We start from the raw sequence: 57,671 nt of genomic DNA, 5'->3' as shown, positions 1-57,671 counted from the left end.
CGCACACCGGGCAGGTCCTTCACACGGCCGCCACGAACGAGCACGATCGAGTGCTCCTGCAGGTTGTGACCCTCACCGGGGATGTAGGCCGTGACCTCGATGCCGCTGCTCAGCTTGACACGGGCGACCTTGCGCAGGGCCGAGTTGGGCTTCTTGGGGGTGGTGGTGTACACGCGGGTGCACACGCCACGCCGCTGCGGGCTCCCCTTGAGCGCCGCGGTCTTGGTCTTCGCGACCTTGTCCTGGCGGCCCTTACGGACCAGCTGCTGGATGGTGGGCATGGACCGGCTTTCTGTCAGCGTTCGCGTCTTCTGGTACTCGACCAAGCGGCCGCTCGTTCGAGCTTCGGCGTGCCCTGGCGTCGAGCACCTGTCAGGCACTGTGTTTCGGGACTCCCCCCGCCCACGAGGTCGGGCGTGTCGCCCGCTCCTCGGCCTTTGCGGCGCTGATGCGCCCCGATGGGAACGACCCCGGAGGGTTGTCGAGAGGAGTTCCACACATCCTCGGCGCTGGCGCGGTCGCCCGGAGGCGGGGACCACGTCATGCACGGGCATGCGGATCGACCCGATGGGTGTCGGGTCCGATAAACAAAGATACCTGCCCCGTTCTCAGAGGGTCAAAACGGGGTCCCCCTTGACCTGCTCGATCACCCGGCACCACCTCGGGTGAGAGCCCGCGTCCGCGTAGTGCGAACCACTCTACCCACCCCGCCAAGCCCTTCCCGGCTGGCGAGATGGATCACAGCTCACGGCGCCACCAGCGGCCAGACGCGCACCGTGCGGTCGCTGCTCGCGGTGGCCAGCAGGCGGCCGTCGGCGCTGAACTCGATGACCCCGATGGCGCCGGTGTGCCCGGTGAGGGTGCTCACCACCCGCTGCTGCCGGGCGTCCCAGATCTTCACCTCCAGCGTGCTGGTCGTGGCGGCCAGGACCCGGTCGTCGGCCGGGTCGAGCGCCACGTCACCGGCGCGCCACGCGGTGCGCGGCGGCAGCCGGGGGAAGCGGGCCCGCCCCTCGTGGTCCCAGGTCAGGACCTCGCCGCGTTCGTCGGTGAAGACCAGCGCGCCCGCGCGGTCGAAGCCGACCACCTTGTTCCCCGCGACTCCGATGACCGCGGCCGGCACGCGGTCGGCCAGGTCCCACACCCACACCCCGGTCTCGCAGGTGGCGACCAGCAGCCCGGCGTCCGCGCTGAACGCCGGGGAGCTGCACTGCTGGTTCGAGGTGATCGCTGCGGCCTGGCGCTGCGCCCGGACGTCCCAGACGCGGATCTGCTCGTCGGCCCCGGTGCTGGCCAGCAGCCTGCCGTCCGGGCTGAACGCCACACCCGTGATGTGCGCCGCATGGCCGCGCAGCACGCCGACCTCCCGCCGTCCGGCCACGTCGTAGAGCCGCACGACGTCCTCCCAGGTGCCGGTCGCCAGCAGCGTCCCGTCCGGGCTGAACTGCACGGCCTGCACCCGGTCCGGGTCCGTGAACTCCGCCACCCGGCGACCGGAGGCCGCGTCCCACAGCTGGACCTGGCCGCGCTGCTCCGGGCCGCCGGTCTGCCCGCTCGCGGTGGCGACGAGCTCGCCGTCCGGGCTGATCGAGACATCGCCGACGTCGGTGGTGTGCCGCAGCACGACCGGTGGCTGCGGATCGATCTCCAGCGCGGCGAACCGGTACCACAGGTACGGCACGGCGATCGCGGCGATGCCGATGACGAGGGTCACGAGGAGCACGGTCCAGACCGGCCACCGGAGCCACCGGGGCCGCCACCGCCGCCGGGCGACCGGCTCGGGTTCCGCGGCCGGGACCGCTGCGGGCTCGACGGCCGGGTTCGGGTTGTTCGCGACGTAGAGCTTGCCCGCGATCCGGCTGTAGAGCGTGGGCTGCTGGCGGCCGCGCCGGTCGCGGAGCCGTTCCAGGACGTACTGGTAGAGCTCGCCGACGTCGACCGCGCCGTCCCGGTCGCGGTCGGCCTCGCCGGTGCGCAGGCCGTCGATCAGCTGCCGGGTGAACAGCGAGGGCGCGGCTTCGCCGATCGCGCCGCCGTCGGGTTCGAAGGAGTACTGCAGCGCGGTGGACGAGGTCATCACCGCGTAGCCGCGCGACTCGTCGTCGGCGAACGCGTTGGCCGCGCCGCCGCCGCGCAGCAGCTGCTCCTTGACGTTGGCGTGGCGGCCCGCGGCCCGGACCAGGTAGCCGCGCGGGAAGGCGCCCGAGAAGCAGCAGTCCAGCCACACCACCACGGCGCGCGACCGGCTGTCGGCCATCCGGTCGTGCACGAAGGTCGCAGGCATCGCGGTGGAGCTCAGCCGGTCCAGCCGGGAGTTGGTCATCGCCAGGTAGAGGCGGCCGTCGTCGTCCTTGACGCCGTGGCCGGACACGTAGAGCAGCACCAGGTCGTCGGGGCCCGCGTCGGCGTAGAGGTCCTCGACGGCCAGCATCGCGTCCTGGTGCGCCGGGTCGCGCAGGATCTCGACCTGGTACCCGCCGATCGCCGGATCGGCCAGCACCCGCTGCAGGCCGGTGGCATCGGCGTCCGGGGCCTGCAACCTGCCGAACCCGGCGTCGGCGTAGGTGCTCGTCGCGATGAGCAACGCCCTGCGCACCCCGGCCATGCGGCCTCCCGCCGTCCCCCGCTCAAGATCGCCCAGCAGCGTACTCGGCGGGGACGACCGGGAAACCGGCTTTCGGCCGGAGTTCGCCGGATCAGACGCAGGTCCTCAGGGCCCGTTTCACACCCCGCCCGCCTCGGCGTGTCGTGCCGAGCGGCAGTTTTGCCTGAAACTGACCCGGCATTCCGGACGTGGAGACGTGTCGGTTACCGGCAAAACCGCCCTCGGGGACTCAGACCTCGACCAGCCAGCCGTCCGCGACGAGGTTCTGGACGTCGTTCGGCAGCACGAAGGCGGTGCCGCCGCCGACCTGGCCGAAGTCCGGCTTGGCCACGCCGGAGACGACCTCGAAGCCGGTGACCACCCGGTACCGGTGGTAGGCCCCGGCCTGCTGCTGCGGCGGCACCGAGCGCTGCGGCAGCGTCGTCCCGGCCACGAACACCGTGTTGCCGGTGGGCTCGCCGAACCGGTCGACCTCGTCGCCCTCGCGCAGGACCACCGCGAGCTTGTTGTCGTAGGCGTCCAGCGGCGGCTCGCCGGGCATCGGCTCGTACGGGCACTCGAAGTCCTGCAGCGGCTCGTCCGGCTCGCGCAGGAACTCGGTGCGGGTGAGCGACATCGCGCCGATCAGGTGCGCCGCGGCCGCGTAGGCGTCGGGGAAGCGGGAGCGGTTGTGGATCTCGCCTTCGTGCACGCGGAACACCACCCACCAGCCGTCGGAGCCGCGCAGCATGCTCCAGCCGCCCTCCAGCGGCTCCTCGAAGCTGTAGAACCGGGTGCTCATGCCCATCGCGCTGATGAAGCCGCGGGCGATGTCGATCGCCTTGGCCGGGCTCAGCCGCAGCAGGGCCTCCGGGTCACCGCCGAGCACGAGCGCCTTGGCCTCGGCGGCCGCGTGGTCGGCGACCTCCCCCGGCGGCTGGTGGCCGCGGCTGCGGATGTGGTCGAGGAAGTCGCGCGGCGGGGCGATGCAGTGCTCGTTCAGGTAGTAGGCCAGCGCCAGCGGCCACACCCAGGTGCCGTCGGTGTGGAACTGCTTGGGCACCGCCGGCTGGCGCTGCGGATCGATCTCGTCGGGGTCGCTGCTGTACGCGCGCAGCAGGATCTCGCCGCCGTGCAGGTAGTGCGCGACCAGCCGCTCCTCGACCGAGGTCAGCGCGGGCCGGTGCGCGAACGGGCGGTTCTCGGCGTCGCGGCCGTCGAAGACCTGGACCATCCGGACCGGCTCGGGCTGCTCGGCCTCGCGGTGCTGGCCGTAGTGCTCCCACGCCGGGTCCAGCAGCCATCCCGGCGCGGCGGTCCGCGGGTAGTAGCGCAGCTCCTCGTAGTGCGCGCGGCCGTCCTCGGGGCCGACGACCCAGCTCGGCTCGTCGTGCCCGGTGCGCAGGTCGGCGCCGTCCTGGTCGAGCTGGAAGCGCGCCGCGGTCCACGCCCCGGTCTCCGGGCGGTAGGAGACGTCGCGGTGCCGCCGCAGCGCGTCGACGACGTCCTGGGTGGGGATCCACCGGTGCTCGGCGTCGGTGGTGACCGCGGCGGTGATCTCGATCCGGGTGCCCAGCGCGGTGCAGTCGACGACCACCCGCTGCCAGCCCTCCGGCAGCCCGGCGACGACCGCTTCGCGCAGCGCCCGCTCCAGGTCGCGCTGCTGCTCGGCGCGGTCCGGGAACGCCCCGTAGGACGCCGGTGCCGGGAACTCCGGCCGCACCCGCGCGGGAGCACCGTGCTGCGCGAACAGCACGTCACCGACCTGGTCGAGCGGGACGGGCTGGTCGCGGCCTTCCAGCACCGCGCCCTGCTCGCCCAGCTCGCGGAGCGGCCAGTACGTCCCGTCGACCAGGACGTGCGCGCCCGCGATCGACTCCCCCAGGATCATTCGTCCTCCCCCTCGGACAGCTCGTCGTGCATGACTCCGTTGATCCGCCGCGGCGCGGGCTTGGGCGCCGGGAACTCCGGTCCCGGCGCGGCGGCGACCGGCTCGGGTGCGGCCTCCCAGTGCGGCCGGACCGGGTAGCGCTCGTTCCAGTCCTCACCGGTCGGCGGCTCGATGGCGGCCTGGCCGGGCTGGAAGGCGCCGTGCCCGAACTCGGCCACGCAGTCCAGCGCGATCTGCTCGACGACGTCGCGCAGCTCCAGCTCGGCCAGCCAGTCGACCGGCAGCGCGGCGACGCCGTGCAGCGCGCCGACGATGTTCCCGCAGATCGCGCCGGTCGAGTCGCTGTCGCCGTCGTGGTGCACGGCGATCCGCAGCGCCTGCTCGACGTCCTCGCCGACCAGCGCCGCGCACACCGCGATGGCCAGCGCCTCCTCGCCGACCCAACCGCCGCCGAGCTGCTCGGCGACCTGCTCCGGTGTCGGCTCGCCAGCTTCGGCCAGCGCCACGGCGGCCTTGAGCGCCGCGCTGGTCTCCTCGTGGTCCTCCCAGGTCTCCAGCACCTGCAGCGCCAGCCACACGCCGTCGTCGAGGCCGCGGCCGAGCAGCGCCTGCTGGACGATCACCGCCAGCGCCCCGGCGGAGTGGTAGCCGGCGGGGTGGCTGTGCGTCACCGCGGCGGTGCGGGCGGCGAGCCGGAACACCTCGGCGGGATCGGTGGACCACAGCGCGGCGGGCGCGGCGCGCATCACGCCGCCGCAGCCCTTGGAGTCGTTGACGCGCTCGGTGAACGACCCGGCGGGCTTGCCGTCGCCGAAGCGGGCCAGCGCGCGCCACACGGTCTTGCCGGGCGCGCGGGTCGCGAACAGGCCGGGCACCTCGATCAGCCAGCCGTCGGGCGCCGGGTAGTCGGCGAGGAACGCGCCGGCCGCGGCGTCCCAGTCCACGCCCTGCGTGTGCAGCCAGCGCTGGTAGGCCAGCTGCACCTCGGGGAGCGGATCGTCGCTGCCGAGAACGCGGTTCGCGACGCTGCCGCGGATCAGGCCTTCGGCGGTGAACAGCGTCATCTGGGTGTCGTCGGTGATGGCCCCGCGCACGCCGTAGGCCTCGCGCAGCCCGGACGGACCCTCGGGGCCGAAGCGCGCGGTGATCGCCTCGGCGGTGATGAACTCCAGGTCGGAGCCGAGCGAGTCGCCCAGCGCGCCGCCGAGGAAGCAGCCCAGCACGCGCTCGGTCAGCGACGGAGCGCTGTCCCCCGGGCCGTCGGCCTTGGCGTGCCCGCCGCGCACGACCGGCGGCGCCACCGGAGCCGCCGGTTCGGCGGGCTCCTCTTCGACGGGCTCGGCGACGTCTTCCGCTGCGTCGTCGCCGTTCTCGTCGGGGACGTCGTCTTCGGTCTCGTCCGCCGGTTCGTCGTCCGCGACGTCGTCGACCGGTTCGAGGTCGATCGGGGTGCGCGCGGGCGGTTCCAGGTCCACCGGATCGCGCTCCACCGCGGGCTGCGGGGCTTCTGGAACCTCGCTGTCCGCAACGCCTTCCGCTGCGTCGTCGACGAGTTCCGCCTCGGCGTCCTCGTCGCGATCCGCCGGTTCCTGGTCCTCGGGCTCGGATTCCTCGCTCCTGGCAACGACATCCGGCACCGGGATCCGCGCGAACTCCGCCGGCTCCTGCACGATGCGCTCCGCGACCTCGCGATCGGCCGCGGCGTCCTCGTCCCGGACGACGACTTCCGGCACCACGATCCGCCCGAGATCGGCAGGCTCGCGAACCACGTGGTCCGCAACCTCCGGTTCGGCCGGAGCCAGTTCGACGACGTCCTCCGGCTCGGCGACCGGCTCGACGGCGCCCTCCGGCTCGGCCGGGTCCTCGTCGACGACCGGCTCCGAAACCCGGGCGTCCGGCACCGGAATCCGCGCGAATTCCGCCGACTCGCGGACGATGCGCTCCGCGACCTCGCGGTCGACGGCCGACTCCTCCGCTTCCCCGGCATCCGCCTCGACGAACCCAGCGGGTTCAGCGTCCGGCACGGGATCGGCCGCCACCGGCTGCACCACGGCTGGCGGCGGGAAGGCCCCGATCTGCGGCGCGGCCGCCGGCGGCTCCGCGTCGTCACCGATCGCGGGGAACACCGCGGTGGTCTCCACCGGCGTCTCGGAGCGCAGGTTCGGCACCGGGATCGGCCCGGTGCTCGACGGGTCGCCGACCGCGTTCTCGGTCCGGGCCGCCGGGAACGTCGGCGCACCGATGCCGTCCGGGCGCGGGTTCTGCACCGGCAGCCCGGCGGGCGGGGTGTCGACGGGCTCCGAGGAGGTGATCGCCGGGATGAGCATGGTCTGCTCGGCGATGCCCTCGACCGTGTTCGGCGAGCCCCCGGTGAGCTGCGGCGGGCCGCCGAGCTGCCGGGTGTTCGGCGCGTAGCGCTGGGCCCACTGCGGCGGCTGCGGCGGCGCGAAGGCCTCGGTGGCGTCGGCGCAGAGGATCTCGATGATCTCGCGCAGTTCGAGCTCGTCGAGCCACTGCCCGGGAATCCCGGCGGGCCCGTAGATCGCACCGGCGAGCTGACCGGCCAGCGCACCGGTGACGGCGCTGTCGCCGGAGTGGTTCACCGCGACGCGCACCGCGTCGGCGAAGCTGCGGGTGCTGCCGACCGCGGCCAGCGCGATGCCCAGCTCACCGGGCTTGTCGGTCAGGTCGAACTCGACCTCGATCTGCCGGGGAGTGGGGTAGCCGCCGCGCTGCCCGACGAACATCGCGGCGTGCAGGGTCCGGCGGACGTCAGCGGGTTCCCGGCCGATCCGGTAGGCGACCCCGAGCCGGTTGTGGTCGGAGGCGTTCACGGCATCCCACAGCGGCACGCCCCGGATCAGCTGGGCCAGCACATCGCTGTGCAAGCCAGCTGCGGCAACCGAGTTCGACGCGTTGAGCAGGAGGTTCGCCGCCCCGGCACCCGCCGCGAAGACCTCTTCGGGAATGTTGGACCAGGCCATGGTCGGCGCGGCCCACACCACGAGGTCGGCCAGGCCGTCGGCGTCGAACGACGGGTGCACGCTGCCGTCGGCGGCCAGCGGCGACCGCTGCGCGGCGGTCCCGATCAGGTACAGCCCGGCACTGCACGGGTTGCGGGTCGAGTACAGCTCGGGCCGTTCCAGCAGCCAGCTGTTGGGGGTGGGCTCGGCCGCCAGGTACGCCGACATCGCGTAGTCCCACGGCACGCCCTGGGTGTGCAGCCAGCGCAGGTAGTTGGTGAGGACGAACTCGGTCGGCAACCACCCGCTGCTGCTCGGGTTCGCGGCCTTGGCCCGCAGCAGGGCTTCCAGCGTGAACACGGTGAGCTGCGTCAGCTCGGTGCTCGCCCCGCGCCGCCCGAACACGGGCAGGTAGTCGACCACGCCCTGCGGGCCGAACCACTGCTCGATCTCGCTGAGCTTGCTGCCCCGCACACCGGCGCCGAGGGCGTCGCCGACGGCCCCGCCGAGCATGGCCCCGCGGAAGCGGTCCGCCCACGACGGCTGCGGTCGTGCGTCGGTCATCGCGATGTCTCCCTCGTGCTCACCAGGCCGGGTAGCGCCTGGTCCAGGCCGGATCGGTCGGCGGACCCGGGCTGAACTCGGCGAGCGCATCCCCGGCCAACGTCTCGATCACCTCTCGCAGCTCCAGCGAACCGAGCCATTCCGGCGGAACGGCCCGGGCCCCGTGCAGAGCCCCCGCAATGTTGCCGCACACGATCCCCGTGGAGTCCGAGTCCCCCGAGTGGTTCACGGCCAGCAACAGCGCGTCCCGCAGGTTATCCGTGGCCAGCGCGGCGTAGAGCCCGATCGCGAGAGCTTCTTCCCCGACCCACCCCTGCCCGAGCGTGTCCTTGATCACCTCAGGAGCGACCGGCCCCTGCTTCGCGAGCTCGACGGCCTTGTCGAGCAACGCCAACTGCTCCTCGTGCCCCCGCCACCGCAACAACAGCTCCCGGGCGGTGCTCACCGCTTGCCCCAGCGGTACGTCCCGGATGAGCTGGTGCACGATCACGGCGAGCACCCCGGCGGAGAGGTACCCGCTGGGATGGCTGTGCGTGAGCGCGGCGGTCCCGACGGCGGCGTAGAAGACCTCGGCGGGATCGTGCGACCACACGGCGACCGGCGCGGCCCGCATCACGCCGCCGCAGCCCTTGGAATCGTTGACCCGGTGCTGCGGAGAAGCGTGCTGGTGCGTCTGCGCGAACTGCGCGAGCGCGGACATGCAGGTGCTCCCCGGAGCCCGCGCGGCGAACAGCTGGGGATTGGTGATGAGCCACCCGTCGGGCTGCGGAATCCGCTGCGCGTAAGGCCCACCGGCCTGCGACCAGGGCTGGTTCTGCGTGTGGAACCACCGCTGGTAGGCGTGCTGCACCTCGGGAACCGGATCGTTGTCGACGGGCTTGATCCGCCGCGCGACATGAGCCCGGATGAGCCCTTCGAGGGTGAACAGCATCATCTGCGTGTCATCGGAGATCTGCGCAACGCCGTCCCGCAGCACGGGAGCGGTGAGCCCGGCATCCCCGTGATTCCGCCGGATCATGCCGATGTCGTGGAACTCGACGGCGTAACCCAGAGCGTCCCCCACAGCCCCGGCCAGCATCGACCCGACGAACCGCTCGTGAGGCTCGAGCGGCGCCGCGGGCTGCTGAGCCGCTGCGGCTTCACCGCTCGGCTTCACCTCCGCCAACAGCTCCAGCAGCTGTTGCCCGGAGAAGTGGACCTGCTGGCGCGTACCCAGGTCGATGACCAGGTCGGCATCTGTGAAAGCCGGTGTCATCTCGGCAAAAGCGGCCTTGACCCGCCCCTTGGCGAAATCGGGGATGTACTCAGGAACGGAGGCCGCGACGAGCGTCGGCCGCCCGTGGAGCGGGAACGCTGCGGGCACACCGTCTTCGTGCGCCGCGAGGGCGATCACCGATTCGTTGAGCACCTTCACCAGAGCTTGCTCGGTGACTTGCTGGGTGACGTAGAGCTGGAGGGTGTGCCCGAGCTCGGTCCGAGGCTCCGGGAATCCCAAGGTCCGCGGGGAAGGCCGGTACTCGGGGTTCGGCCGGTACTGCTCGGTGACGGCCCCGTTCTCGTCGACCCAGTACTCACCGACGACACCGTGCGCGGGGAGGGACTCCCACGGCTGTTCGCGCAGCATCCGATCCGGCACGCCCAACCAGGCACCGGGCTTCTTCAGCCCCTCCGCCCGCACCTGATCGGTGATCTCGGGCGCCGAGAGCTGCACAGCTCGCGACCCGATGATCATCAGATCCATCACGCCTTCGCGGGTGATGATGCGCACGTTCCGCTCGGCGAGCAGCGGCAGCAACCGGTACCCGTTGACCGGCGTGGTGCCCGGCGACTCCATCCCCGGGAATCCCAGGTCCGGCGCCGCGCTCTCATCGGTGCAAACCCAGATCTGCTCCTTCGGCTGATCCGACATCTGGAAGAACGCGGGCCCGCCCGGCGAGGTGATCAAGAACGTCCTGGCGACCAGGAACTCCCGGTAGACGTCCTCAACCGGCCCCTCCCCCGCGCCGAACCGAGTGATGGCCCGCTCCAGCGCGGTCATCTCCACACCCTGCGACTGCCCCATGCCGCCCTCCACATCCCCCACTCGCCGATCCTCTGGCCTGTCCTGAGCACGCTCGTCGACGAAGGCGTCCTGGTCAGGAGTGGCCACCGAAGGCGCCGCACCTCGGACATCAGCTTGCGGAGTGATTCTCACCTGATCCGGACCGAACTCGGACATGAACGTCTCGGCGACGGACTCAAGCCGGGCAGCGGGCTCAAGCTTCCGCCGCCACAGCAGCGGGAACGCCTCCGCACCACGCCGGGCACCGGTGAGCAGGCCGGATACCTGCGCGTTGTACGACCGGTTCTCTCCCACGAAGGCATGGACCACCTCAGCCCACCCGCCCGTGTCACGGGCTCCGAGCCAGAGCGCTCGGGAGACCACCTCTGCCCCGGATGAACCCTTGCCCAACTCCGCGAACACGGCCTGGTCATCGGTACCTTCACCAACCGACGCAAGATAGCCCAGCCTGCGGCGGAGTTCGGTGTGCTCGGCACCCACCTGCTCCAGCAGCAATCGGGAGAGCTGGTCCAAGCGGAGTTCGTGGCCATTGAGCGCTCGAACGAGCGCCACCGCGAACGCACCTGCGCTGGCTTGATCTGCCGAGGAGTCGCTGAGAAGTGCAGCCAGCCGCATACCTCGACGAAACGCATCCCCGTCAGCGCTGTTGATGCTGACCAGCGCAGCCGGGACAGCGGCTGCGAAACACCCGAGAGGTCCAGCGATCTCCGCTTCCTGCGCACGCGTCATCAGTGCTGCGTCGAGATCCGCGCCCTCCCGATGATCCGCCTGGGCACGAGTGGCGATCTCGGCAGCGGCTCCCAACGCCGCTGAGTTCGGCGCCCGCCACGGCCGAAACCGCAACGCGGTCAACAGCGCGCGGTCGGTCGTGATTCCTTCCGCTTCAGCGGTGGTTCCGAGGGAATCGCCCAGGGCTCCGCCGATGAGCATGCCCAACGCCCTGCCGAGGACCTCGTACTGCCGCCGCGGCCAGGCCAGCGGTTCCTTCCGGTCTCCCCCGAAAACCAGCCCGACCTGGTGGTCGACTTCGACGAACCACGACATGGGCAGGAGGCTCGGCCGAACCTTCATGTCCCGCCATGCCTGAAGCGTCTTCAGCTCCTGTGGGGTCAGCTCGTCCAGAGAGTTCTTGATCACCGCTCGCTCCCGCGCTCAGAACCCCGGATAGGGTCCGGCCCACTCCGACGTCCAGACCCGGTCCGGTAGGCCGACCTGAACAGCCGCGACGTCGAAGGCCAGTCGCTCGACTTCTTTCCAGAGCTCCATCCGCCCCAACCACTTCCGCGGGAATCCCTGCTCACCGTTTCGCGCGCCGTGCAGTCCGCCGACCAGCGGTGCCGCCTCAGGCAAGACCCCGGCCGCTCGTCGCACCGCGGACACGAAGTCATCGTCGCGCGCCGCGGCCACCACGGCGACGGCCAGCGCGTTCGGAGCCGCACCGTCCTCGACCAGCACGGACAGCTGCCCCGCCGAAGGTCGCCGACCGGTCAGCTCACAGGACCGCAGCAAGCGCTGGACGTTCTCATCCGGCCACTTGGCCAGTTCGTCCACGGCGATCTCGATGCCGTCGCCCAACGTGCCCCCGGACAGCAGGGTGTTGACCAGGACGGCGTAGGCGCCCGCGCTGAGGTACGCATCGGGATGGCCGTGCGTGAGCAGCGCGTTCGCGACAGCCTGCTCGAAGACGCGTTCCGGGATGTCGGACCACGCGGCCAGGGCGATCGCCCTGGGCACCGCAGACGGCGTCCGCGCATTGTTGATCGGCTTCGAGAACCAGCCCGTCACGTTCTTCTCCGCGAAAGCGGACAGCGCATCGATGCACACCGGGTCCGGGTCGCGACGCTCGAAGAGCTCGGGAAGCTCGATCAGCCAGCCGGTCGGTTCCGGGACGTCGTCGAGGATGTCCGCGGTCACGACCCGGTTCCACGGAACGCCCTGGGTGTGCAGCCACCGCAACAGCCCGACCAGGCCGATCGTGCGCGGGATCAGCTCGCCCGTCTGACGCCGCCAGGTCTCCGTGCGCACCACAGCGTCGAGGCAGAACAACGTCATCTGCCCGGCCGCGGAGAGACGCCCGCGCGCCACGACATCAGCCAGCAGGGACTCCTGCACGGCGAACGGAAAGTACGTCCCTACCCCGTGGATCACGGACACGTCTTTGATGGTCCGGTCGTAGCGCAACGCCCGGCAGAACTCGTCGCTGCTGCGCCCGAAGACCCTGCGCACACGTTGAGCGTCCCAATAGCGCATGACGCGTTTACCGTCGCGCCACTCGCGATCCGCCGCAATGGTCGATCGACCACGAGTCTCCAGCACGACGCGCTCGTCGAGGGTCAACGGCTGAGCGATCTGCTCGGGCTGGGCTGCGCTCGCCTGCTGCTCGGAGGGACGAACGGGTTCGTCAGCGCTTTCATCGACGAACCTGTAGTACCGCTTGTCCGGCGTCAGCAGAAGTGCTCGCATGAATGCGGGACCTTCGCCGATGAGCACCGTGCGGTTCTCCGAGTGCAGCCAGATACCTGCGTGGAAGTAGGACCGCGCGACATCGCCCGCCACCTTGTCGAAGATCTCGACCGCGACTCCGGAATCCGGACTCCACCGGAACTCCGCAACACGCTGCGACAGGCTGCGCTCCGACTTCGAATACGCACCTATCAGCGTGGGGGTCGGGGTCACGTCGGCAAGACGTTCCTCACCATCGTCCTGCCTAGACGGGCTCACGACCTCCCCGCCCCACAGGGCCGGGTATCTCTCCTTCCGCTTCAGCTCGCCCCGCTGCGAACCGAGCTGATCACTAGCATCCCGCGCCAGCTTGGAAACCAGCTGGTAGTCGAGCAGCCCCTTGCCCCAAACACTGTCCATCCCACCCGAGGACCTTCGCCCAATGGTCACGATCGCACCTGCCAGCGCACCGGTGAGGGAACTGTTCCCGGAATGGTTCACCGCAATCCGCAGCACTTCTTCGAAGTGCTGGCCGAATAGCTTCTCCTCCGCTGACAGCACGGCGCACACCGCGATCGCCAACGCGGAAGCCGGTGTTTCACCCGAGCCCAAGGATTCGATCTCACCTGGCGTGATGCCGTACCGGGCCAGGCCTCGTGCCGCGTTGACCGCCTCCAGGACCTCCGCTCCGCCTTCACCCCAGCGATCCGGATCGCCTTCCACGACGTAGGAGATCCCGTGCAGGTAGTCGTCGGCCATGACGTTCTGCTGGATCATGACCGCGAGGACCTTGGCGGTGGCAGTCGTCGCAGCGGACTGCCCGGTGAGCTGCATGGCACGCGCCACGAAGTCGACGACTTCACCGCTCTCGCTCGACCAACCACTCATCGGGATCGCCGAGCACAGCGGTGAAACACCCTGCACCGGGTAGGAATCCGGTCCGCCGATCAGCTTTTCCCGCAGCAACGCGACGGCGCGCGACTCCGCCAGTTGAGAGGAAAAATGATCTGCGGCCAACCAGCCACCCGCAGAACTACCGCGAGCTTCACCCGCCGCCCACAACCGGTACACGCGTTCGAGCTCGGTGAAGGGATCGTCGTGGTGCGCCACCCGCGCGCGGTCGGCTCTGATCAGCCCGTCGAGGGTCAGCACCATCAGGCTGACGCCACCGTCGGACATGCGCTCCTCAGGCACACGCGGATCCAGCCTCGTAATCCCCTGATCCCCGTGCATCTCCCGGATCTCATCCCAGGTGAAGAACTGCACGAGGCGCCCGAGCCCATCACCGAGCCAGGCCGCGAACACAGCTGTCCAGAAGCGGTTCCCCAGCGGGGCGACACCACTCAGCGCTGTTCGGCGAGATGCTCCGCGGCTTTCGTTCCCACGAGACACCGCTGTGCCGGGCCCGGATGCGCTGAAGCCGTTGCCGGGTTTCCCGGCCACGTTCTCGTGATCCACTACCAGCTCACCTTCCCGGCCGGGATTGAAGTCCGCAGGCCCGCTCACTGCACCGGCTCACCAAGCCGGATACCGGCGCAACCACTCCTGGTCGCTGGGCGGGCCCGGGCTGAACTCGGCCAGCGCGTCCCTGGACAGCGCCTCGATGACTTCGCGCAGCTCCAGCGTGTTCAGCCACTCCTGCGGGATCGCGCGGGTTCCGTACAGCGCGCCGGCGATGTTGCCGCACACGATTCCCGTGGAGTCGGAGTCGCCCGAGTGGTTCACCGACAGCAGCAGCGCGTCGCGCAGGTTGTCGGTGGCCAGCACGGCGTAGAGGCCGATCGCCAGCGCCTCCTCGCCGACCCACCCCTGCCCGAGCGTGTCCTTGAGCTCCTCCGGGCTGACAGAGCCGCGCTTCGCTAGCTCAACGGCCTGGTCGAGGATCTGCAGCTGCTCTTCGTGCCCACGCCACCGCAACAGCAGATCCCGAGCGATCCGAACGGCTTCCGGCAACGGAACATCCCGGATGAGCTGGTGCACGATCACCGCGAGCACACCGGCGGACAGGAACCCGCTGGGGTGGCTGTGCGTCAACGCTGCCGTGCCGACCGCCGCGTAGAACACCTCGGCCGGATCGCCGGACCACACCGCGACCGGCGCGGCCCGCATCACGCCGCCGCAGCCCTTGGAATCGTTGATCGCAACCTGCGGAGCGGCGTGCTGGTGCGTCTGCGCGAACCGCGCCAACGCCGACATGCACGTGCTCCCCGGAGCACGCCTGCTGAACAGGGCCTGGTTCGTGATCAACCACCCGTCCGGCTGCTGAAGACGCTGAGCATACGGACCACCGGCCTGCGGCCACGGCTGGTTCTGCGTGTGGAACCACCGCTGATAAGCGTGCTGCACCTCAGGAACCGGATCGTTGTCCACCGGGTTCATCCGCCGAGCCACATGCGCCCGGATGAGCCCTTCCAGCGTGAACAACATCATCTGCGTGTCATCGGAAACCTGCGCAACACCATCCCGAAGCACCGGAGCGGTAAGCCCAGCACCGCCGTGAGCCTGCCGGATCGCCCCAATGTCATCGAATTCGATGCGGTAGCCCAGCGCGTCACCAACAGCCCCAGCCAGCATCGCACCGATGAATCGCTCATGAGCGTCAATCGGCTCCGCAGACAGGGTTGAAGCCGTCCGTGGATATCCTTCCTGCGGTTGAGTCGCCGGGCGCTGTTTAGCCGTTCTCTGCCTTTCAAGTTTCTGCAGGAGCAAGGAACCGGGGATCTGCGTTTGATGTCGCGCACCGAGGTCGATCATCAAGTCCGCTTCAGCCAAAAGCGGTTCGAGCGCAGCCAGGTTAACCTTATTCGCACCCTTCGCGAAATCCGGAACATATCTGACTCCGGATGCCGCAACCATCACCTTCTTGTCCCCCCGGGGGAACATCGACGCCACTCCGTCGCTTTCCACCACCAGGGCGAAATCATTGTTCGAGAGCACCGCCACTAGCGCTTCAGCTGAGACGTAGCCGGTCTCGTACAGGTGCAAGGCATGTTCGAGCGGGCTAACCGGCTGAGGAAATCCGAGCGTCAGAGGCGAAGGCCGGTACTTTGGGTTGACGCGGTACTGGCTCGTCACGACGCCTGTCTCATCGACCCAGTACTCGCCGACGAACGCGTGCTCGGGGATCTTGTCGCGCACTTCGCCCTGGTACATGCGGTCGGGCACGGCGATCCAGGAACCGGGTCGCCCCTGAGCTTCCGACCGAAGTTCGTCAGTGATGTCGGGCGCCGAGTGAACGATCGCCAATTCACCGCTCAACATCATGTCTTGCGCCTGCGGCGACGTGGCGACGTGCACATCCCGGTCCGCCAACAACGGCAGCAGCTGATACCCGTTGACGGCCGTCGTGCCGGGCGCAAAGTCCGGCACCGCGCTCCTGCCCGTGCACACCCAGATCTGCTCTTTGTCCTGCCCGTCGATCTTGATCAGCGCAGGATCCGACGAGTCGGCGGCGGACACCACCAGCATCTTCGCTACCAGGAACTCCCGGTACACCTGGCCGATCGCAGAAGGATCGCTCGCGTACCCCGCAATGGCCTGCTCCAGCGCAGTCATCCTCCGCCTCCCCGTCGACTCAACGTACCCTCCACGGCCTGTGCTCAGCCCGCAGCACCGGCCCGGTCGACCGAAGCCGACCCGCCCGAAAATCTACTTGTCGTTCACGTCTTCACCGGTGGAGTCATTGCCAGCCCACTTCCGCGATGCCGGGAACGGGTTGAAGTTGTCGTCCAGCCCGATAGCAAAATTGTCTATCGGGGCGACATCCGCATCCGGACCGATGGCCATCATGTGGCGTCTGATCGACTCGCGTGCGGATTCAACCTTTGCCCGCATCTCGGGCGACAAATCGCTGATATCCATGCTGTCTTTCTGGACGCGCTCACCCTCGCCGCGATCCACTTATATTCACCTCCCTACGGCAGTCAAATGAATGATCACCTTACCAGTCAACTCGTCTTCCTCCTTGTATGTCACCTCAAATCTGGTTCCCGGAGGGAAAATGACTTCCCGCATTCCACCATAAGGCTTCAAGAACTCAATGTCCTTGCCGCCCACTTGGCCATCAATGACAAATTGAACATTTCCGGACATCGCCGCCTTGCGATCATCCGCAGGAAGATTCACGTCATCTTTTGTGGTACTGGTAAAGGCATTCTCTGTCAGCGTGCTGCCAACTTCGTACCGATCCAGGAACTCCTTCTTGTTCCCGTAAATATGGATCCCGCGCAACAAACGCGGATGGTCCGGCGTCGCAGTCCAGTCAGGCAATTTGTTCAAGCCCGACACGGCGTTCCTGATCAAAATTTCGTGTTCGCGCAAACTATCGACGTCACCAGCGCGCAGCGCTGTGTTCCACGGGTCAAAAAAGTTGACATCCGTGTAGCGCTCCATCGCCCAAAGTTCTTCATCCGTGATATCCGCGAGCTCTTCTCGAACATTCCCGTCCTCGTCCAGCCTGAGCCGCCGCAGTTCGTCCTCGTTGATGTTCACCGATTCGCGCAGAGCGGCGTGATCTTCTGCTGTCGCCCGGAAGTCCTTATTCGCGAAGAAATCGAACTCGTCAAGCGGATTGCGATCACCAGAACTCTGCCCAGCCTGCTGGCCAGACGGGGAATCGTCGAGCCCCAACGAATCACGATCGAATCCGTTGTCCCGCTTGAAGTCTTCGAACGAACGAGACGGTTGGTGCGGGGACGGTGTGGGTGACGGACTCGCGGGCTGCGGCACGTTCCGCTGACCAGTATCAACAGACGGCTGTTGGCCAGCCCGGGGCGGACCGCTGACGTCCAAAGGTGGTGTGTTCGTTCGCGGCCCACTGGGTGCCTGGCGCGGGCCTGAGACGTCGAGCGGCGGGACGTTGTTCCTGGGGGTCGACGGCGCACCGGGGTTCGGACCGCCGACGTTCGGAGCTTGTTGCCCTGGGCCACTCGGGTTTCGGGGCGGGCCTGAGACGTCGTACGGCCTCGGTGCCGGTTGGGGCCCGTTCGGGTGTGGGACGGCACTTGGGGTAGGCGGCCCCTGCGGGCTCGGGCCGTTGAAGGTCGGGCGGCCGCTCTGCTGGGGCGTGCCCTGCGGTTGTTGCTGGCCACGCGGGGGTGGAGGGGTCGGTCCGGACTGCTGCGGAGCGCGTGGGGGCTGAGGCGCCGGAGGGTTCGGTTGTCCGGGGGTTTGTTGGGGCATTCCTCCTTGGCGCTGGGGCTGCGGGGATCCGCCGCCCTGCGGGTACTGCTGGCCTTGCTGCGGCGTTCCCTGCCGAGGTGGGGGTCCGCTGTACGGCTGCTGGCCAGGTTGCGGTCCACCGAACGACTGCTGGCCCTGCTGAGGACCGCCGTAGGGCGGCTGGCCCTGCTGGGGGCCGCCGTAGGACGGCTGGGGGCCACCGAAAGATGGCTGACCGGGCTGGGATCCGCCGTAGGGCTGCTGACCTTGCTGCGGTCCACCGAACGACTGCTGGCCTTGCTGGGGTCCGCCGTAAGGCTGCTGGCCCTGCTGAGGTGCGTTGTAGGGCTGCTGGCCGGGCTGCTGGCCGCCGTAGAGCTGCTGACCTTGCTGGGGTCCGCCGAACGGCTGCTGCCCCTGCTGGGGCCCGCCGAACGACTGCTGACCCTGCTGCGGGCCGCCAAACGGCTGCTGCCCCTGCTGGGGCCCGCCGTACTGGTGTGGGGTGTTCTGCGGGGGCGGCGAGAAGGACGAGTACCTCTCGCCCGTGACCGGGTCCGCTTCGAAGGTGTCCGGCTTTGGCTCCCGGCCGAACGTCCTCCGGAGCCAGTCGCCGAAGCCGCGTTGTTCGGCGTTGTGGGCTTGTACTCCGTGGCGGACGAATTCCGGTTCGTGGCCTGGGGGGAAGGGGCTGTCGTGGACCGCCTTGGTGCCGTCCGGGGCGAAGCTGACCCATTGGCCCGGTTCGTCGAGCTTGGGTTGGGGCGTGCCGGAGGCGTCCGCTTCGAACTTCGCGCGCGAGTCGCTCGCGTACATGTTGCCGAAGTTGTCGACCCAGGCGTCCTTGTTGGGCGCCAGGACTTCGACGCCGAGCTCCTTGGAGAGCTGCTGGGCGAAGTTCGGGGAGCCGTCGGGCATGTCCGCGCCGGTCTTGCAGGACAGCAGGCGGATCGGGGTGCCCGGGTCGTAGCCGGGGGCGGCCTTGATGATCTCGGCCAGTTCCTTGGCGGTGAGCTGCTGGCCGCGGAACTCCACTCCGTCCGGGCTGCCGTGCACCTCGACCGTGAAGCGCTTCGGGTCCACGGCCGGTTTCGGCATCCGGTCGTAGTAGTCCCGGTCGCCGATCCTCGTCTTCGGGTACGGCACCGCCGACAGGCCGGACGGCGTGTTCCGGATGCCGATGTAGCCGTGGGGATCGTTGGGGTCTCGGAGCTTGCTCTCCAGCTCCGGGGAGACCTTGATCCGCTCGAACTCGCCTGCGCGGCCGATGTCCCACCGGTGCTCGGTCGGATTCGCCGGCGGACGCTCGGCGGCCATCGACTCCGACGTGGAGTACTTCTGAGCTTCCTGGTCTGGCCTGGGGGTTTCGCGGGTGTTCTCGGGCGTCCGCTGCGGCCCGCCCGGGCGCCACTCGCCCTCGGCGCCCCGGGCGTTCGGGAACGAGTCGGGGCGCATGTTGGAGTGCTGGCGGTCGACGCCCGCGTGGTGCTGTCTGGGGGCGTCCGGGTGCACGCGGACGCCGTCGTGCGGGTGGCGTTGGCGCGGTGCGTTCGGATCGGCGTCCGGACGGTTGTTGCGGGGCGGAGCATCCGGGCGCGACGGGCCGTCGGGGCGCGGCGGGGCGGGCTGGCGCGGGGTATCCGGGTGCTGGCCCGTTCCGTTGGGGCGCGCATCCGGGCGCGACGTGGCGTTCGGGTGCGTTGAGGTGTTCGGGCGTGCCGGGTTGTCGGGATGTCCCTGACGAGGCTGGGAGTTCGGCGCGTCAGTGCGCGGCGGACCTCCCGGGTGCGGTGCGTTCGGATGCCCGGGGCGAGGGTTCGGCGCGTCTGCACGCGGGCCGCTGGGGTGCGCGGTCGGGCGCTGTGGAGCGTCCGGCCGCGGGCCGCCTGCGGGCGGAGTGTTCTGCCTGGGCGGACCGTCCGGGTGTCCGGGGCGAGCGGGAGCATCCGCACGTGCCGGGCCTGCCGGATGCCCGGGCCCTGCGGCCTGCGGCCGCGAGCCCGCGGGCGGACCGGCCGGACGCTGTCCGGCCTCGCCGCCCGGTCCGCGGCGCTCCGGCGTCGCCGGTCCGCGCCCTCCCGGGCCCTCCGGTCCCCGCTGGCGCGGAGCCTCGGGCCTCCCGGCTGCGCCGGGGCTTCCCGGTGTACCGGTCCAACCGGATCCGGAACCGGCGCGCCCGCCGCCTCCGGCGGTCGGCGAACCGCCGCCTCCTGGGCCTCCGGCGGCTCCGCCGCCGACCGGTCCGGCGCCTGCTCCGCCGGGCGCCGATTGATCGGAGCGGGCGGGCGGTGGCCCGGCGACGGGTGCCGCGGGGCCCATCTCCGGCGTCCTGGACGGCGCGTCCACAGTCGCCGACGAGGTGGAAGCCGGGGTGTTCGGGTTGTACCCGGCAGGCCCGCCGGGCGTGCCGAGGCCCGAGGCAGAGCCTCCGCCCGGAGGCGGTCCGCCAGCGGTGCTGCCACCCGAGAATCCCGAACCGCCGCCGACCGGCGCGCTGCCCGGGCTCGCGCTGCTGGGGTGCGGGCCACCGGGATTCGAACCGCCGGGGTTCCCACCGGAGCTCACGTTCTCGGAGTGCGAACCGGTGGTCCCACCCGAGTGCGAGCTGCCAGGGCTCGGCGCGTCCGCAACCGGACCACCGGAGCCGCCTGGGTTCGAGCCTCCGGGATTCGGCGCATCCCCAGACGTACCAACGTGATTCGATCCGCCGGTGGGCGTGCTTCCGGGGTTCGACCCGTCTGGAGCCGTGCCGCCGCCGGGCCCGCCGGTGGGCGAACTTCCGGGATTCGGCCCATCCGGAGCCGTACCGCCGCCGGGGCCACCCGTGGGCGAACCACCGGAGTTCGACCCATCCGGAGCCGTACCACCGCCGGGCCCACCCGTGGGCGAACCACCGGGATTCGGCCCGCCCCCAGCAGAACCACCGGGTCCGTCCGGCGTCGCCGAACGCGGCGAATCCGGTGTCCCGTGGCCGTTTCCACCACTGTCCATCAAGGACGATGCACGCGGCTGCTCACCGGAACCGGACGGCGTGTCCGCACGCCCGGGAGCATCAGTTCCCACGCCGTCGCCGGGCGACGAGCCCGGCGCGTCCGTGGACGAGCCGTCGGCACTCGGCGATCCTGGGCCCGGATCCGACGACCCGCCGGGCGTCCGGGGCCGGTCGCCCGGCCCGTCCCCGGAGTCGTCCGTGCCACCGCCGCCCGGGGCGTCGGGGCCGCCGAACTTGGCGTTGTGCTTGCCCACGACGTCGGTGCCGAAGACGTCGTCGACCTTCTTCCACGTCTTCTCGGCGACCTTCTCCGACATCTTGCCCGCGATGTCGACCTTGTCCGCGAGGTTGGTGACGCCGTCGAAGGCCTTCTTGCCCAGCTTGCCCAGGGCCTTCATCACGTCGCCGAAGACCTCGGCCATCTTGGCCAGCTTCGGTGCGACGTTGCTGATCGTCTTGACCAGCTTCTGGACGATGTCGGCGATCTTGCCCACGGTCTTGGCGATGAACGCGACCGCCTGCGGCACCACCCACGCCAGCGAGACCAGCGGCGGGGCCAGCGCCTCCAGCGCGTAGGTGATCAGCCGCGAGATGCAGTCGGCCACCAGGTCGCGGACGAACTCGCGGACGAACGAGACGACCTCGCCCATGATGGTCACGACCGAGCTGATCGTGTTGGCCAGCTCGGCGGCGGCGCCGAGCGCTTCGCCCTTCTCCGCGGCGTGCTTGCGGTAGGCGTCGCCTGCCTGGCCCGTCCACTCCGCGGTGTCGGACTTGACCGCGTCGTTGTACTGGGTGGCGGCCTGGCCGACCGCCTGGGAGACGTTCGCCCAGGTCTCCCCGTACGCCTTGACGCCGTCGGGGTCGCCAGCGAACCAGTCCAGCGCTTCCTTGAGCGGTTCGACGTGCTCGATCAGCCAGGACAGGCCGTAGGACAGCAGGGTGCCGATCGGGTCGACGGCCATGCCGACCACTTCCAGCGCCGCGCCGCCGTAGGCCAGCCCGGTCTCCACCCAGCTGGAGCCCTCGTTGAGGCTGCTGATGTCGTTGATCGACTCGGCGATGCCGATGCCGGTGCCCCACCCGGCCTCACCTGTGCCCGCGGTGAAGATCCCGGGGCCGTCCGGATTCTCCTTCTGCTGCGAAACAAGAGGATTGCTCATGCCCGGCCCGCCTTCGCAGTGGCGGTCGCGTCACGGCACCCCGGGCGGAGCGGGGTCGGCACGGCGCTGCTCATACCTCGATGCTCCCGATGGCGTCGCTGTTGTCGTCGTCGACGGCCTGGTAGTCCTCGGCCGCGCCGCGCACGTTCTCCGCGACCTCCTGCATCGCTTCGACCGATTTCCGCAGGGTGTCGATGCCGTACTGCTCGACCGGGTCGATCATCCAGGCGAACGGGCGGCACAGGATCCCGTAGGCGTCGTTGTTCAGCGAGACCTGCTGGGAGGCGTCGACCGCCACGTTCAGCTGGTCCACCACTCCGTCCACTTTGGATGCGTGGGTGCGCAGGTTCTCAATGACGACGTTCATCTCGTCGGGCATCGCAGAAGCTTCCTCGGGTCGGGCTCGGCGGGTCAGCGCAGGAACGAACCGCTGCCGAAGTCGTCGTCGTCGAAGTCGTCGGCCGGGCGGCGGGGCGGCTGCTCCCGCGGCGGCGCGGCGGGCCGCTGCGGCGGCGCCGGGGGCTGCCTGCGCTGCGGCTCCTCGTAGTCGTCTTCCATCGGGACCTGCATCTCGCGCAGGTTGCTGGTGCGCTCGGGCTCGGGCTCGTCCTCGGGCGGTTCCGGGAAGTACTTGCGGGCCTGGCCGAGGACGTGCTGGGCGGCGGTGTCCTGCAGCCCGACGGTGTCGGCGACCGCCTGCTGCATCATCTCCGGGATCTTCGCCTGCGCGGCCTGCACCATCCGCATGATCTCGGCGCCCAGCTTCGCCATCGGGCGGCTGCTCGCGGCTTCCGACAGCTGCAGGGCTTCCAGCATGCCGCCGGAGCCGACCGTCACCTGGATGGCGCCGTCCTTCGACGACTCGGTCGCCGAGATCTGCTGGATCTGCTGCTGCATCCGGCCGAACTTCTCGGCCTTCTCCGCGGCCTTCTCCTGCCACTCGCGGACCATCCGCTCAGTAGCGCCGATGTCCCTACCGAAATCTTCCGGCACGTCGCTCCCCCACAACGCTCAACCCCACGCCGCGTCACGGCGCAAGATCCGCCGCAGCTGGGCACAGTATCAACGGCGGATGAGCAGCGGGGCGGGATTCCGCGACCAAGCGTGTAGCGATGATCACCCCGGGCGTTTACCGGGCATTTCGCCAATCGCCGGATGTTCGCGACCGCGGCGGTGGGTACTAGGGTCGGGAGGCGTGACGGTTGGATGGTCCCCCGCTGATCTGGGCCTGGAACGGGGACGGCCGGACAGCCGCGGGTTGGCCGAGGCGCTGCGCACCGCCATCCGCGACGGGCTGCTCGCCGCCGGTTCCCGGATGCCGTCGACCCGGGTGCTCGCGCAGGACCTCGGCGTCGCGCGCGGCACCGTGACCCGCGCCTACGACCAGCTGATCACCGAGGGCTTCTTGCTGTCCCGGCAGGGCGCTCCGACCACGGTGGCCGACCGGCTCGCCGAGCCCGACCCGGTCGGCTCCCCGCCGGACCCGGCGCCGGTCGCCGCGCGCTGGGACTTCCGCCCCGGGCGGCCGGATCTGAGCGCCTTCCCGCGCCGGGACTGGCTGGCCGCGAGCCGGCGCGCCATGCGGGACATCCCCGCCGACGACCTCGACTACGGCGATCCGCAGGGGCACCCGCTGCTGCGCGAAGCGCTCGCCGACTACCTCGCGCGGGTTCGCGCGGTGGTCACCGCGCCGGAGCGGATCATCGTCTGCAACGGCTACACGCAGGCGTTGTCGCTGCTCAGCAAGGCCCTTCACGACCAGGGCGTGGATTCGATCGACTTCGAGGACCCGTCCACGCCGCAGCTGCGGACCATTCCCGCCAGTCTCGGCATGGCCGTGCGCGGCGTGCCCGTCGACGACGACGGCATCGACGTCGCGCAGGTGCGCAGCGGGGCCGTGGTGGTCACCCCGGCGCACCAGTTCCCGCTCGGCGTCGCGCTGAGCTCCGCGCGGCGGATGGCGCTGGTGCAGCGGGCCAAGGACGAGGAGCTGCTGGTCGTCGAGGACGACTACGACGGCGAGTTCCGCTTCGACCGCCAGCCCATCGGCTCGTTGCAGGGCATGGCGCCCAACCACGTCGCCTACGCGGGGACGGCCAGCAAGACGCTCGCTCCGGCGTTGCGGCTGGCGTGGCTGGCGCTGCCTCCGCAGCTGGTCGAACCGGTCCGCCGGCTGAAGGTCCACAGCGGGCTGCACGCACCGCTGTTCGAACAGCTGGCCATGGCGGAGCTCATCCGCTCGGGCGCATACGATCAGCACGTCCGCCGATCGCGCGCCGCGTACCGGAAGCGGCTGGAGCTGCTCACCGCCGCGCTGGACGACCTGCGCGCGAACCACCGGCCGCACCCGGCCGGGATCTCGGCCGGACTGCACGTCACCTTGCAGCTCGACCCGGAGGGACCGACGGAGCGAGAAGTCCTGACCCGGGCGCGGGAGCACTCGGTGGAACTTGAGGTACTCGGGCCGCACTGGGTGCGCGCGGGAGACCACCCGCCCGGCGTGGTGGTCGGTTACGCCGCTCCGGCGGAGCACGCCTTCCGCCCCGCGCTGCAAGCACTGGTCGCCGTCCTGCGGCGGTGACCCGATCGGGCGGATGCCCGGTATGTCCACAGCACATCAGGGGAACACCTGTTCTATTCTGGGTCTTCCCCGCAGCGAGACACAGGAGACACAGTTGACCGAGGAACAGTCGAGCACCGAGAACGCCGCGACCCAGCCCGAGTCGGCGCCGTCCCCGGTCGAGCCGACCGCGGACGCCCCGGCCGCCACGCCGCAGCCGGAGGCGGAAGCGGCACCGGCCGAGGAGGCCCCCAAGAAGCCGCGGGCCCGCAAGCAGAGCACCGCGAAGAAGACCCGCACGGTCGAGCTCACGCTGACGGTCACCGGCACCGCCGACGGCGAGTGGCAGGCCGACCTGATGCACGCGGGCAAGCGCGTCGTGCAGAGCCTGCCGGTCGCCGCCGCCGCGGTGTCCAAGGCCGCCGCCGAGCTGCACCAGGACATCTCGGACACCATCGAGAGCGTGCTCAACCAGGCCCGCCAGCAGCACGAGGCCAAGCTCGCCGAGCTGGAGGCCGAGGTCGAGCGGGTCCGCAAGGCCCTCGCCGAGCTCGAGAGCTGATCGACTGACAGCCGGGTGCGCCGTGTCGGCCCCTCGACGACACGGCGCACCCGCGCCGCAGCCTGCCTCGGCCGACCGGAGCCGACCGCCGCCACCGTAACCCGCAGCAGGGCGCGATCGGTAACCCCAAGTGGCCCCACAGCCCTGGCACCCTGCGAAAACTCACCCCGAGCGCGATCAGCCGATCACCACCGGTAACCGCGCCGCCGCGCGATCCGCAGCTCCAGCCATCGAGCCCGGATCAACCGATCGCCGACTCCGCCTTCCCTTTTGTGAATTTTCGTCCGTTTTGATCCTTTTGCGTACATCGATGAACCAAGATCGTCGCAACGGAACAAAACGGACGACGGAGGCGACGTGTCTGCCGATCTGGACGACCTGCAACGCAAACTGGATGCGCTGAAGGAAGCGGGCCGACGAGCCGAGCAGCAACTGGGCGACTTCGGCCGGATGCGCGAGCAGATCAGCGAACTGCAGGTCAGCGCCAGTTCTCCGGACCGCTCGGTCACCGTGGTCGCCAGCCCGGGCGGCGCGCTCGACGTCCAGTTCACCCAGGACGCCATGCGCAAGTCCCCCGGCGAGCTGTCCAACACCGTCATGAGCGCGCTCCAGCAGGCCGTCGCCGAAGCCGCCCGCCGCCAGGCCGACATCGTCCAGGAGCACGTGCCGGACAGCGACGTCCGCGACCAGGTGCTCCGCACCCAGGACCAGCTCTTCAACCGCGACCGGGCGCAGCACCTCGACACCCCGGCCGACGAGCCCTGCGACGACATGCCCGACTCGTTCCTCGACGGCGGGCGGTGACCCGTGGGCGGATATCACGCATCCACCGAAGCACTGCGGGCTTGCTCGTCCACAGTGGACGCCATGTCCTCCGACGCGGAGGAGATCAAGAACGACGCCGCCGCGGCCGAAGTCTCCGACATCGCCTGGGGGCGCCTCGGCAAGGCCACCGTCCACGGTTCGTACGCCGAACTGCTGGAGGCGTTCCAGACGCACCTCGACGAGATCTCCGCCGGGCTGACCCGAGCGGGCGACGACCTGGCGGCGTGCGGCGAGGAGTACCGCAGCATCGACGAGCAGGCGGCCGAGGAACTGGGCCGGATCGGCGCCGGGGGCGATGCCGGATGAGCGGCGACTACCAGTGGGTCGACACGGCGGCGTTCGGGAAGGTGCCGTTCGTCAAGGACATCATCGGCGCGAAGAACAAGATCGGCGAAGAGGGCGTCGCCGACGTGAGCGGGGAGATCCAGAGCTTCCTGGGCAGCGCGGTCAGCGCGGCGTTCGACCCGCTGAGCATGCTGGTCGGCAGGCACCGGCGTCGAGTTCGTGATCGACTTCGTGGGCCCGGTGCGGGACGCGATCCAGCTCGTCAGCGGCGACTGCGAGGCGCTCGCCAGCAGCGCGGAGGCCTTCGCAGCGGTCGAGGGCAAGCTCGACGAGCTGGCCGCGAAGCTGACCGACACGCTGGACGGCCAGCTGGCCGCCTGGGACGGCGAAGCCGCGGACGCCATGCGCACCAAGATGGGCACGTTCGCCGAGGGCGTTCAGGACACCGCGGGCCAGGCCAACAACCTGTCCCAGCTGCTGCAGATGAGCGGCATCATGATGGAGGCCGCGGAAGGCGTCATCAAGGGAATCCTCGCCGACTTCCTGTCCTGGGCGATCGTCACCTGGATCACCGCGACGGCCTCAGCAGGGCCGACCTTCGGCGGTTCCATCGCCGCCGCTACCGCGGCGAGCACCGCACAAGCGGGCTTCACCTGCGCCAAGGCCGCCCGGACGATTCAGCAGATCGTCCAGATCATCACCAAGATCATGAACATGATCATGGCGATCAAGGCGGTCCTGGACGCGATCCGCATCTACCGGAGCGTCCAGCAGATCACCTCCGGCGAGTCCGGCGGCGACGGCAGGGGCGTCGCCCAGACCGGCAGCGGCATGGCGAACGACGCGAAGTGGATCACCGGTACCGGGAAGACGGCGCTCGGCGGGATCCAGAGCGGGTACGAAGCGGAAGCGGGGAGGGAGAACTACAGCGTCGACGACCTCGGCAACATCTGGCACACGCCGGAGGAGGGCGGCCGTCGCGAGTTCGTCAACAGCCGGGGCCACAGCGATTGGTGGGTCGATCCCGACACCGGGGCCGAGACCTACTCGGCGGGGCAGCTCGCCCAGTCCGCGGCCAACCACACCGCGGCCGGTCTGTCCGGTGCCGCGGACAAGCTGGAGCAGCAGGCCGCGGGCGGCGGCTTCGTCGACGTCGCGGACGACGACGAGATCAGCGACAAGCTCAAGACGTGACACGCCCCGCGCCTCCCCGCAGCACCGGCTACGGGGAGGCACACCCTGGGCGCAATGTCCGGAATGAGGAAATTTTCATCTTGGGAAATGTGCGAAAGACGTCATTTCCCACCATTCTGCACGAAACGCCCCACGCGGTGCGGATGTGTGCGCCAAGATCTGCCCGAAGAACGCATAGCAGACAAAGGAGGCGTGGATGTCCGCTGATCTGGACGACCTGCAACGCAAGCTCGAAGCTCTGAAGGAAGCCGGACGTCGCGCCGAGCAGCAGCTGGGCGACTTCGGCCGGATGCGCGAGCAGATCAGCGAACTGCAGGTCAGCAGCACTGCTGCCGACCGCTCGGTCACCGTCGTCGCGAACGCGGGCGGCGTGCTCGACGTCCAGTTCACCCAGGACGCCATGCGCAAATCGCCCGCTGAGCTGTCCAACACCGTCATGAGCACGCTCCAGCAAGCCGTGGCGGAAGCAGCTCGCCGCCAAGCCGACATCGTGCAGGAGCACGTGCCGGACAGCGACGTCCGCGAGCAGGTGCTCCGCACCCAGGACCAGCTCTTCAACCGCGACGCGGACCAGCCGCGGCCCGAGGCGCCGGTCGATGACGACGACTACCCGGACTCGTTCCTCGACGGCGGGCGGTGACCCGTGGGCGGATACAGAGCAGAACCGGACGCGATCACCAGCTGCGGCGCCAACGTCGGAAGCCTCGCCGCCAACGCGAAGTCCATCAAGGACAAGGCGACCGCGGCGCAGGTGCCGGAGATCTCCTGGGGAATCCTCGGCATGGCCACCACCTACAGCTCCTACCGCGAGCTGCTGGACGAGTTCCAGCAGCACCTCGGCGAGATGGCCGAGGGCCTGACCCGCGCGGGCGAGGACATCAGCTCGTGCGGCAAGGACTACCAGGAGACCGACCGCGAACTGGCCGAGCAGCTCAAGCAGATCGAGGCCGGGGGTGACCGCTGATGCCCACCAACCTCGAGGCCGCTGCGGACAACAGCGCGATCAGCCCGGTGGCCTCGCCCGTCGACGCCTCGGCGTTCGGCAAGCTGCCGTTCGTCAAGGACATCATCAGCGCCACCGACAAGGCCGGGCAGGGCGAGGTCGAAGCCGTGCAGGCCGACGTGGAGAGCTTCCTGTCCAGCGCCACCAGCTTCGCGCTGGATCCGATGAGCTTCCTCATCGGCACCGGCGTCGAGTTCGTCATCAACTTCGTGGCACCGGTGCGGGACGCGATCCAGCTGGTCACCGGCGACAGCGAAGCGCTGGCCGCGGGCGCCGAGGCCTTCAACGAGATCAAGGGCGAGCTCGACGCCCTGGCCACCACGCTGACCGAGACGCTGGACGGCGAGCTGGCCGGCTGGGACGGCGAAGCCGCCGACGCGCTGCGCACCAAGATGGCCAAGTTCATCGAGGGCGTGCAGTCCACCGGCGGCCAGGCCAACAACATCGCTCAGCTGCTGCAGATGAGCGGCACCATGATGGAGGCGGCCGAGGGCGTCATCAAGGGCATCCTCGCCGACTTCCTGACCTGGGCTATCACCACCTGGATCACCGCGATGGCCTCGGCGGGCCCGACCTTCGGCGGTTCCATCGCCGCCGCCACCGGGGTGACCACCGCGCAGGCGGGCATCACCTGCGCCCGCACCGCGCAGCAGATCCAGCGGATCACCAGCGTGATCGACAAGATCATGAAGGCGATCACCGCGATCAAGGCGGTGCTGGACACGATCCGGATCGTCGAGAGCGTCCAGAAGATCACCGACACCAGCACCTCCGGCGGCGACGGGAAGACCCCGGCCGCCACCGGCAGCCAGACGCTGAAGGACGTCACGAGCGAGACCGCCGACGAGCGCAAGGTCCTGGGCAACCTCGGCACCGGCTTCGCGGGCGAGGCGAAGGAGCACGGCTACCAGGTCGACGCCCCGGAGAGCTTCGGCGAAGAGGGCAAGATCTGGAAGGTCGACGACGACGGCACCACCCGCACCCAGGTGGATGCCTCCGGCAACACCGTCACGGACGCGGACGGCAACGCCGTCACCTCCGACGTCCCGGCCGACAGCCCGGCCAAGTTCGACCTCGGCAACTCCGCGTTCAACCGGACCGCCGCGGGGCTGGGCACGGCCGCCGACCAGCTGGAGAAGCAGGCCGAGGGCGGCGGCTTCAGCGACGTCCCGGCGGACGAGACGATCAGCGGCAACCTCAACTGGTGAACCCGCGAGGCGCCTTCCCCGGGAGGCGCCTCGCGGCTCAGACCTGCAGCCGCACCAGCGGAACGTGCTGCCGATCGGCCTGCGCACCAGCGGGATCCTGGTACGCCGCAGCCGGAATCCAGCTCGCGACCTCGTCCGCGACCGCGAGCAGCTCGTCCACGACCGCGACGTCGACGAGCCCGCTGTAGCACCACACGACGAGCTTGCGCCCCGACAGCCGGAAGAACACCGGACCGCAGCGGTTGCCCTTCAACCAGGTCGCCCGCTGCGGCGTCAGCACCGCGTGCGCGTACGCGGGATCGGCGCCGAACAGGTGGTAGTCGCCGACGTGGCCGCCCGCCTCGCGGAAGGCGACGGCCGGGCCCTCGGTCGGCACCTTGCCGACGGCGCGGCCCTGGAAGGGCCGGTGCGACCGGTTCCAGAAGAACAGGCCCTCGACATCGCCCAGCACGTCCCGCTTGGCGCTGACCAGCAGCTCGGGCACCGGCGCGGGCAGCTCGACGACGACGATGCCGCACGACGACTTCCGCTCCACCGTCTTCGTCGGCTGCACCTGCCGATCCGCGCCGGGCGAGTAGTACGACGGGCCGGTGCGCACCGAGTGCAGGTGCCGGAAGTCGACCTGCACGGCCATCGCGGGCGCGCCGCGGTGATCGCCGCGCATCAGCACCGGGATGTCCTTGCGGCGGTACTCGTGGAACGGCTGTCCCCGGAGCTGGTCCAGCACGCGCACCGGCACGTTCCAGACGACCTGCCAGCCCCGCTGCTGCGACCACTGCGCCAACGGCCCCCGCGCGGGTTCCGGGCTCGGAACCTCGCCCTCGCACCAGACCCGCACTGCCCGCGCGTTCAGCAGGAACGCGGAGACGAGGAGCAGCACTCCGGTGCCCAGGCCGAACAGGGACGACGCACCGACCGCGGCCCCGATGAGCGCGGCGAGCAGCACCGCGAGACCGAGGAACACGTCGAGTCCGAACAGGACGCTGCGCGCGCCCTTCTTGCCCAGCCACACGCCGATCAGCAGACCGGCGCAGGCGAGCGCGCCGACGACGACCAGCAGCACGCGAACCGCGTTCACCGCACCGTGCGAACTCGCCCCGATCGCCCAGGCCAGCGCGAGCACCGCGCCCACGGTCAGCACAGCCGTGATGCCCAGCAACAACGCCTTCGGCGGATGCGCAGGGCGCACCATCTCGTTCTGTTGGTTCACCACGGCCAATCCCCATCAACGCGGTCATACCTGCCGCCGCACACCGTAACGGGCAAAAGCCCCGATGCGCCGCAAAACCACCCACCTCACACCGATGTGCCCACCGGCGTCGGAGGCGGCCACTAGTTTCCGGGCATGACCGCGCCTTCCCCCGCGAACGAACCGACGCTCTACGAGATCGACTACGACTTCCTCGTCCCCGACCGGGGCGACGAGCAGGAGGGGCCGACGAACGCGGTTCCCGCCGGCGACCCGGCGGAGGCGGTGCGCCTCTTCCACGAGTACCGGCGGCGGGTGGCGGAGATCCTCGGCTTCGAGGAAGAACTTCCCGGGCCTGCGAGCGAAGAGGATCTCGCCGCCGCGGAGGAGCGCCTCGGCTTCGAGTTCCCGCCCGACCTCCGCGCGCTCTACGGCATCGCGGACGGCGAGGGCTACGAGATCATCAACTCCCTCTTCGACAGGCACCCGTGGCACTCGCTGGAGCACGTCGGCGACGAGGAGGAGGACTGGCTGCTCTTCCTGGAGTGGAAGTACGAGCCGCAGCGCAGCGTGGTCTTCGACGCCGAGCCGCCGAACGCCGTCCGGCGGTCGGTGCTGCGGCCGGGCTGGATCCAGTTTGCCAACGACACCGGCGGAAACTGGCTCGCCGTGGACATGGATCCCGGCCCCGAAGGACGTCCGGGACAGGTCATCTCGATCGGCGTCGACCACTCGGAGGGGCCGCTGTACGTGGCCGACTCGGTGACCACGTTCCTGCGCCGCCTGGTGGAGGCGCTGGAACGCGGCGACTACAGCGTGCACGACGAGAGCCTCTGGATCGACGCCGATCTGCCGGACGGGGTCACCGCCGACCGCGCGCGCACCTGGTACACCGACGGCTCGTCGGCCCGCGCGGAAGCAGCGCAGGTGCGCCCGCACGTGCAGAACGTCAGGGTGTCCGAGGTCGACGACCTCGCGTTCCTCGCCGCACTGCCCAACGTGCGTTCGCTGGCGCTGTCCGGCGCAGGCCCGCTCGACTTGAGCCCGCTGCGCGAACGTCCGGTCGAGTACCTCGAACTCGATCTCGGAACCACCGACCTCGCGGGGCTCGCCGGGCATCCGGAACTGCGCTCGCTGTCGATCGCCTCCACCCGGCCGGTAGACCTCGCCCCGCTGCGCGCGGTGCCCCACCTCTGGGCGCTGTCCATCGCGGACGCCTCCGTCGCGGACCTCACCGCGGTGACCGAGCTCGAAGGGCTGCGCTTCCTGGAGCTGACCCACGACCAGTGGCTGGAGGTGCGGGACGACCTCCCGTCCCTGGCGGTCGTCGGCATCCACCCTCGCAGGCCCGGGCGGGAGTGGCCCGTAGGCACCCGCTGGAAGACGGAGCTGGGAGAACCACCTCGCTAGATCGGCAGCAGGTGCGTCAAACGCCCTTCAGAACGCGATCGAGCGCCGCCCGGCCCGCAGGTCCCCAGTGCGGCTTGCCGCCGGGCAGGCCCCGATCTCCGTTCTGCCCCATGAGCATCAGGAAGAGGCACTTCAGAGCGGCCAGCCCGCGGGCGCGCCGGATCGCCGCCTCATCCGCTCGCGCGTACCTGTCGAAGAACCGCGAGGCCGCGCCCTCGGGCAGCAGCACCCATGCGGCAGCGAGATCCCACGCCGGGTCACCGGCGCACACGTCGCCGAAGTCGACGACGCCCGAGAGCGTTCCGCCCGAGACGACGACGTTCGCGGGATGCAGGTCGCCGTGCACCCACACCGGCGGGCCCGCCCACTCGTCGGCTCCGACGGCGTCGTCCCAGACGGCCCGGACCGCAGCGATGTCGTCGGGAGCAACGGCCTGGAGGAAGCCCTCGAAGCCGTCCGCGCAGTTCCTGGGATGGGTTCCGCGGTCCGCAGCGGTCGGCGCCTCGGCGGGCGCTTCCACGTGGAGCGCCCGGAGGAAGTCCGCCAGGGCGTCGGCAGCGTGGTCGCCGCGGCTGATCGTGCCGTGATCCAGCGGCTCACCGGGAACCCACGTCATCACGGTCCAGTGCTTGGGGAAGCGCTCGGACGGTTCGCCGAACCGCACCGGGGTCGGCACCGGGAGCGGCAGTCGCGGCGCCAGCACGGGCAGCCACCGCCGCTCCTTGAGCTGGAGCTCCGGAGTCGGGTCCATGCGCTGCATGCGCACGACCAGCTCGTCCCCGAGGCGCCACATCTGGTTGCCCCAGCCGCCCGCCACCTCGCGGATGGTCAGCTCCGCGAGGTCCTGGTGCTGCTCCCGCAGCAGGTCGCGGACCAGGTCCGCGGTGATCTCGATCTCGGTGTCGGCCATGCGAACTCAGTGTACTGAGGCAGCGCACACCTCCCGAAGGTGATGCCGCCCGGTCGGCGGGTCGATCTCGTCCGGATCCTGCGCAGGAAACTGCGGCGGCACCTCTGGAACCGAGCGCTGCCGGGTTCCCCTCGCCTGAGCGCGTTCGACTTCGACATCGGCTATGAGGTGCCAGACCGTGTACTCACCAGCACCGCTCCCCGCGTGCTGCCCAGCGGCGAACCGCACCGGGGCCTGCGAGACGAGCAGAGCGAGAATGAGCAGGTTGAACAGCACGAAAGTGCTCAGCTGAACCCAGAACATTGCGTTTCCTCTCGGGTTGGTGTGCGATTTCGCGCGAAATCGGCATTGGCCAGGCACGCGGGGCGACGATTTCGCGCGAAGTCGCCCCGCCCTCGTCAGGACCGGTCGGCGAGGATGCGCCAGCAGGTCATGCAGGACTTCTCGCGCACCCAGTCCACTTCGGACCGATCGTGCAGCTGCGACGCTTCGGACTCAGCACCGCAGTAGGCCTCGACGGTGGCGCCCAACGGAACTTTCGTTGCTGCAATGGGAAAAGCGTGGCGACCTCCGGCGACCGGACGCCAGACGTAGGTCAAGTAGTCGGACATGCGCGAACCTCCATCGCCGGACGTACCGCTCTGGTTGACGGGTGGCCGGGCGCACGGGGAGGGGTCGTCAGCGCCCGGCCACCTGAGTGGGCTGGAGTGGTGCAGGTCGGGGGCAAATCACCACCCCAGCCCGGCTAGAACGCCCGTCCCGCCGTTGACCTGTGAGAAACCGGCGGAGCGGGCTGCCGGGGTTCGCGCCTTGCGCCGCAGAACCGTCCGACGTCAATCAAGGTATTCCACGTAATTACGTGGCGTCGATTCCTCGAAAGGGTGGATCTACATCGAAATACGTGAAAGTTGGTGCAGGATAGAGGAAACCGACCACTGACGGAGGAATGCATGGCCACGATGCCGCCCGAGGAGCTCGGCCCTCAGACCGATGACGGCCTCGAACTCGGGCCCACTCTCCGCAGGCGACAGCTCGGACGGAAACTCCGCAGCTACCGGGAACAAGCCGGTCGCAAGGTGGCGGAAGCAGCCAAGTACGCCGGACTGCGCGACGCGACGGTGAGCCGCATCGAGAACGGTCGCCACGCCATCAGGCCGGGCAACGTCCGGCTGCTGTGCCAGTTCTACGGCGTCGGCGCGCCAACCGTCGACACGCTCGTGCGCCAGGCCGAAGAGTCGAACGATCGCGGCTGGTGGACCGCGTTCTCCGACACCCTGGAGGACTGGTTCGAAACCTACGTCGACCTCGAAAGCGACGCCCGCGAGCTGCTCACCTACAGCCCGACGCTCGTGGACGGCCTGCTGCAGACGCCGGAGTACGCGTTGGCCGTCATGCAGGGCGGCTGGCCGAAAACGACCAAGTCCGAGCTCCGCCGATCCGTGGAGCTCCGCCAGGCACGGCAGGAGAGGCTTCACCAGCGAGGTTCGACGAAGCAACTCCACGTCGTGTTCGACGAAGCCGTCGTCCGCAGGCTCGTCGGCGGCCCCGGCGTCATGCGCGACCAGCTCAAAGCGCTGATCGAAGCGGCGGAGAAGCCGAACATCACGATCCAGGTGATCCCGTTCTCCGCTGGTGCGCACGCGGGCATGAAGGGCGCCTTCTCGATCCTCCACTTCCCCGAGGGGTACGAGGACATGAACTCGGTCTACCTGGAGAACCAGCGCGGGTCCGTGTGGCAAGAACGGCCCAACGACCTGGACGACTACAGCAACGTCTTCAGGATGGCGAGCGAGCAAGCTCTTTCGCCCGAGGAGTCGGCCAAACTGATGACTAGCCTGGTCAAGCACCTGTGAGGAACCCGGCTAGGGAGAAGAATGATCGACATGTCGTGCGCCGACTGGCGCAAGAGCAGTCGGAGTGGCAACACGGGCCAGTGCGTCGAGCTGGCGCAGAACCTGCCCGGCGTCTCCGCCATCCGCGACTCCAAGGCCCCGGAGCAGGGCGCCCTGGTGTTCACCAAGGCCCAGCTCCACGCCTTCCTGCACAACGTCAAGACAGGCCAGCTCGACCTCTGACACCACACAACATGGTGGCGGCGCCCCGTTTCCGCAGGTGGTGGCCCGTGAGTGGTTTGGGGTGCTATAGCCCCTCAAAACACTCACGGGACCTGGCCAGCGGAAACGGAGCGCATAACAGGTCCACGCGAACCGGCGCGCACGCCTCCAGCACTGATCGAACGGTGGGGAACCTCTCGTTCCAAGGCCGGGGTCGCGGCCCGGCCGGGGAAGTGGCGTCACCGCCCGAGAAACCCAGGCACCTCAGTTGCCGTTCAGCGCTCTGGTTTCGAGGAAGTTCTGGATGTGGTCGGCTGCTGCCGGGGCTCCGCCTCCTTCGGCGAGGGTGGCACTCAGGTTGCGGGCCGCCGCTCGGTGGGACGGGTCCGTCAGGGCTTGGCGGACCGCTGCGCGCAGTTCTTCCGGTGGGACCGGGCGGTGGGACAGGTTGTGGCGGAGGACCGTCGCCGCGCCTCGGTCGGCGATGGCCTTGCCGATGAGGAGTTGTTCCGCCTGCTGGGGGACGACGACGAGCGGGACTCCGCACGCGAGGCCTTCCAGGGCGCTGTTCATCCCTCCGTGCGTGACGAAGGCCGCCGCCTTCCGGAGCACCTCCAGCTGCGGGATCGACTGGCGGAGCAGGACGTTCTCCGGCGGGGCGCCCAGCAGGGCCGGGTCGGAGCGGGCACCGGTCGCGAGCAGGGCGCGGATCGGCAGGTCGGACAGGGCTTCGAAGCAGGTGCGGAAGAAGGCTTCGGTGCCGGTGTGGAGCGTGCCCAGCGACACCAGGACCAGCGGGCCGGGGCCGTCCAGGAACCTCGCCAGCTCGGGATCGAGGTGCTGGCCTGCCGCGGGGATCGTGGGCCCGACGAAGCGGCAGGTGTCGTCGATGCTCGGGCTGGGCGGCTGCATCCACTCCGGGACCGGGAAGAGCGTCAGGTCGCCGCGCATCGGCAGGCCGCTCGACGGGTAGGTCTCCTTGCCGAACCGCCGCTGCACCCGGCGCCGGGTCGCGATCGGGCCGGTGACGTTCGGGATGACCTCGCGGAGCATGGTGGTCCACTCCCGGAAGGTCATGCCGGGCATCTCCTTGGTGCCGATCAGGACCGTGGTCATCAGCGAGATCATCGGCAGCCCCAGCTTCGCCGCGGCCATCCGGCCCCAGAGCGCGTTGGAGTCGAACACGACCGCGTCGGGCCGCTCCGCTTCGAACTCGGCCAGCAGGAACGGCACGAACACCTCAGCGGCCTTCAGCACCTCGCCGGCCACCCGGACCGGGCCGCCGAGCCGGGTGGCCTCCGCGATGGTGGCCGAGCCGAACACGTCGCGCGGGTACTCGCGGAACTCGCAGCCCGCCGCCTCGACCTGCTCGCGGAACTCGGCGGAGGTGCAGTAGGTGACCTCGACACCCCTGCTGACCAGCTCGCGAACGATCGGCAGGCTCGGGTTGAGGTGGCCGTAGGCGGGCATGCCCGCCAGAGCTATCCGGGTCATCTCCGCGCTCCTTCGTGACGGCGGTAGCCGACCTGCCGGAGGACCTCGGCGAAGTAGGCCCGGAGCGCCTCTTCCCCGCTGTCGTCCGGGTTGACGCTCACGTAGTGCACCGCGGCACCGGAGAGAATCTGTTGCAGCACAACGGGATCCGCGTGCGGCGGCAGCTCGCCCGCCCGCTGGGCCCGGTCGAGTGCGGCGAGCGCGGCCTCGACGCGGCGCCTGCCGTTCGCCTCGGCGTAGGCGTGCAGCAGGGCCGGGAAGTCGTCCACCGCGGCGTGGAGGCGGCGGAACAGCTTCCGGTCGCGAGGACGGCCCAGCTGCGCGGCCAGGCCCGCGATCATGCTGTCGAGGTCCGGCCACTCCACCGGCTCGGCGTCGCGGTACTCCCACTCCACCGCGCGCACCAGCAGCGCGGTCAGGTCCGGGAACCGCCGGTAGACCGCGTCCCGGGTCACCCCGGCCCGCTGCGCCACCTGCTTGATGCCGACCTGGCCGACACCGTGCTCGACCAGCAGCTCGATCGCCGCTTCCAGGATCGCCTCGTCCACCGCGGCGCTCCGCGGCCGCCCAGGAGGGCGAGAGGCGTCATCACGAGAGCTCATGCCAGAAACAATACACGACTGTCGTGTATTGTTTCTAAGCCGTGCCGGGACGGCAAAGGGCCCCTGTCCGGAGGAGTCGGACAGGGGCCCTTCAGCTCAACTGCGGGTCAGCGGTAGTCGCGCCCGAAGTCGTAGTCGTCCAGCGGGACGGCTGCACCGGTGCCGGCGCCGAAGACATCCGGGGTGTAGTAGCTGTCGTCGTAGGACGGGATCGCGTACGCCGCGGCCCGAGCCTCCTCCGTCGGCTGCACCTGGATGTTGCGGTACCGGTTGATGCCCGTACCGGCCGGGATCAACTTACCGATGATCACGTTCTCCTTCAGGCCGACCAGCTTGTCACTCGCGCCCTCGATAGCGGCGTTGGTGAGGATGCGGGTCGTCTCCTGGAAGGAGGCCGCCGACAGCCACGACTCGGTGGCCAGCGACGCCTTGGTGATACCCATCAGCACCGGGCGGCCGGAGGCCGGGTCCCCGCCCTCGGCGACGACGCGGCGGTTCTCCGACTCGAACACCGAGCGCTCCACCGGCGAACCGGGCAGGAACTCGGTGGCACCCGAGTCGATGATGATGACGCGGCGCAGCATCTGGCGGACGATGACCTCGACGTGCTTGTCGTGGATGCCCACACCCTGCGACCGGTACACCTCCTGCACCTCGCGCACCAGGTGCAGCTGGGCCTCGCGCGGGCCCATCACGCGCAGCACCTCGTGCGGGTCGACGGCACCTTCGAGCAGCTGCTGACCGACCTCGACGTGGTCGCCGTCGGAGATCTGCCGCTCGCTGCCGTCCACCGAGATCGCCGCGAGCCGCTGCCGCTTGGACAGCTTGTCGTAGACGATCTCCTCGCCGCCGTCGTCCGGAATGATGGTGATCTTCCAGTAGCGGTCGTTGTCCTCCATCCGGATCCGGCCGGAGGTGTCGGCGATCGGCGCCTTGCCCTTCGGGACGCGGGCCTCGAACAGCTCCTGGACACGCGGCAGACCGGTGGTGATGTCGTCACCCGCGACACCGCCCTGGTGGAAGGTACGCATCGTCAGCTGCGTGCCCGGCTCACCGATCGACTGGGCGGCGACGATGCCGACGGCCTCGCCGACGTCCACCAGCTTGCCGGTGGCCATCGAGCGGCCGTAGCAGACCGAGCAGACGCCCACGCCGGACTCGCAGGTCAGGACGCTGCGGACCTTGACCTTGGTGATGCTGGCGGCGAGCAGCTTCTCGATCGCCGGGTCACCCAGGTCCGAACCGCGGGCCAGCACGATGTTGCCGTCGGCGTCGGTGACGTCCTCGGCCGTGGTGCGGGCGTAGACGCTGGTCTCGACGTGCGCGTCGCGCAGCAGCTTGCCGTCGTCCAGCAGCTCCGCGATCGGCATCTTGATGCCGCGCTCGGTGCCGCAGTCGGTCTCGCGGACGATGACGTCCTGCGAGACGTCCACCAGACGACGGGTCAGGTAACCCGAGTCGGCGGTGCGCAGCGCCGTGTCGGCGAGACCCTTTCGGGCACCGTGGTTGGAGATGAAGTACTCCAGCACGGACAGGCCCTCGCGGAAGTTCGCCTTGATCGGGCGCGGGATGTACTCACCCTTCGGGTTCGACACCAGACCACGCATACCGGCCAGCTGCACGACCTGCGTCATGTTACCGGCGGCCCCGGACTTCACGATCGTGCTGATCGAGTTGTCCTCCGGGAAGTTGGTCTCCATCGCCTCGGCGACCTCGTCCTTGGCCGCCGTCCAGACCTTGACCAGCTCGGCGTTGCGCTCCTGGTAGGACAGCGCACCGCGGCGGTACCGCTTCTCGACCTGGTCGGCCTTGGCCTCGTAGCCGTCGAGGATCTCGGTCTTGTTCGGCGGCACGACCACGTCGGTGATCGACACGGTCACGCCCGAACGAGTCGCCCAGTGGAAGCCGGCGTCCTTCAGCTTGTCCAGCGTCTGGGCGACGGTGACCATCGGGTACCGCTCGGCGAGGTCGTTGACGATCGCGGCCTGCTTCTTCTTCGGCAGCAGGTCGTCGACGAACGGGTAGTCCTCGGGCAGCAGCTCGTTGAAGAACACCCGGCCCAGGGTGGTCTCGGCCAGCCACGGCTGACCGGGCTCCCAGCCCTCCGGGGTGTTCCCGCGCGGCGGCACGACGTCCCGCAGCCGGATCTTGATCTTGGCCTGCAGCCCCAGCGCGCCGCGGTCGAAGGCCATGATGGCCTCGCCGACCGAGGAGTACGCCAGGCCCTCGCCCTTGGCACCGTCCACCTGCTTGGTCAGGTGGTACAGGCCGGTCACCATGTCCAGACGCGGCATCGCCAGCGGGCGACCCGACGCCGGGGACAGGATGTTGTTGCTGGACAGCATCAGGATCCGGGCCTCGGCCTGGGCCTCGGCCGACAGCGGCAGGTGGACCGCCATCTGGTCACCGTCGAAGTCCGCGTTGAACGCCTCGCAGACCAGCGGGTGCAGCTGGATCGCCTTGCCCTCGACCAGCTGCGGCTCGAAGGCCTGGATGCCGAGGCGGTGCAGCGTGGGTGCGCGGTTGAGCAGCACCGGGTGCTCGGCGATGACCTCTTCCAGCACGTCCCACACCTGCGGGCGCTGGCGCTCCACCATCCGCTTGGCCGACTTGATGTTCTGCGCGTGGTTGAGGTCGACCAGCCGCTTCATGACGAACGGCTTGAACAGCTCGACCGCCATCTCCTTCGGCAGACCGCACTGGTGCAGCTTCAGCTGCGGGCCGACCACGATGACCGAACGGCCCGAGTAGTCGACGCGCTTGCCCAGCAGGTTCTGGCGGAAGCGGCCCTGCTTGCCCTTGAGCAGGTCGGACAGCGACTTCAGCGGCCGGTTGCCCGGGCCGGTGACCGGACGCCCGCGACGGCCGTTGTCGAACAGCGCGTCCACGGACTCCTGGAGCATCCGCTTCTCGTTGTTGACGATGATCTCGGGCGCGCCGAGGTCGATCAGCCGCTTGAGGCGGTTGTTCCGGTTGATCACCCGGCGGTACAGGTCGTTGAGGTCGGAGGTCGCGAAGCGGCCACCGTCCAGCTGCACCATCGGACGCAGGTCCGGCGGGATGACCGGCACGCAGTTGAGCACCATGCCGCTCGGGTCGTTGCCGGTGGCCTGGAAGGCCGCCACGACCTTGAGCCGCTTGAGCGCGCGCAGCTTCTTCTGGCCCTTGCCGCTGCGGATCGTCTCGCGCAGCAGCTCGGCCTCGGCGCCGATGTCGAAGGTCGACAGCAGCGACTGGATCGCCTCGGCGCCCATGCCGCCGGTGAAGTACTCGCCGTACCGGTCGTAGAGCTCGCGGTACAGGATCTCGTCGGCGATCAGCTGGCGCGGTTCCAGCTTGGTGAAGGTGTCCCAGATCTCGTCGAGCTTGTCGAGCTCGCGCTGCGCGCGGTCGCGCAGCTGCTTCATCTCGCGCTCGGCGCCTTCCTTGACCTTGCGGCGCTGGTCGCTCTTGGCGCCCTCCGCCTCCAAGGTGGCCAGGTCGGCCTCGAGCTTCTGGGCGCGCGCCTCGAGGTCGGAGTCGCGCTGGTCGGCGACCCGCTTGCGCTCGACGCTGATCTCGCTCTCCAGCGTCGACAGGTCGTTGTGCCGCAGCTCGGTGTTCACACCGGTGATCACGTAGGCCGCGAAGTAGATGATCTTCTCGAGGTCCTTGGGGGCCAGGTCGAGCAGGTAGCCCAACCGGGACGGGACGCCCTTGAAGTACCAGATGTGGGTGACGGCGGCGGCCAGCTCGATGTGGCCCATCCGCTCGCGGCGCACCTTGGCGCGGGTGACCTCGACACCGCAGCGCTCACAGATGATGCCCTTGAAGCGGACGCGCTTGTACTTGCCGCAGTAGCACTCCCAGTCCCGGGTCGGACCGAAGATCTTCTCGCAGAAGAGCCCGTCCTTCTCCGGCTTCAGGGTGCGGTAGTTGATGGTCTCGGGCTTCTTGACCTCGCCGTACGACCACTGGCGGATGTCGTCGGCCGTGGCCAGGCCGATGCGGAGTTCATCGAAGAAGTTGACGTCAAGCACGTCGGGTCTTCTCCCTTGGTCGAAAGGGTCTGCCGGCTAGCGGCAGGGGTGCCAGGGTTGGGTCAGCCGGTCCGCGGGAGTGGTCCCGCGGACCGGCGGCGAGGGTCAGTGCGCGAGGTCGTCGACCGAGGCCGACTCGTTGCGCGACAGGTTGATGCCGAGGTTGGCCGCAGCGCGCTCCAGGTCCTCGTCCTCGCTGTCGCGCATCTCGATCGCGGCACCGTCGCTGGAGAGCACCTCGACGTTCAGGCACAGCGACTGGAGCTCCTTCAGCAACACCTTGAAGGACTCCGGGATGCCCGGTTCGGGGATGTTCTCGCCCTTGACGATCGCTTCGTAGACCTTCACGCGGCCCACCACGTCGTCGGACTTGATGGTGAGCAGTTCCTGCAGCGTGTAGGCGGCGCCGTAGGCCTGCATGGCCCAGCACTCCATCTCACCGAAGCGCTGGCCACCGAACTGCGCCTTACCGCCCAGCGGCTGCTGGGTGATCATCGAGTACGGACCGGTCGACCGGGCGTGGATCTTGTCGTCCACCAGGTGCGACAGCTTGAGGATGTACATGTAGCCGACCGCGGTCGGGTACGGGTACGGCTCGCCGCTGCGCCCGTCGAACAGCTGGGCCTTGCCATCGCCGCCGACCATGCGCTCACCGTCGCGGTTCGGGCGGGTGGAGGCCAGCAGACCGGTGATCTCCTCCTCCCGAGCACCGTCGAAGACGGGGCTCGCGGTGTTGGTGCCCGGCTCGACCTCGTAGAGGTCCTCCGGCAGGCGCTTGGCCCAGTCGGCGTCACCGTCGATGGACCAGCCCTGGGAGGCGATCCAGCCGAGGTGCGTCTCCAGCACCTGGCCGATGTTCATCCGTCGCGGCACACCGTGGGTGTTCAGGATGATGTCCAGCGGGGTGCCGTCGGACAGGAACGGCATGTCCTCGGCGGGCAGGATCTTGCCGATGACGCCCTTGTTGCCGTGGCGGCCGGCGAGCTTGTCGCCGTCCTGGATCTTGCGCTTCTGCGCGACGTAGACCCGCACCAGCTGGTTGACGCCCGGGGGCAGCTCGTCGTCGTCCTCGCGGTTGAACACGCGGACGCCGATGACCTTGCCGGTCTCGCCGTGCGGCACCTTCAGGGAGGTGTCGCGGACCTCGCGGGCCTTCTCGCCGAAGATCGCGCGCAGCAGGCGCTCCTCCGGCGTCAGCTCGGTCTCGCCCTTCGGGGTGACCTTGCCGACCAGGATGTCGCCGCCCTGGACCTCGGCACCGATGCGGATGATGCCGCGCTCGTCGAGGTCGGCCAGCACGTCGTCGGAGACGTTCGGGATGTCCCGGGTGATCTCCTCGGCGCCCAGCTTGGTGTCGCGGGCGTCGACCTCGTGCTCCTCGATGTGGATCGAGGTGAGCACGTCGTCCTGCACCAGGCGCTGGGACAGGATGATCGCGTCCTCGTAGTTGTGGCCCTCCCACGGCATGATGCCGACGAGCAGGTTCTTGCCCAGCGCCATCTCGCCGTTCTCGGTGGACGGCCCGTCCGCGATGACCTGCCCGGCCTCGATCCGGTCGCCCTCGTTGACGATCGGCTTCTGGTTGGTGCAGGTGCCGTGGTTGGAGCGCGTGAACTTCTGCATCCGGTACGAGCGGCGGGTGCCGTCGTCGGCCATGATCGTCACGAAGTCGGCGCACAGCTCCTCGACCACACCGGCCTTCTCGGCGACGACCACCTGGCCGGCGTCGACGGCGGCGCGGAGCTCCATGCCGGTACCGACCAGCGGGGACTCGCTGCGCAGCAGCGGCACCGCCTGACGCTGCATGTTCGCACCCATCAGGGCGCGGTTGGCGTCGTCGTGCTCGAGGAACGGGATCATCGCGGTCGCGGCGGAGACCATCTGCCGCGGCGAGACGTCCATGTAGTCGATCTCGGTCGGGGCGAGCAGCTCGACCTCGCCGCCCTTCCGCCGACCCAGCACGCGGTCGTCGATGAAGTTGCCGTCCTCGTCGATCGGCGCGTTGGCCTGCGCCTTGACGTAGCGGTCTTCCTCATCGGCGGTCAGGTAGTCGATCTGGTCGGTGACCCGGCCGTCGACGACCTTGCGGTACGGCGTCTCGATGAAGCCGAACGGGTTGACGCGGGCGAAGGTCGCCAGCGAGCCGATCAGACCGATGTTCGGGCCTTCCGGCGTCTCGATCGGGCACATCCGGCCGTAGTGCGAGGGGTGCACGTCTCGGACTTCCATGCCCGCGCGCTCACGGGACAGACCGCCCGGGCCGAGCGCGGAGAGCCGGCGCTTGTGCGTCAGGCCCGCGATCGGGTTGGTCTGGTCCATGAACTGGGACAGCTGCGAGGTGCCGAAGAACTCCCGGATCGCCGCCGTGATCGGGCGGATGTTGATCAGGGTCTGCGGGGTGATCGCCTCGACGTCCTGGGTGGTCATCCGCTCGCGGACGACGCGCTCCATGCGGGACAGGCCGACCCGGACCTGGTTCTGGATCAGCTCGCCCACGGTGCGCAGGCGCCGGTTGCCGAAGTGGTCGATGTCGTCGACCTCGACCGGGACGGTGGCGCCCTCGCCCTCACCGCGAGCGGGCATCTCGGTCTCGCCCGCGTGCAGGCGGACCAAGTACTCGATCGTGGTGACGATGTCTTCCTCGGTCAGCACGCCGGTCTCGTAGGGCATGCCCAGGCCGAGCTTCTTGTTGACCTTGTAGCGGCCGACGCGGGCCAGGTCGTAGCGCTTCTCCTTGAAGAACAGGTTCTCCAGCAGGGTCTGCGCGCTCTCCTTGGTCGGCGGCTCGCCCGGGCGCAGCTTGCGGTAGATGTCCAGCAGCGCTTCGTCGGTGCCTGCGGTGTGGTCCTTCTCCAGGGTCGCCATCAGGGTCTCGGAGAAGCCGAACCGCTCGCGGATCGCCTCGGCCGACCAGCCCAGCGCCTTGAGCAGCACGGTGACCGGCTGGCGGCGCTTGCGGTCGATGCGGACGCCGACGGTGTCGCGCTTGTCGACGTCGAACTCCAGCCACGCACCGCGGCTGGGGATGATCTTGACGCTGAAGACGTCCTTGTCCGTGGTCTTGTCGACCGACTGGTCGAAGTAGACGCCGGGGGACCGCACGAGCTGGGAGACCACGACCCGCTCGGTGCCGTTGATGATGAAGGTGCCCTTGTCCGTCATCATCGGGAAGTCACCCATGAACACCGTCTGGCTCTTGATCTCGCCAGTGGTGTGGTTGGTGAACTCCGCGGTGACGAACAGCGGCGCGGCGTAGGTCATGTCCTTGTCCTTGCACTCCTCGACGGAGGCCTTGACCTCGTCGAAGCGTGGGTCGGAGAAGGACAGCGACATCGATCCGGAGAAGTCCTCGATCGGGGAGATCTCGCCGAGGACCTCTTCAAGGCCGCCAACCGGAACTTCCTCGCCGGCGTCGACCCGGCGCTGGAACCAGGCCTCGTTGCCGACGAGCCATTCGAAGGACTGGATCTGCAGGTCTAGCAGGTTCGGCACGTTCAACGGTTCGCGGATGTTCGCGAACGAGACCCGCTTGGGTGCCCCAGGGATCCCCGACGTGTAGTTGGAAGCTGCAGAGACCTTGGTCGCGCGGGAGACTGCCAAGATGCGTCCTTCCGGGACTCTGAACTGGCTACAGCCGCGTCATCAAAGCGCGCGTCAGCTAACGCACAGTCCGCTAACACAGCTGTCAAGGGTGCAATGGCGCCCGCAATCCTACGACCCGGTGCACGAGTAGACGGAAAGAGGGCAGCGCAAAGTAGCAGTCTAGCCGGAACCTCGCCAGCTGTCGAGGGGGCCCACCGATGGCGGCCCAGCCCCGCGTTGAGCACCAGAGTGAACCCCAGCGCGCCGCCAGTCAAGAGATCACGCTCCGATCACCCTCGTGGCGCAAAACACGATCACCGCTCGTGACCACCGGGACGCTGCTTTCGGCAGGTCAGAGCGCCATTGAGCGGCAGTTCCGGGCACCCCTTCCCGACACTCCCGACACCCCTCCGAACGGCTCTTGACACTCCCCCCGCGAATCGGCTGGGAGCGCCGTCCGGGTGACGAGCACCTCAACGCCGGGACCGGCCCTCCGCATTCCCGGGAGCGACTCCGCCGAACGGAGTCAATCCGGCGAAGCCGTCCTCGGCCTCTCACCCGGTGTGCTCACATCGGCACCGCTGGTCATCACCAACCGCGAATTCGATCTGCGAATTCGCGTTCTCGGACCGGGAGGTCGATTTGCACCCGAGCACGCAGAGCCGCGGAATCGGCACCCGGGGTGACCGGAGGCGATCACTCCGATTCCGCACCGCACCCACGGCGGCCGCCGGGGTCCGGAAATGATCACTTCACTGGGTGTTAGCCGTGAGTATTAATGATCTCAACCTCCAACCCGGGCACCGCTCGCCGAGTAGGTTCGGAGATCGGGAGAGCGCGCCGCCGGAGCGATCTCAGGTGATGCACATGGTCTATTCGGCGGCTGCGCCCGCCGGTAGCGTGTTACGCCACCGAACTCCCCGAACGGTGCCCCGGTGAGCAAGCCACAGGAGAACAACCGATGACAGACGATGCAAACCGCGCGAACGAGCGTTTCGGCGGGCTGCAGCGTTGGACCGGAGGGCAAGGAGCTCGCGGCGGCACCCGTTCCAGCTGGTTCACCGACGAACAGGAAGCCACTCCCGAGCCTCCGGCCCCGGAACCCCCGACCTCGGCGCCGGACCCCCGCCGCAGCGCCGAGCAGCGCTACGCCGACGCGATCGCGGCGATGAACCAGATCGTCACCACCCTCGACTTCGAGCAGCTCCCCTGGGTCACCGAGGTGTTCCGCGCGACCGCGGGCGTGCTGCGGGACGGCGATCCCGCGCGCGCGGGCGTGCTCAACAACCTCGGCAGCGCCACCCAGCTGACGCACCTGCGCACCGGCGAGCTGGCCGACCTCGAGGACGCCATCGGCTACTACCGGTCGGCCACCACCGCCGCCCACGACACCGACCGCGACCGGATCCTCTACCAGTGCAACCTGGCGCTGGCGCTGGCCGATCTCGCGGCCAAGACCGAGGGCGCCGCGACCGCGGCGGAGAGCGCGCAGGTCGCGCGCCAGGCCGTCGAGCAGGCGCCCCGCCGCGACCAGCGGCGCGCGATGGCGCTGATCAGGCTGGCCAACGCGCTCAAGCTGCACGCCCAGCTGGCCGGCTCGGCCGCCTCCGACGACGAGTCGATCGACGTGTTCCGGGAGGCCGCCCGGATCTCCCCGGCCAACGACGCGGCCACCTCCGAGCTGCTGGTCAGCCTCGGCGGCGCGCTGCTGCGCCGGTACGAGCGCGGCGGTTCGCCGGACGACCTGGACGAGGCGATCAAGCACCTCGGCACGGGTGCCGGGGCGCTCGCCGACGGCGACCCGCGCCGCGCGGCGCTGTGCCACCTGTCGCGCGCGCTGCGGCTGCGGTTCCGGGAGCACGGCGACCTGACCGACCTCAACTCGGCGATCAGCGAGGTGGTCGGGGTGCTCGGGGTCCTCGACACCGGTCACCCGCTGCTCGGCACCGCGATCTGGAACCTGGCCGCCACCACCGTCGAGCACGTCGACGCCACCGGCGAGGCCAGCCAGCTGCGCCGGGTGCTGCGCCCGATCGCCCCGGCGGTGCGCGCGATGTCCGCCGACGACACCAGCCGGGCCATCGCCCTCACCGGTTACGCGACCCTGCTGCGCAGGCACTTCCTGCACGGCGCCGAGGCGAAGGTGCTCGACACCGCCGTCACCGCGGGCGAGGCCGCGACCGAGGCGGCGGCCGCCGATCAGCGCGGCGCGGCGCTCAACGCGCTGATCACGACCCTGATCGAGCGCTTCGAGCACAGCGGCGACAGCGTCGACCTGGACCGCGCGGCCGAGCTGTCGCGGGAGGCCGCGAAGTGCGATCCGCACGCGCAGCACACCGCGTGGACGCAGCTGGGGATCGTCTCGGCGCACCGGTTCCGCCTGTCGGCCAAGACGCGCGACATCGAGACGGCCATCGAGCTGTTCGAGCAGGCGCTCGAAGCCATGCCGCTGGACGCTCCCGAGCGCGCGAACGCGGCGATCCACCAGGGGCGCGCGCTGCAATCCCTGTACCAGCGCAGCGGGCGCCGCCGCTACTACCGGTGGGCGCGCAAGGTGCTCATGGAGGCGGCGGAGCAGAACAACGCCCCCGCCGACCAGCGGTTGCGGGCCGCCGCGCTGGCCGGGCGGATCTGCGCGCAGGCCGGCCGCTGGTCGGAGGCGCTGGAGTCGTTCACCTACGCCGTGGAGCTGTTGCCGCTGGTCACCCGGGGCAAGCGCGTGGTGGCGGCACCGGCCGCGCAGCAGGGTTGGGCGCTGATCGCGGCCGACGCCGCGGCGTGCGCGGTGGAGAGCGGCGAGCCCGAGCTGGCGGCGGAGCTGCTGGAGCACGGGCGCTCGGCGATCCTGGCCGACTTCCTGCCCACCGGCGGTGAGCTCGGCAGGCTGCACCGCACCCACCCGGACCTGGCCGACGAGGTGGTCCGGCTGCGGCGGCTGCTGGACCGGCCGGTGGCCGAGCCGGGGCTGACCGAGTTCGACGACCGCACGCGGCTGGCCCGCTCCTGGGAGGAGCTGCTGGCCGAAGCCCGCGCGGTGCAGCCCGACCACCTGCGGCGCATCCCGTTCGCGCAGCTCGCCGACGCCGCGCCGGAGGGCTCGGCGGTGCTGATCAACCTCAGCCGGTACCGCTCCGACGCGCTGGTGATCATCGGCGGCCGCGTGCTGACCGTGCCGCTGCCCGACGTCACGCCGGAGAACACCGCCGAGCGCGCCGCGGAGCTGCTGGAGGCGGCGCACCAGGACCAGCACGCCGTGCTGACCGACTGCCTGGACTGGACCTGGCGCCGCATCACCCGGCCGGTCCTGGACCGGATGGGCTACCTGGGCACCCCGGAGCCGGGCGCCCGCTGGCCGCGGATCTGGTGGAGCGCGTTCGGCGCTCCGGCGTTCCTGCCGCTGCACGCGTCCGCCGCGCGCAGCGGAGAGTCCACGTTGGACCGGGTGGTGTCCTCCTACGCGCCGACCCTGGGCTGCCTGCTGCGGGCCACCGAACGGCCGGTCCCGGAGTCGGGGACCCCGCTGGTGGCGGCCGGTTCCGCGGAGCTGGTGGCGCGCGAGCTGCCGCGGCAGAACCAGGTCCTGGCGCAGCGCTGGCCGTCCGCGGAGATCGCGGCGGTGGAGACCGCCAACGCGGCCGAGATGCTGCGGATGATCCCGAACCACCCGTGGCTGCACGTGTGCGAGCCGAGCTCGCAGTTCCCGACGCAGCCCGCGGCGGGCATGCTGCTGGACCGCGAAGCGCCGCAGCGCCCGCTGGGCCTGGTCGAGCTGGGCCAGGTCTCGCTGGACGAAGCGGAGTTCTGCTACCTCGGCCAGTGCGCGACGGCGGCCGACGAGCCGTGCGCGGCGGCGGTGTCGCTGCCCGGGGCGCTGGGCTTCGCGGGCTACACGCACGCCATCGGCACCCTGTGGGAGGTCGACGAGGACAGCGCGGTGGCGATCCACGCGGACGTCTACGCGGACCTGTTCACCGACCACTTCGACACCGACCGCGCGGCCTACGCGCTGCACAACGCGGTCCGCCAGCTCCGGGCGCACTACCCGGACGAGCCCTCGCGGTGGTCCGCTCACGGGTCTGAACTGATCAAAGGCGCTGGTCCGCGGGCCACGGCTGCTCGACGAGCCGCTTCGCGTCCGCGTCGTCGAGGTCGATGTCGAAGGTCTCGGACAGGATCTCCGGCAGCGCGGCCCGCTCCACCTCGCGGGTTTCCCCTGTTCCGTCCGGGTGCTGGGTGTTCAAGGTGAGGCCGTCGAGCATGTGGTGGGCCTCCGGGTGCATCCGCTGGACGACGGGCCGCGTGGTGAACGGCGAATGGGCGGACGTCGACACGTAGTGGTTGCCGACCGCGTAGTCGACCCGGTACTGCGGAGTCATCGTGAACGCGATCCGGTACTGCCCGCCGTCGCGGGTGAGGTGGTGCAGCGTGGCCACCTGCACACCGAGGTCGTCGGCGCCGAGGTCGAGCCGGAACCGCCACCCGTCGACGTCGATCTCGTCGTCGCCCGAGGTCAGCTCGACCGGTTCCAGCGGTCCCGAGCCGAATCCGACATCGCAGAGCCAGACCCGCTCGTCCGCCGCGGTGGTCACGCGCAGCCCCGCGTGCGTGCCGGGCAGCAGTCCGTCGCCCGGGCCGGTGAAGATCCGCCCGCCCAGACCGGTGACGCCGAAGCCGAGCGCTTCCAGCGCGGCCGCGAACAACGCGCTGTTCTCGAAGCAGTACCCGCCCCGGCGCTGCCGGACCAGCTTGTCCTGCAACGACTTCACGTCCAGCAGCACCGGTCTGCCGAGGATGATCTCCAGGTTCTCGAACGGGATCGTCGTGGTGTGCAGGTAGGTCAGGCGGCGCAGCGTCTCCGGTGTCGGCGCGCGATCGCCCTCGAAGCCGATCCGGGTCAGGTAGGCGTCCAGGTCCAGGTCCTCGCCGTTCCAACGGTAGGACGGATGCATCGATGCGCTCATGCTCTCCTCGCCTTCTCGTGATCAGGGGGTTTCAGGCAGCCGGAACGGCTGCGGTGGTCTTTCCAGGCTCAGAACGTGTACGGATCGGCGGTGCGGGCGGCGCGCAGCGCGCGGGCCCACCAGGTGAGCTGGTTGAGCAGCGCCGTCGCGGCGGCACCGGTACCGGCGACGTCCAGCGGCTGGCCGTTGTCGTCGAACTTGTTCCAGCAGGAGTGGAAGCTCACCGTGTCGCGGATGGTGACGGCGTGCAGCTCGCCCAGCACCTGGCGCAGCTGTTCGGCGCCCCGCAGACCACCTGAGATGCCGCCGTAGGAGACGATGGCGACCGGCTTCGCCTTCCACTCGTCGACGTACCAATCGATGGCGTTCTTGAGCGCGGCGGGGTAGCCGCGGTTGTACTCGGGCGAGACGAAGACGAACGCATCGGCCTGGGCGAGGCGCGGCGCCAGGGCCTCGACCGCGTCGTCGGGGTCGCCCAGGACGTCGGGCAGCCCGGTCTCCGCGAGGTCGATCAGGTCCAGGTCGAGCCCGCCGTGCTTGATCGCGCGGTCGTGGAACCACTGGGCCACCGTCGGGCCGAATCGCTGGTCCCGGGTGCTGCCGATGATGATCGCCACGCGCAAGGAGTCGGTCATCGGATCCGCCTTTCCGGCTGTCGTCGTCGTTGCCACGACCTTCGCCGGAGCGGCCTACAGCTCCCTTACAACCGGCCTACCGCGTTCCTTACACGGCACTCGGGCCGGACCGTATCGTCACCGGCATGAGGTTCGGCGTGCTCGGCCCGCTGATGGCGTGGACGGACGAGGAGGAGCCGGTCAAGGTCCCGACCGGGCAGGTGCTGACGGTGCTCGCCGTCCTGCTCGTCCACCGTGGACGGTCGGTGTCGGCCGACCGGCTCATCGACGTGCTGTGGCCGCGGCAGGCGCCCCGCGATGCGCCCGCCGCGCTCCAGGTCAAGGTCTCGCAGCTGCGCAGCGCTCTCGCCGCCGCCGAGCCGAGCGCCCGCGCGCTGGTGGTGTCGGGGGCCGCGGGTTACAGCCTGGACGTCCCGGCCGAGGCGGTGGACGCGGGCCGGTTCGAGAACTCGCTCGGGGTCGGCGCGGATGCCAGATCGCGGGTCAACGCCCTGAGCACCGCGCTCGACCTCTGGCGCGGCGCCGCGTTCGCCGAGGTCGCCGACGAGGAGTTCGCCGCGGTCGAAGCGGCCCGGCTGACCGAGCTCCGGCTCTCCGCCGTGGAAGCCAGGGCCGAAGCGATGCTCGAACTGGGCGAACACGCCGAGCTGGTCGGCGAATTGGCGCCCGTGATCGCCGAACACCCGCTGCGCGAACGATTGCGGGCAGCGCACCTGCGCGCGTTGTACCGCGCCGGACGGCAGAGCGAGGCGCTCGCCGACTTCACCGAGCTGCGGGAGCGGCTGCGCACCGAGCTCGGCGTCGACCCGGGCCCCGAGATCGTCGCCGTGCACCAGGCGATCCTCCAGCAGGACCCGCTGATCGCAGCCCGCCCGGCCGCCGCTCCGACGAACCTGCCCGGCCAGCTGACCGAGCTGATCGGCAGGGCCGAAGCGACCCGCGACGTGTGCGCGCTGGTCGGCGGGCACCGGCTGGTCACCCTCATCGGGCCCGGCGGCGTCGGCAAGACCCGGCTGGGCGTGGAGGCAGCGCGCGCCCTGATCGCTGAGCACCCCGACGGCGTGTGGTTCGTCGAACTCGCCGGGATCGACAAGAGCGCTTCCGCGCACACCGCCGTCGTGGACACCGTGCGCGCGGTGCTGGGCATCCGCGACCACGGCCGGTCCACCGCCGGTCCGGTCGAGCAGCTGATCAGCGCGCTGGAGGGCAAGCGGGTCCTGCTGGTCCTGGACAACTGCGAGCACCTGGTGGCCGAGGTCGCCGAGCTGACCGAGCGGCTGCTGCGGTCGGTGCCGGAGCTGCGCGTGCTGGCGACGAGCCAGGAACCGCTCGGCGTGTCCGGTGAAGCCCTGTACCCGGTCGCCGCGCTCGAACTGCCGCACTCGCCCGCGGACACCGGTGCCGAGGCGCTGCCGAAGTTCAGCGCCGTCCGGTTGTTCACCGCCCGAGCGTCCGCCGCGGCTCCCGGCTTCGCCATCGATGCGGGAAACGCCGCGGCCGTCGCCGGCATCTGCCGCCGGCTGGACGGGATCCCGCTGGCGCTGGAGCTGGCCGCCGCCCGGGTGCGGGCGCTCGGCGTCCGCGAACTCGCCGCGCGGATGGACGACCGGTTCGAGCTGCTGGTCGTCGGGAACCGGAGCGCGCCAGGTCGCCAGCAGACGTTGCGCGCGATGATCGACTGGAGCTGGGAGCAGCTGACCGGGCCGGAACAGGCCGTGCTGAGAAGGCTTTCGGTGCACGCCGACGGTTTCGGGCTGGCCGCGGCCGAGCAGGTCTGCGCGAGCGAGGAACTGCCTCGCGGGCGGGTCCTCGACCTGCTCGCCCGCCTGGTGGACCGGTCGCTGGTCGCGATGACCGACACCGAGGAAGGACCGCGGTACCGGCTGCTGGAGTCGGTGGCGCTGTACTGCTCGGATCGGCTGGACCGAGCCGGGGAGGCCGACCTGGTCCGAGAGGTGCGCAACGAGCACTACGCGTCCCTCGCCGAACGGGCGCGCGACCAGCTGCGCAGCGCGGACCAGCGGCGGTGGCTCGCGGTGGTGGACACCGAGTACGCGAATCTGCGCTCCGCCGTGGAGGATTCGGTGCGCCGCGGCGATTCCGGCCGTGCGCTGCGCCTGGTCGACGCGCTGGCCTGGTACTGGTTCCTGCGCGGACGGATCGCCGACGGTGTCCGGCTGCTCGACGCGGCGCTGAGCACGCCAGGCGCCTCGGCCCTGCGAGCGCGGGTCAACGGCTGGCGGTCGGCGCTGATGCTGCTCAGCGGCAGCGATTCGGACCGGACGGCGTTGGTCGAAGCCGGGCTGGCCGGATTCGACGGGGTGACCGATCCGACGGGCCGTGCGCTCGTCGAATGGCTGCTGGCGGAGGCGCTGCTCGGCGGAGGTGACCAATCGGTCGGCGACGCGCTCGCGCAGCGCGCCCTGGTCGGGTTCCGCGCGGCCGGGGACGAGTGGGGCACGGCCGCGGCGTCGAGCAGCACCGCCCACCACGCCTTGCTGCGCGGCGACGTCGCGGCGATGGGGCGCGACGCGACCGAGAGCGCCAAGATCTTCGCGGCTCTCGGTGACCGGTGGGGCCAGCTCCGGGCCGCCGGCCTGCTCGCCCGGAGGGCCGAGGTCGTCGGCGACTACGCCGAAGCGGCGCGCCTGCTCCGCGACGGCCTGTGCCGGGCCGAAGAACTCGGGATGTGGCCGCAGGTGGCCGACATGCTGTCGGGGCTGGGCAGGCTCGCCCTGCTGGCCGGTGATCTGGAGCAGGCGCGGCTGCTGCACGAGCGCGCCCGCGACCTCTCGGCCGACAAGGGCTACGTGACCGGCCGGTTCTTCGCAGAAGCGGGCCTCGGCCTCGGTGCCCGGCGGGCGGGCCGGCTCGACGACGCCGAAAGGCACATCCGGGCGTTGCTCGCCTGGAACCGATCGGTGGGCTACGCACCGGGCACCGCGCACAGCCTCGCCGAGCTGGGCTTCATCGCCGAACTGCGCGGCGATCCGGACCAGGCGCACGACCTCCACGAGGAAGGCCTGGCAGTGGCCCGGGACACCGGCGACCCCCGAGCGGTCGCCCTCGCGCTGGAAGGCCTGGCCGGAGCCGCCGTCCTCGCCGGGAACGCCGAGCGGGCCCAGCAGCTGCTGGCGGCCGCCGAAGCGGAGCGGGCGAGCGCGGGAGCGCCGCTGCCCGAGCAGGAACGAGCCGACGTGGACCGCATCTCGGCGGCGATCCGCGCGGCGCTGGGCACCGACTGAAGGTTCAGTTCCTGCCGTGAGTGGTTTGTGGTGCTATAGCCCCACAAACCACTCACGGTCACCTTCACGCGGGAGTGCCGACACGTCCCGCGAGCCAGGCCAGCAGCAGGCCGGCGGCGCCCAGCACCGCCGCGATCGCCAGCGGCGCCGTGTAGCCCGCTCCTGCCGACAGCGCGGCTCCGGCCAGCAGCGGGCCGCCCGCGTTGCCGATGTTGAAGGCCGAGATGTTGGCCGCCGAGGCCAGGTCGTCGGCGCCGTCGGCGAAGGCCAGCACCCTGGTCTGCAACGGCGGGATGACGGCCGCACCGACCAGCCCGAAGAGCAGGAAGCCGACGATCGCCGCCGGCTTGCTGTGCACGACCGCCAACAGCAGCAGCGAGATCACCGAGACGCCCGCGAGCGCACCGTGCAGGGTCGGCGCCAGCGCGCGGTCCGCGAGCCGGCCCGCCAGCGGCGTCCCGATCACCATGCCGACGCCGACCAGCGCCAGCACCAGCGGCACCGAGCCCGGATCGAATCCCGTGACGTCGGTGAGCAGCGGCGCGATGAAGGTGAGGACCGTCAGGAAGGGCGCCCACCCGAACGCCGTCGCGGCGAGCGCGAGCCAGACCCGGCCGCGCCGGAAGGCCGCCAGCTCGCGGCGGAACCCGGCGCCCGGCCGCGGCTCCTCGTACGGCACGAAAGCGCTGAGCGCGACGAACAGGACCGCGCCGATCGCGGTCACCGCCCAGAACGTGGCCCGCCAGCCGAAGGCCTGCCCGAGCGCCGTGCCGCCGGGCACGCCGAGGACGTTGGCGAGGCTGAGGCCCATGAACACGATGGCGATGGCGCGGGCCTTCCGCTCCGGCGGCACGAGCCCCGCGGCGACGACGGAGGCGATGCCGACGTAGGCGCCCCCGGCCAGGGCGGAGAGCACCCGGCCGGTCATCAAGGTCGCGAAACCCGGTGCGAGAGCGCTGATCAGACCGGCCGCGGTGAACAGGCCGACGAGCCCCAGCAGCATCCGCTTCCGCGCGAACCGGGCGCTCAGGACCGTCAGCAGCGGGGCCCCGACGACCATGCCCAGCGCATATCCGGACACCAGCAGACCGGCGGTGGGCAGCGGGACCCCGGTGTCGAGCGCGACCTCGGGCAGGATCCCGGCGATGACGACTTCGGTGGTGCCCACGGCGAACGCGCCGAGCGCCAGGGAGAAGAGCGCGGCCGTGCTCCTCGTGGCCGGGGGGCTGGTGGTGGGGAGTTGGGCGAGATCGCTGGACATGGCACCAGACTGGTTCGCCGAGCGCCGCTGATCAGGCCCGGAACGGGCAACGATCGGTAAGCCCGGCTTACCGGTCCGCTGCCGACTGCTCCACCGCCGCGGCCGCGAACGCCCGGACCCGCTCCGTCTCGCCCGACCTGCGCCACACCAGCCCGTACTCGAGCGGCCCGGCGTCGCGGAACGGCACGAAGGTGACACCGCGCGGCGCGGAGGTCTCGGCGACGTCGGCGCCGACCGGCGAGATCCCGTGCCCGGCACCGACCATCGCCAGGGTTTCCGGCAGCGTCGCCGCCGACCGGCCGCGGCGCACGGTCCGGCCCTCCGGGGTGCGCGAGGGCGCGAGGTGCTCCTGCCAGTAGTCGGGGACGTGCCCGGTGCAGGCGAAGACCTGGCCGCGCGCCAGGTCCTCCACCGACACCGAATCCTGCCTGGCCAGCGGGTGGTTCGCGGGCACCGCCAGCACCCGGGGCACGCGCAGCACCACCGGCCCCAGGACGAGGTCCGGCTCCTCGACCGGCAGCTGGGTGATCAGCAGCTCGACCTCGCCGTCGCGCAGCGGATCGAACATGGTCTTGACCTGCGTCTCGTGGATCCGCACGTCGATGCCCGGATACCTGCGGGTGAACCGGCGGATCACGGTCAGCGCGAACTCGCCCGCAGCGCCGCCGAGGTAACCGACGGCGAAGCTGCCCTCGATCCCCTTCGCGGTGGCCTGCGCCCGGCACACGCCGCGCGAGATGAGCTGGTAGCCGGGTTCGACGTCGTCGAGCAGCTGGCGGCCGAGCGGGGTGAGCCGCACCTGCCTGCTGGTGCGCTCGAACAGCGGCGCACCGACGCGGCGCTCCAAGCGCTGGATCGTCTGGCTGATCCGGGCCCTGCTGACCCGCAGCCGTTCGGCGGTGCGCCCGAAGTGCAGCTCCTCGGCCAGGACCACGAAGCTCTCGATCTCCAGTCGTTCCAGCACCCGGTCAACAGTAGTCGCGGCCACCCCCGCTCAGAATCCCACGGTGAAGGGCACCTTTAGGCAAGTAACTTGCTAAAAGGTGCCCTTCACCGTGGCTCGCCACCCGTTGCGGGGAGAGGTGAAGGGCACCATCTGGGAGCGTATGCGCTCTGACCAGCGGTTTTAAGTCTTGTTGATCTTGTCAGGCCGTGTGCAGGCCGTGTCAGGCTGCAAGCGTGGCTCGGGCCGTGTTTCGGCGGAAGAATCTGCCGATCGCGGTCCGGGCCCGGCCGTAGGCAGAGGGCATCATGTGTGCGTAGACGCGCAGGGTGAACCCGGGGTCCTTGTGGCCCAGGAAGTCCGCGAGGTCCCGGATGGTGACCCCCGCCGACAGCACGACCGAGGCGAAGGTGTGGCGGAGGCCGTGCACGCCGTCGATTCGGGGACGGTAGGTCAGCCCGGCGGTCCTGAACGCCCGGCGCCAGATCTTCGAGTTGAATTGGCTGTTGTTCCACGCGGCACCGGGGCCGGGGACGACCAGGAGCCACGCGGCAGCCTTTTTGCCGCCTGGTTCGCCCCAAGGCAGCTCAACCAGCGTCGGCGGGTGATCCCGCGCGATCTCCATTAAGTCGTCGTAGTCCTCATCTGAGAGCGGAACAACGCGGTTCTTGCCGCCCTTGGCGGGCCGGAAGACGAGCTTGTTGTGTATGCGGGTGACCTGCCGGTTGACGTTGACCACTCGGTTGCCGGGTTCACCTTCGATGTCGTCGAGGGAAAAGCCGAAGATCTCGCCTTGCCGCAGGCCCACGCTGCCGCCGAGCGGCACGACGGCTTTCTGCCGACCGGGCAGCGCTTCCCGGATCGCGTAAACTCGTTCCTCCTCCCACGCCACCGCTTTGTGTGGGGTGGTGGTCGGCCGCCTGATGCTCTTGGAGAGCATCGGGTTGGCCTTGATCTTCTGGTCCACGACCGCCCCGGAGAGGATCGAGGACAGCAGATCGAACAGCTGCGCGCTGTAGTTCGCGCCGACCCGGGAGTCGGTCCGCAGTTCTTCCATCCAGTCCCGCACCGCGTCAGGCTGCGCGGCCTGCTCGATCGACATGGCGCGGAAGAACGGCAGGATGCGCGTGTTGAGTCGGGCTTGCAGCGTCGCCCGGCTCGCCGGGTCGGAAGCCTGGCCCTTGATCCAGCTCTCCACGTACTCCGGGAACGGGATCTTGCCCGCGTCCGGATCAAAATAGGAACCGGAATGAATATCCGTTTCTACTTTTGCGCAGTGCGCATCGGCCCATCTCTTTTTCCCGTCAGGGAAACTCTTGCTGCGCTCCTTTTTCGTGTTGGGATCAATCCAGCGGACGCGGTACCGAAGCGTCTTGCCGTGATCCGTCGTTTTCATCCGAACCGTTTTTCCCGTTCGCGGGTCAACGGTTTCGGCGAACCATCTATCCTGTACGTGCGCCACCAAAAATCCCTTTCGTTGACGTCATTCCTGGTGGTCCAACATGGTCAAGTCTATCGAGAACGGTGGGAAAAGGAGGGGTTTCCACACCTTCCTGCATATCGTTCAGATAACCAATTCCCGCCGCGTTTCCGCAGGTCAGGGGGATATCTAGCCCTCTTGGCCCATTGTGGAATCCAGCCACTCCTGGACCTTTTTCGGGCTATACCGGAGCGATCCGCCGACCAGATAAGCAGGCGGCCCATACTTCTTATGACGCCAGTCGTACAACGTTTTTACCGGTTTTTGCAGAAAATCGGAAAGGTCCTCAATGGTCCATAGCTGCTCCCGCCGCGCAGTCATTCAAAATCGCCCACTATTAATAGTTGCGATAAATGGTGCCCGGTCGCTGCGGACCAAGCCGGCATCAGGTGGTCGCGTTGAGGATCCTCCATCCTCCCCCGCCCGCC

At 69.9% G+C, this 57,671-nt stretch carries 38 protein-coding genes and 1 pseudogene (1 of these 39 running past the window's edge); 13 read left to right on the top strand and 26 right to left on the bottom strand.

From position 1 onward, the window contains the following. The 11 genes from rpsL to OU416_RS24505 form a co-directional block, all read right to left on the bottom strand. On the bottom strand, nucleotides 1-281 hold the 5' portion of the coding sequence (gene rpsL / locus OU416_RS24555) for a 30S ribosomal protein S12 (RefSeq protein WP_093155402.1). 94 nt of this gene lie to the left of the window's left edge; 281 of the gene's 375 nt are visible here — the first part of the coding sequence; its start codon is at nucleotides 279-281; its stop codon lies beyond the left edge, outside the window. A gap of 464 nt (nucleotides 282-745) precedes the next feature. Then, nucleotides 746-2,605, bottom strand: a complete 1,860-nt coding sequence (locus OU416_RS24550) for a caspase, EACC1-associated type (RefSeq protein WP_270929391.1) — start codon at nucleotides 2,603-2,605, stop codon at nucleotides 746-748. 229 nt (nucleotides 2,606-2,834) lie between these two features. After that, entirely contained in the window at nucleotides 2,835-4,475 is a 1,641-nt protein-coding gene (locus OU416_RS24545) for a TNT domain-containing protein (RefSeq protein WP_270929390.1), read from the bottom strand. Then, nucleotides 4,472-8,002, bottom strand: coding sequence for an ADP-ribosylglycohydrolase family protein (locus OU416_RS24540; protein ID WP_270929389.1), 3,531 nt, complete (start codon nucleotides 8,000-8,002; stop codon nucleotides 4,472-4,474). Before OU416_RS24540 ends, OU416_RS24545 begins: the two co-directional genes overlap by 4 nt. A 19-nt stretch (nucleotides 8,003-8,021) precedes the next feature. Then, entirely contained in the window at nucleotides 8,022-11,201 is a 3,180-nt protein-coding gene (locus OU416_RS24535; protein ID WP_270929388.1) for an ADP-ribosylglycohydrolase family protein, read from the bottom strand. Nucleotides 11,202-11,216: 15 nt separating this feature from the next. Continuing rightward, nucleotides 11,217-13,964, bottom strand: a complete 2,748-nt coding sequence (locus tag OU416_RS24530) for an ADP-ribosylglycohydrolase family protein (protein ID WP_270929387.1) — start codon at nucleotides 13,962-13,964, stop codon at nucleotides 11,217-11,219. Nucleotides 13,965-14,021: 57 nt separating this feature from the next. Then, nucleotides 14,022-16,061, bottom strand: coding sequence for a type VII secretion system-associated protein (locus OU416_RS24525; protein WP_270929386.1), 2,040 nt, complete (start codon nucleotides 16,059-16,061; stop codon nucleotides 14,022-14,024). 93 nt (nucleotides 16,062-16,154) lie between these two features. Further along, a complete protein-coding gene (locus OU416_RS24520) occupies nucleotides 16,155-16,406 on the bottom strand; it encodes a hypothetical protein (protein WP_270929385.1) in 252 nt (83 codons plus the stop codon). 6 nt (nucleotides 16,407-16,412) lie between these two features. Beyond that, nucleotides 16,413-21,821 (bottom strand): WXG100-like domain-containing protein, encoded by a 5,409-nt coding sequence (locus OU416_RS24515; RefSeq protein ID WP_270929384.1) that lies wholly within the window; start codon nucleotides 21,819-21,821, stop codon nucleotides 16,413-16,415. Between the two features lie 70 nt (nucleotides 21,822-21,891). Further along, the gene (locus OU416_RS24510) at nucleotides 21,892-22,200 is read right to left on the bottom strand and encodes an ESX-1 secretion-associated protein (RefSeq protein WP_270929383.1); all 309 of its coding nucleotides are present in this window, start codon (nucleotides 22,198-22,200) and stop codon (nucleotides 21,892-21,894) included. A 32-nt stretch (nucleotides 22,201-22,232) separates the two neighbouring features. Beyond that, entirely contained in the window at nucleotides 22,233-22,814 is a 582-nt protein-coding gene (locus tag OU416_RS24505) for a YbaB/EbfC family nucleoid-associated protein (RefSeq protein WP_270929382.1), read from the bottom strand. Between the two features lie 202 nt (nucleotides 22,815-23,016). On the opposite strand from OU416_RS24505, the gene pdxR reads away from it, so the two are divergent. From pdxR to OU416_RS24485, 4 genes are all read left to right on the top strand, one after another. Further along, nucleotides 23,017-24,402, top strand: coding sequence for a MocR-like pyridoxine biosynthesis transcription factor PdxR (gene pdxR / locus OU416_RS24500; RefSeq protein WP_270929381.1), 1,386 nt, complete (start codon nucleotides 23,017-23,019; stop codon nucleotides 24,400-24,402). Between the two features lie 94 nt (nucleotides 24,403-24,496). Next, a complete protein-coding gene (locus OU416_RS24495) occupies nucleotides 24,497-24,943 on the top strand; it encodes a DUF6319 family protein (protein WP_270929380.1) in 447 nt (148 codons plus the stop codon). A 357-nt stretch (nucleotides 24,944-25,300) separates the two neighbouring features. Beyond that, nucleotides 25,301-25,747 carry a YbaB/EbfC family nucleoid-associated protein gene (locus OU416_RS24490; protein WP_270929379.1) on the top strand — a complete coding sequence of 149 codons (447 nt, stop codon included), beginning with the start codon at nucleotides 25,301-25,303 and terminating at the stop codon, nucleotides 25,745-25,747. A 63-nt stretch (nucleotides 25,748-25,810) separates the two neighbouring features. Beyond that, nucleotides 25,811-26,074: a hypothetical protein gene (locus OU416_RS24485; protein ID WP_270929378.1), complete on the top strand. Its 264-nt coding sequence runs from the start codon at nucleotides 25,811-25,813 to the stop codon at nucleotides 26,072-26,074. Nucleotides 26,075-26,081: 7 nt separating this feature from the next. On the opposite strand, the gene OU416_RS24480 is transcribed toward OU416_RS24485, so the two are convergent. Further along, the gene (locus OU416_RS24480) at nucleotides 26,082-26,243 is read right to left on the bottom strand and encodes a hypothetical protein (RefSeq protein WP_270929377.1); all 162 of its coding nucleotides are present in this window, start codon (nucleotides 26,241-26,243) and stop codon (nucleotides 26,082-26,084) included. Between the two features lie 29 nt (nucleotides 26,244-26,272). Between OU416_RS24480 and OU416_RS24475 the strand changes: the two genes are divergently transcribed. From OU416_RS24475 to OU416_RS24460, 4 genes are all read left to right on the top strand, one after another. Then, nucleotides 26,273-27,247 carry a WXG100 family type VII secretion target gene (locus OU416_RS24475; RefSeq protein ID WP_270929376.1) on the top strand — a complete coding sequence of 325 codons (975 nt, stop codon included), beginning with the start codon at nucleotides 26,273-26,275 and terminating at the stop codon, nucleotides 27,245-27,247. A gap of 196 nt (nucleotides 27,248-27,443) precedes the next feature. Continuing rightward, nucleotides 27,444-27,887: a YbaB/EbfC family nucleoid-associated protein gene (locus OU416_RS24470; RefSeq protein ID WP_270929375.1), complete on the top strand. Its 444-nt coding sequence runs from the start codon at nucleotides 27,444-27,446 to the stop codon at nucleotides 27,885-27,887. A 3-nt stretch (nucleotides 27,888-27,890) separates the two neighbouring features. After that, nucleotides 27,891-28,211 carry a WXG100 family type VII secretion target gene (locus OU416_RS24465; protein WP_270929374.1) on the top strand — a complete coding sequence of 107 codons (321 nt, stop codon included), beginning with the start codon at nucleotides 27,891-27,893 and terminating at the stop codon, nucleotides 28,209-28,211. Further along, nucleotides 28,211-29,458, top strand: coding sequence for a WXG100 family type VII secretion target (locus tag OU416_RS24460; protein ID WP_270929373.1), 1,248 nt, complete (start codon nucleotides 28,211-28,213; stop codon nucleotides 29,456-29,458). The genes OU416_RS24465 and OU416_RS24460 overlap by 1 nt, the downstream gene beginning before the upstream one ends. Before the next feature lie 37 nt (nucleotides 29,459-29,495). Here OU416_RS24460 and OU416_RS24455 read toward each other — a convergent pair whose 3' ends face one another. Next, nucleotides 29,496-30,668 carry a hypothetical protein gene (locus OU416_RS24455; RefSeq protein ID WP_270929372.1) on the bottom strand — a complete coding sequence of 391 codons (1,173 nt, stop codon included), beginning with the start codon at nucleotides 30,666-30,668 and terminating at the stop codon, nucleotides 29,496-29,498. Nucleotides 30,669-30,803: 135 nt separating this feature from the next. Between OU416_RS24455 and OU416_RS24450 the strand changes: the two genes are divergently transcribed. Further along, nucleotides 30,804-32,057, top strand: a complete 1,254-nt coding sequence (locus OU416_RS24450; protein WP_270929371.1) for an SMI1/KNR4 family protein — start codon at nucleotides 30,804-30,806, stop codon at nucleotides 32,055-32,057. A gap of 16 nt (nucleotides 32,058-32,073) precedes the next feature. On the opposite strand, the gene OU416_RS24445 is transcribed toward OU416_RS24450, so the two are convergent. From OU416_RS24445 to OU416_RS24435, 3 genes are all read right to left on the bottom strand, one after another. After that, nucleotides 32,074-32,967 carry an aminoglycoside phosphotransferase family protein gene (locus OU416_RS24445; RefSeq protein ID WP_270929370.1) on the bottom strand — a complete coding sequence of 298 codons (894 nt, stop codon included), beginning with the start codon at nucleotides 32,965-32,967 and terminating at the stop codon, nucleotides 32,074-32,076. Between the two features lie 6 nt (nucleotides 32,968-32,973). Further along, on the bottom strand, nucleotides 32,974-33,270 hold the full coding sequence (locus OU416_RS24440; RefSeq protein WP_270929369.1) for a hypothetical protein: 297 nt from the start codon (nucleotides 33,268-33,270) through the stop codon (nucleotides 32,974-32,976). A 95-nt stretch (nucleotides 33,271-33,365) separates the two neighbouring features. Then, complete coding sequence (locus tag OU416_RS24435) at nucleotides 33,366-33,578, bottom strand: zinc finger protein (protein WP_270929368.1); 213 nt, start codon at nucleotides 33,576-33,578, stop codon at nucleotides 33,366-33,368. 339 nt (nucleotides 33,579-33,917) lie between these two features. Between OU416_RS24435 and OU416_RS24430 the strand changes: the two genes are divergently transcribed. Then, complete coding sequence (locus OU416_RS24430; RefSeq protein WP_270929367.1) at nucleotides 33,918-34,820, top strand: helix-turn-helix domain-containing protein; 903 nt, start codon at nucleotides 33,918-33,920, stop codon at nucleotides 34,818-34,820. A gap of 21 nt (nucleotides 34,821-34,841) precedes the next feature. After that, nucleotides 34,842-35,042, top strand: a complete 201-nt coding sequence (locus tag OU416_RS24425) for a DUF397 domain-containing protein (RefSeq protein WP_270929366.1) — start codon at nucleotides 34,842-34,844, stop codon at nucleotides 35,040-35,042. A 243-nt stretch (nucleotides 35,043-35,285) separates the two neighbouring features. Here the strand turns inward: OU416_RS24425 and OU416_RS24420 are convergent, their stop codons facing one another. The 4 genes from OU416_RS24420 to rpoB form a co-directional block, all read right to left on the bottom strand. After that, entirely contained in the window at nucleotides 35,286-36,515 is a 1,230-nt protein-coding gene (locus OU416_RS24420; protein WP_270929365.1) for a macrolide family glycosyltransferase, read from the bottom strand. Then, entirely contained in the window at nucleotides 36,512-37,117 is a 606-nt protein-coding gene (locus OU416_RS24415; RefSeq protein WP_270929364.1) for a TetR/AcrR family transcriptional regulator, read from the bottom strand. Before OU416_RS24415 ends, OU416_RS24420 begins: the two co-directional genes overlap by 4 nt. A gap of 107 nt (nucleotides 37,118-37,224) precedes the next feature. Continuing rightward, nucleotides 37,225-41,136 carry a DNA-directed RNA polymerase subunit beta' gene (locus tag OU416_RS24410; protein WP_270929363.1) on the bottom strand — a complete coding sequence of 1,304 codons (3,912 nt, stop codon included), beginning with the start codon at nucleotides 41,134-41,136 and terminating at the stop codon, nucleotides 37,225-37,227. A 105-nt stretch (nucleotides 41,137-41,241) separates the two neighbouring features. After that, entirely contained in the window at nucleotides 41,242-44,736 is a 3,495-nt protein-coding gene (gene rpoB / locus OU416_RS24405; protein WP_270929362.1) for a DNA-directed RNA polymerase subunit beta, read from the bottom strand. 943 nt (nucleotides 44,737-45,679) lie between these two features. Between rpoB and OU416_RS24400 the strand changes: the two genes are divergently transcribed. Then, nucleotides 45,680-48,964 (top strand): CHAT domain-containing protein, encoded by a 3,285-nt coding sequence (locus OU416_RS24400; protein ID WP_270929361.1) that lies wholly within the window; start codon nucleotides 45,680-45,682, stop codon nucleotides 48,962-48,964. On the opposite strand, the pseudogene OU416_RS24395 reads toward OU416_RS24400, so the two are convergent. Together OU416_RS24395 and OU416_RS24390 are read right to left on the bottom strand one after the other, a co-directional pair. After that, nucleotides 48,918-49,667: pseudogene (locus tag OU416_RS24395) on the bottom strand (arylamine N-acetyltransferase family protein); the annotation flags it as partial. The gene OU416_RS24400 and the pseudogene OU416_RS24395 sit on opposite strands and share 47 nt — an antisense overlap. An 80-nt stretch (nucleotides 49,668-49,747) precedes the next feature. Then, nucleotides 49,748-50,314, bottom strand: coding sequence for an NADPH-dependent FMN reductase (locus OU416_RS24390; RefSeq protein WP_270929360.1), 567 nt, complete (start codon nucleotides 50,312-50,314; stop codon nucleotides 49,748-49,750). A gap of 125 nt (nucleotides 50,315-50,439) precedes the next feature. Between OU416_RS24390 and OU416_RS24385 the strand changes: the two genes are divergently transcribed. Then, nucleotides 50,440-53,559: a BTAD domain-containing putative transcriptional regulator gene (locus OU416_RS24385; protein ID WP_270929359.1), complete on the top strand. Its 3,120-nt coding sequence runs from the start codon at nucleotides 50,440-50,442 to the stop codon at nucleotides 53,557-53,559. A 64-nt stretch (nucleotides 53,560-53,623) separates the two neighbouring features. On the opposite strand, the gene OU416_RS24380 is transcribed toward OU416_RS24385, so the two are convergent. From OU416_RS24380 to OU416_RS24365, 4 genes are all read right to left on the bottom strand, one after another. After that, nucleotides 53,624-54,820, bottom strand: a complete 1,197-nt coding sequence (locus OU416_RS24380) for an MFS transporter (protein ID WP_270929358.1) — start codon at nucleotides 54,818-54,820, stop codon at nucleotides 53,624-53,626. A gap of 67 nt (nucleotides 54,821-54,887) precedes the next feature. Beyond that, on the bottom strand, nucleotides 54,888-55,784 hold the full coding sequence (locus OU416_RS24375; protein ID WP_270929357.1) for a LysR family transcriptional regulator: 897 nt from the start codon (nucleotides 55,782-55,784) through the stop codon (nucleotides 54,888-54,890). A 202-nt stretch (nucleotides 55,785-55,986) separates the two neighbouring features. After that, nucleotides 55,987-57,225 (bottom strand): tyrosine-type recombinase/integrase, encoded by a 1,239-nt coding sequence (locus OU416_RS24370; RefSeq protein ID WP_270929356.1) that lies wholly within the window; start codon nucleotides 57,223-57,225, stop codon nucleotides 55,987-55,989. Between the two features lie 147 nt (nucleotides 57,226-57,372). Then, the gene (locus OU416_RS24365) at nucleotides 57,373-57,564 is read right to left on the bottom strand and encodes a helix-turn-helix transcriptional regulator (protein WP_270929355.1); all 192 of its coding nucleotides are present in this window, start codon (nucleotides 57,562-57,564) and stop codon (nucleotides 57,373-57,375) included. Nucleotides 57,565-57,671: the final 107 nt, after the last annotated feature.

The sequence above is a fragment of the Saccharopolyspora indica genome, assembly GCF_027853965.1.
GTDB classification, from domain to species: domain Bacteria; phylum Actinomycetota; class Actinomycetes; order Mycobacteriales; family Pseudonocardiaceae; genus Saccharopolyspora; species Saccharopolyspora indica.
Note: the sequence above shows the minus strand (reverse complement) of the source record. Positions and strands in the feature narration are given on the sequence as shown.

Bases quoted from the DNA above. Each gene is read 5' to 3' on its own strand.
- OU416_RS24550 (WP_270929391.1), bottom strand. From the start codon at position 2,605: ATGGCCGGGGTGCGCAGGGCGTTGCTCATCGCGACGAGCACCTACGCC.
- OU416_RS24545 (WP_270929390.1), bottom strand. From the start codon at position 4,475: ATGATCCTGGGGGAGTCGATCGCGGGCGCGCACGTCCTGGTCGACGGG.
- OU416_RS24540 (WP_270929389.1), bottom strand. From the start codon at position 8,002: ATGACCGACGCACGACCGCAGCCGTCGTGGGCGGACCGCTTCCGCGGG.
- OU416_RS24525 (WP_270929386.1), bottom strand. From the start codon at position 16,061: ATGACTGCGCTGGAGCAGGCCATTGCGGGGTACGCGAGCGATCCTTCT.
- OU416_RS24515 (WP_270929384.1), bottom strand. From the start codon at position 21,821: ATGAGCAATCCTCTTGTTTCGCAGCAGAAGGAGAATCCGGACGGCCCC.
- OU416_RS24510 (WP_270929383.1), bottom strand. From the start codon at position 22,200: ATGCCCGACGAGATGAACGTCGTCATTGAGAACCTGCGCACCCACGCA.
- OU416_RS24485 (WP_270929378.1), top strand. From the start codon at position 25,811: ATGTCCTCCGACGCGGAGGAGATCAAGAACGACGCCGCCGCGGCCGAA.
- OU416_RS24480 (WP_270929377.1), bottom strand. From the start codon at position 26,243: ATGCTCAGCGGGTCGAACGCCGCGCTGACCGCGCTGCCCAGGAAGCTC.
- OU416_RS24470 (WP_270929375.1), top strand. From the start codon at position 27,444: ATGTCCGCTGATCTGGACGACCTGCAACGCAAGCTCGAAGCTCTGAAG.
- OU416_RS24460 (WP_270929373.1), top strand. From the start codon at position 28,211: ATGCCCACCAACCTCGAGGCCGCTGCGGACAACAGCGCGATCAGCCCG.
- OU416_RS24450 (WP_270929371.1), top strand. From the start codon at position 30,804: ATGACCGCGCCTTCCCCCGCGAACGAACCGACGCTCTACGAGATCGAC.
- OU416_RS24445 (WP_270929370.1), bottom strand. From the start codon at position 32,967: ATGGCCGACACCGAGATCGAGATCACCGCGGACCTGGTCCGCGACCTG.
- OU416_RS24440 (WP_270929369.1), bottom strand. From the start codon at position 33,270: ATGTTCTGGGTTCAGCTGAGCACTTTCGTGCTGTTCAACCTGCTCATT.
- OU416_RS24435 (WP_270929368.1), bottom strand. From the start codon at position 33,578: ATGTCCGACTACTTGACCTACGTCTGGCGTCCGGTCGCCGGAGGTCGC.
- OU416_RS24430 (WP_270929367.1), top strand. From the start codon at position 33,918: ATGGCCACGATGCCGCCCGAGGAGCTCGGCCCTCAGACCGATGACGGC.
- OU416_RS24425 (WP_270929366.1), top strand. From the start codon at position 34,842: ATGATCGACATGTCGTGCGCCGACTGGCGCAAGAGCAGTCGGAGTGGC.
- OU416_RS24420 (WP_270929365.1), bottom strand. From the start codon at position 36,515: ATGACCCGGATAGCTCTGGCGGGCATGCCCGCCTACGGCCACCTCAAC.
- OU416_RS24415 (WP_270929364.1), bottom strand. From the start codon at position 37,117: ATGAGCTCTCGTGATGACGCCTCTCGCCCTCCTGGGCGGCCGCGGAGC.
- OU416_RS24400 (WP_270929361.1), top strand. From the start codon at position 45,680: ATGACAGACGATGCAAACCGCGCGAACGAGCGTTTCGGCGGGCTGCAG.
- OU416_RS24390 (WP_270929360.1), bottom strand. From the start codon at position 50,314: ATGACCGACTCCTTGCGCGTGGCGATCATCATCGGCAGCACCCGGGAC.
- OU416_RS24385 (WP_270929359.1), top strand. From the start codon at position 50,440: ATGAGGTTCGGCGTGCTCGGCCCGCTGATGGCGTGGACGGACGAGGAG.
- OU416_RS24380 (WP_270929358.1), bottom strand. From the start codon at position 54,820: ATGTCCAGCGATCTCGCCCAACTCCCCACCACCAGCCCCCCGGCCACG.
- OU416_RS24365 (WP_270929355.1), bottom strand. From the start codon at position 57,564: ATGACTGCGCGGCGGGAGCAGCTATGGACCATTGAGGACCTTTCCGAT.